The sequence below is a fragment of the Streptomyces sp. NPDC048191 genome (genome assembly GCF_040652655.1).
In the GTDB taxonomy this organism is placed as follows: domain Bacteria; phylum Actinomycetota; class Actinomycetes; order Streptomycetales; family Streptomycetaceae; genus Streptomyces.
In genome coordinates this window covers 170942-228019 of record NZ_JBEZMO010000001.1, presented here as the reverse complement: position 1 = coordinate 228019, position 57078 = coordinate 170942, and the positions used below count along the sequence as shown (strand labels likewise).

53 protein-coding genes and 1 riboswitch (2 of these 54 only partly in view) are annotated in these 57078 nt (G+C 68.4%); of the genes, 26 read left to right on the top strand and 27 right to left on the bottom strand.

Annotated elements, in window-relative coordinates; all coding sequences use genetic code 11:
• From recF to dnaA, 4 genes are all read right to left on the bottom strand, one after another.
• Positions 1 to 684: the 5' portion of a DNA replication/repair protein RecF gene (gene recF / locus AB0D93_RS01050; RefSeq protein WP_362110773.1), read on the bottom strand. It extends 438 nt beyond the left edge of the window; the window shows 684 of its 1122 coding nt (coding positions 1-684); its start codon is at positions 682 to 684; its stop codon lies beyond the left edge, outside the window.
• Positions 685 to 748: 64 nt separating this feature from the next.
• Positions 749 to 1624 (bottom strand): phosphogluconate dehydrogenase (NAD(+)-dependent, decarboxylating), encoded by an 876-nt coding sequence (gnd, locus tag AB0D93_RS01045; RefSeq protein ID WP_362110770.1) that lies wholly within the window; start codon positions 1622 to 1624, stop codon positions 749 to 751.
• Positions 1625 to 1844: 220 nt separating this feature from the next.
• Complete coding sequence (gene dnaN, locus AB0D93_RS01040; RefSeq protein WP_362110766.1) at positions 1845 to 2975, bottom strand: DNA polymerase III subunit beta; 1131 nt, start codon at positions 2973 to 2975, stop codon at positions 1845 to 1847.
• A gap of 955 nt (positions 2976 to 3930) precedes the next feature.
• Positions 3931 to 5949, bottom strand: coding sequence for a chromosomal replication initiator protein DnaA (gene dnaA, locus AB0D93_RS01035; protein WP_362110763.1), 2019 nt, complete (start codon positions 5947 to 5949; stop codon positions 3931 to 3933).
• 396 nt (positions 5950 to 6345) lie between these two features.
• Here dnaA and rpmH point away from each other — a divergent pair, with 396 nt between their 5' ends.
• The 9 genes from rpmH (at position 6346) to AB0D93_RS00990 (ending at position 13331) form a co-directional block, all read left to right on the top strand.
• Positions 6346 to 6483, top strand: coding sequence for a 50S ribosomal protein L34 (gene rpmH, locus AB0D93_RS01030; protein ID WP_003956500.1), 138 nt, complete (start codon positions 6346 to 6348; stop codon positions 6481 to 6483).
• A gap of 21 nt (positions 6484 to 6504) precedes the next feature.
• Positions 6505 to 6876, top strand: a complete 372-nt coding sequence (gene rnpA / locus AB0D93_RS01025; protein WP_362110760.1) for a ribonuclease P protein component — start codon at positions 6505 to 6507, stop codon at positions 6874 to 6876.
• Positions 6873 to 7247 (top strand): membrane protein insertion efficiency factor YidD, encoded by a 375-nt coding sequence (yidD, locus tag AB0D93_RS01020; RefSeq protein WP_362110757.1) that lies wholly within the window; start codon positions 6873 to 6875, stop codon positions 7245 to 7247. Before rnpA ends, yidD begins: the two co-directional genes overlap by 4 nt.
• Positions 7248 to 7250: 3 nt before the next feature.
• Entirely contained in the window at positions 7251 to 8537 is a 1287-nt protein-coding gene (gene yidC, locus AB0D93_RS01015; protein ID WP_362110754.1) for a membrane protein insertase YidC, read from the top strand.
• A gap of 15 nt (positions 8538 to 8552) precedes the next feature.
• On the top strand, positions 8553 to 9065 hold the full coding sequence (locus AB0D93_RS01010) for a R3H domain-containing nucleic acid-binding protein (protein WP_362110751.1): 513 nt from the start codon (positions 8553 to 8555) through the stop codon (positions 9063 to 9065).
• A gap of 118 nt (positions 9066 to 9183) precedes the next feature.
• Complete coding sequence (rsmG, locus tag AB0D93_RS01005; protein WP_362110748.1) at positions 9184 to 9900, top strand: 16S rRNA (guanine(527)-N(7))-methyltransferase RsmG; 717 nt, start codon at positions 9184 to 9186, stop codon at positions 9898 to 9900.
• A 324-nt stretch (positions 9901 to 10224) separates the two neighbouring features.
• Positions 10225 to 11295, top strand: coding sequence for a ParA family protein (locus tag AB0D93_RS01000; RefSeq protein WP_362111825.1), 1071 nt, complete (start codon positions 10225 to 10227; stop codon positions 11293 to 11295).
• Complete coding sequence (locus AB0D93_RS00995) at positions 11292 to 12392, top strand: ParB/RepB/Spo0J family partition protein (protein WP_362110745.1); 1101 nt, start codon at positions 11292 to 11294, stop codon at positions 12390 to 12392. The genes AB0D93_RS01000 and AB0D93_RS00995 overlap by 4 nt, the downstream gene beginning before the upstream one ends.
• A 321-nt stretch (positions 12393 to 12713) precedes the next feature.
• The gene (locus tag AB0D93_RS00990; protein ID WP_362110742.1) at positions 12714 to 13331 is read left to right on the top strand and encodes a GNAT family N-acetyltransferase; all 618 of its coding nucleotides are present in this window, start codon (positions 12714 to 12716) and stop codon (positions 13329 to 13331) included.
• A gap of 76 nt (positions 13332 to 13407) precedes the next feature.
• Here AB0D93_RS00990 and trxA read toward each other — a convergent pair whose 3' ends face one another.
• The 7 genes from trxA to AB0D93_RS00955 form a co-directional block, all read right to left on the bottom strand.
• Positions 13408 to 13740, bottom strand: coding sequence for a thioredoxin (trxA, locus tag AB0D93_RS00985; protein ID WP_362110739.1), 333 nt, complete (start codon positions 13738 to 13740; stop codon positions 13408 to 13410).
• A gap of 48 nt (positions 13741 to 13788) precedes the next feature.
• Positions 13789 to 14760 (bottom strand): thioredoxin-disulfide reductase, encoded by a 972-nt coding sequence (gene trxB / locus AB0D93_RS00980; protein ID WP_362110736.1) that lies wholly within the window; start codon positions 14758 to 14760, stop codon positions 13789 to 13791.
• Between the two features lie 297 nt (positions 14761 to 15057).
• Positions 15058 to 15531, bottom strand: coding sequence for a hypothetical protein (locus AB0D93_RS00975; RefSeq protein WP_362110733.1), 474 nt, complete (start codon positions 15529 to 15531; stop codon positions 15058 to 15060).
• Positions 15532 to 15938: 407 nt separating this feature from the next.
• Positions 15939 to 16664 carry an RNA polymerase sigma factor SigM gene (sigM, locus tag AB0D93_RS00970; RefSeq protein WP_362110730.1) on the bottom strand — a complete coding sequence of 242 codons (726 nt, stop codon included), beginning with the start codon at positions 16662 to 16664 and terminating at the stop codon, positions 15939 to 15941.
• A gap of 26 nt (positions 16665 to 16690) precedes the next feature.
• The gene (locus AB0D93_RS00965) at positions 16691 to 18412 is read right to left on the bottom strand and encodes a protein kinase family protein (RefSeq protein WP_362110727.1); all 1722 of its coding nucleotides are present in this window, start codon (positions 18410 to 18412) and stop codon (positions 16691 to 16693) included.
• A 118-nt stretch (positions 18413 to 18530) separates the two neighbouring features.
• Entirely contained in the window at positions 18531 to 20912 is a 2382-nt protein-coding gene (murJ, locus tag AB0D93_RS00960; protein ID WP_362110724.1) for a murein biosynthesis integral membrane protein MurJ, read from the bottom strand.
• Between the two features lie 45 nt (positions 20913 to 20957).
• Entirely contained in the window at positions 20958 to 23339 is a 2382-nt protein-coding gene (locus AB0D93_RS00955; RefSeq protein WP_362110721.1) for a DUF6049 family protein, read from the bottom strand.
• Positions 23340 to 23639: 300 nt separating this feature from the next.
• On the opposite strand from AB0D93_RS00955, the gene AB0D93_RS00950 reads away from it, so the two are divergent.
• Positions 23640 to 25082 (top strand): CCA tRNA nucleotidyltransferase, encoded by a 1443-nt coding sequence (locus AB0D93_RS00950; protein ID WP_362110718.1) that lies wholly within the window; start codon positions 23640 to 23642, stop codon positions 25080 to 25082.
• 92 nt (positions 25083 to 25174) lie between these two features.
• Here the strand turns inward: AB0D93_RS00950 and AB0D93_RS00945 are convergent, their stop codons facing one another.
• The 3 genes from AB0D93_RS00945 to AB0D93_RS00935 all read right to left on the bottom strand — a co-directional run bounded on the left by AB0D93_RS00945 (position 25175) and on the right by AB0D93_RS00935 (position 28370).
• Positions 25175 to 26437, bottom strand: coding sequence for an MFS transporter (locus tag AB0D93_RS00945; RefSeq protein WP_362110715.1), 1263 nt, complete (start codon positions 26435 to 26437; stop codon positions 25175 to 25177).
• Positions 26438 to 26566: 129 nt separating this feature from the next.
• Positions 26567 to 27649, bottom strand: coding sequence for an inositol-3-phosphate synthase (locus AB0D93_RS00940; protein ID WP_362110712.1), 1083 nt, complete (start codon positions 27647 to 27649; stop codon positions 26567 to 26569).
• Between the two features lie 43 nt (positions 27650 to 27692).
• A complete protein-coding gene (locus AB0D93_RS00935; RefSeq protein WP_362110709.1) occupies positions 27693 to 28370 on the bottom strand; it encodes a helix-turn-helix transcriptional regulator in 678 nt (225 codons plus the stop codon).
• A 395-nt stretch (positions 28371 to 28765) separates the two neighbouring features.
• Between AB0D93_RS00935 and AB0D93_RS00930 the strand changes: the two genes are divergently transcribed.
• On the top strand, positions 28766 to 31480 hold the full coding sequence (locus AB0D93_RS00930) for a transglycosylase domain-containing protein (RefSeq protein WP_362110706.1): 2715 nt from the start codon (positions 28766 to 28768) through the stop codon (positions 31478 to 31480).
• Positions 31481 to 31609: 129 nt separating this feature from the next.
• On the top strand, positions 31610 to 33154 hold the full coding sequence (locus AB0D93_RS00925) for a glycosyltransferase 87 family protein (protein WP_362110703.1): 1545 nt from the start codon (positions 31610 to 31612) through the stop codon (positions 33152 to 33154).
• 142 nt (positions 33155 to 33296) lie between these two features.
• Here the strand turns inward: AB0D93_RS00925 and AB0D93_RS00920 are convergent, their stop codons facing one another.
• The 3 genes from AB0D93_RS00920 to AB0D93_RS00910 form a co-directional block, all read right to left on the bottom strand.
• Entirely contained in the window at positions 33297 to 34328 is a 1032-nt protein-coding gene (locus AB0D93_RS00920) for an alanine racemase (protein WP_362110700.1), read from the bottom strand.
• An 82-nt stretch (positions 34329 to 34410) separates the two neighbouring features.
• Entirely contained in the window at positions 34411 to 35532 is a 1122-nt protein-coding gene (gene femX / locus AB0D93_RS00915) for a peptidoglycan bridge formation glycyltransferase FemX (RefSeq protein WP_362110697.1), read from the bottom strand.
• Positions 35533 to 35635: 103 nt separating this feature from the next.
• Positions 35636 to 35947 (bottom strand): hypothetical protein, encoded by a 312-nt coding sequence (locus tag AB0D93_RS00910; protein WP_362110694.1) that lies wholly within the window; start codon positions 35945 to 35947, stop codon positions 35636 to 35638.
• A gap of 271 nt (positions 35948 to 36218) precedes the next feature.
• Here AB0D93_RS00910 and rpsF point away from each other — a divergent pair, with 271 nt between their 5' ends.
• From rpsF to rplI, 4 genes are all read left to right on the top strand, one after another.
• Positions 36219 to 36509 carry a 30S ribosomal protein S6 gene (rpsF, locus tag AB0D93_RS00905; protein WP_351601015.1) on the top strand — a complete coding sequence of 97 codons (291 nt, stop codon included), beginning with the start codon at positions 36219 to 36221 and terminating at the stop codon, positions 36507 to 36509.
• Positions 36510 to 36583: 74 nt separating this feature from the next.
• Complete coding sequence (locus AB0D93_RS00900) at positions 36584 to 37171, top strand: single-stranded DNA-binding protein (RefSeq protein ID WP_362110691.1); 588 nt, start codon at positions 36584 to 36586, stop codon at positions 37169 to 37171.
• An 80-nt stretch (positions 37172 to 37251) separates the two neighbouring features.
• Entirely contained in the window at positions 37252 to 37488 is a 237-nt protein-coding gene (gene rpsR / locus AB0D93_RS00895) for a 30S ribosomal protein S18 (protein ID WP_003949403.1), read from the top strand.
• Between the two features lie 18 nt (positions 37489 to 37506).
• On the top strand, positions 37507 to 37953 hold the full coding sequence (rplI, locus tag AB0D93_RS00890) for a 50S ribosomal protein L9 (protein WP_362110688.1): 447 nt from the start codon (positions 37507 to 37509) through the stop codon (positions 37951 to 37953).
• Positions 37954 to 38087: 134 nt separating this feature from the next.
• On the opposite strand, the gene AB0D93_RS00885 is transcribed toward rplI, so the two are convergent.
• A complete protein-coding gene (locus AB0D93_RS00885; protein ID WP_362110686.1) occupies positions 38088 to 39425 on the bottom strand; it encodes an MATE family efflux transporter in 1338 nt (445 codons plus the stop codon).
• A gap of 479 nt (positions 39426 to 39904) precedes the next feature.
• On the opposite strand from AB0D93_RS00885, the gene dnaB reads away from it, so the two are divergent.
• Together dnaB and AB0D93_RS00875 are read left to right on the top strand one after the other, a co-directional pair.
• Positions 39905 to 41383 (top strand): replicative DNA helicase, encoded by a 1479-nt coding sequence (gene dnaB / locus AB0D93_RS00880; protein ID WP_362110683.1) that lies wholly within the window; start codon positions 39905 to 39907, stop codon positions 41381 to 41383.
• Between the two features lie 78 nt (positions 41384 to 41461).
• Positions 41462 to 42847 (top strand): serine hydrolase domain-containing protein, encoded by a 1386-nt coding sequence (locus tag AB0D93_RS00875; protein ID WP_362110680.1) that lies wholly within the window; start codon positions 41462 to 41464, stop codon positions 42845 to 42847.
• Positions 42848 to 42907: 60 nt separating this feature from the next.
• On the opposite strand, the gene AB0D93_RS00870 is transcribed toward AB0D93_RS00875, so the two are convergent.
• Both AB0D93_RS00870 and AB0D93_RS00865 read right to left on the bottom strand, forming a co-directional pair.
• Complete coding sequence (locus tag AB0D93_RS00870) at positions 42908 to 43360, bottom strand: GNAT family N-acetyltransferase (protein ID WP_362110677.1); 453 nt, start codon at positions 43358 to 43360, stop codon at positions 42908 to 42910.
• 9 nt (positions 43361 to 43369) lie between these two features.
• On the bottom strand, positions 43370 to 43828 hold the full coding sequence (locus AB0D93_RS00865; protein ID WP_362110674.1) for a MarR family transcriptional regulator: 459 nt from the start codon (positions 43826 to 43828) through the stop codon (positions 43370 to 43372).
• 141 nt (positions 43829 to 43969) lie between these two features.
• On the opposite strand from AB0D93_RS00865, the gene AB0D93_RS00860 reads away from it, so the two are divergent.
• A complete protein-coding gene (locus AB0D93_RS00860) occupies positions 43970 to 45178 on the top strand; it encodes an MFS transporter (protein WP_362110671.1) in 1209 nt (402 codons plus the stop codon).
• Between the two features lie 110 nt (positions 45179 to 45288).
• Positions 45289 to 45708 carry a heme-binding protein gene (locus AB0D93_RS00855; protein WP_362110668.1) on the top strand — a complete coding sequence of 140 codons (420 nt, stop codon included), beginning with the start codon at positions 45289 to 45291 and terminating at the stop codon, positions 45706 to 45708.
• Between the two features lie 72 nt (positions 45709 to 45780).
• On the opposite strand, the gene AB0D93_RS00850 is transcribed toward AB0D93_RS00855, so the two are convergent.
• Complete coding sequence (locus AB0D93_RS00850) at positions 45781 to 46647, bottom strand: GNAT family N-acetyltransferase (RefSeq protein ID WP_362110665.1); 867 nt, start codon at positions 46645 to 46647, stop codon at positions 45781 to 45783.
• A 149-nt stretch (positions 46648 to 46796) separates the two neighbouring features.
• Between AB0D93_RS00850 and AB0D93_RS00845 the strand changes: the two genes are divergently transcribed.
• Both AB0D93_RS00845 and AB0D93_RS00840 read left to right on the top strand, forming a co-directional pair.
• Positions 46797 to 47432 (top strand): HAD-IB family phosphatase, encoded by a 636-nt coding sequence (locus AB0D93_RS00845; RefSeq protein WP_362110662.1) that lies wholly within the window; start codon positions 46797 to 46799, stop codon positions 47430 to 47432.
• Positions 47433 to 47748: 316 nt separating this feature from the next.
• On the top strand, positions 47749 to 49107 hold the full coding sequence (locus tag AB0D93_RS00840; protein ID WP_362110659.1) for a globin domain-containing protein: 1359 nt from the start codon (positions 47749 to 47751) through the stop codon (positions 49105 to 49107).
• A 5-nt stretch (positions 49108 to 49112) separates the two neighbouring features.
• On the opposite strand, the gene AB0D93_RS00835 is transcribed toward AB0D93_RS00840, so the two are convergent.
• The 5 genes from AB0D93_RS00835 to AB0D93_RS00815 form a co-directional block, all read right to left on the bottom strand.
• On the bottom strand, positions 49113 to 49595 hold the full coding sequence (locus AB0D93_RS00835; RefSeq protein WP_023548662.1) for an NUDIX hydrolase: 483 nt from the start codon (positions 49593 to 49595) through the stop codon (positions 49113 to 49115).
• 88 nt (positions 49596 to 49683) lie between these two features.
• Positions 49684 to 50589: a LysR family transcriptional regulator gene (locus AB0D93_RS00830; RefSeq protein WP_362110655.1), complete on the bottom strand. Its 906-nt coding sequence runs from the start codon at positions 50587 to 50589 to the stop codon at positions 49684 to 49686.
• Positions 50590 to 50806: 217 nt separating this feature from the next.
• Positions 50807 to 51955, bottom strand: a complete 1149-nt coding sequence (locus tag AB0D93_RS00825; protein WP_362110652.1) for a cystathionine gamma-lyase — start codon at positions 51953 to 51955, stop codon at positions 50807 to 50809.
• Positions 51952 to 52443, bottom strand: a complete 492-nt coding sequence (locus AB0D93_RS00820) for a low molecular weight protein-tyrosine-phosphatase (RefSeq protein WP_362110649.1) — start codon at positions 52441 to 52443, stop codon at positions 51952 to 51954. Before AB0D93_RS00820 ends, AB0D93_RS00825 begins: the two co-directional genes overlap by 4 nt.
• Positions 52444 to 52450: 7 nt before the next feature.
• Positions 52451 to 52828: a phage holin family protein gene (locus AB0D93_RS00815; RefSeq protein ID WP_362110646.1), complete on the bottom strand. Its 378-nt coding sequence runs from the start codon at positions 52826 to 52828 to the stop codon at positions 52451 to 52453.
• Positions 52829 to 52887: 59 nt separating this feature from the next.
• Here AB0D93_RS00815 and AB0D93_RS00810 point away from each other — a divergent pair, with 59 nt between their 5' ends.
• The 4 genes from AB0D93_RS00810 (at position 52888) to AB0D93_RS00795 (ending at position 55213) form a co-directional block, all read left to right on the top strand.
• Positions 52888 to 53205, top strand: coding sequence for a cupin domain-containing protein (locus AB0D93_RS00810; RefSeq protein ID WP_362110643.1), 318 nt, complete (start codon positions 52888 to 52890; stop codon positions 53203 to 53205).
• Positions 53206 to 53354: 149 nt separating this feature from the next.
• Positions 53355 to 53567: a DUF5326 family protein gene (locus AB0D93_RS00805; protein WP_362110640.1), complete on the top strand. Its 213-nt coding sequence runs from the start codon at positions 53355 to 53357 to the stop codon at positions 53565 to 53567.
• Positions 53568 to 53787: 220 nt separating this feature from the next.
• Entirely contained in the window at positions 53788 to 54675 is an 888-nt protein-coding gene (locus AB0D93_RS00800) for an IclR family transcriptional regulator C-terminal domain-containing protein (RefSeq protein ID WP_362110637.1), read from the top strand.
• A gap of 100 nt (positions 54676 to 54775) precedes the next feature.
• The gene (locus tag AB0D93_RS00795; RefSeq protein WP_362110634.1) at positions 54776 to 55213 is read left to right on the top strand and encodes an SsgA family sporulation/cell division regulator; all 438 of its coding nucleotides are present in this window, start codon (positions 54776 to 54778) and stop codon (positions 55211 to 55213) included.
• A gap of 209 nt (positions 55214 to 55422) precedes the next feature.
• Here AB0D93_RS00795 and AB0D93_RS00790 read toward each other — a convergent pair whose 3' ends face one another.
• A complete protein-coding gene (locus tag AB0D93_RS00790; protein WP_362110631.1) occupies positions 55423 to 56925 on the bottom strand; it encodes a YibE/F family protein in 1503 nt (500 codons plus the stop codon).
• A gap of 72 nt (positions 56926 to 56997) precedes the next feature.
• Positions 56998 to 57078: riboswitch (TPP riboswitch) on the top strand (it continues 97 nt past the right edge of the window).

The window sequence follows — 57078 nt, the reverse complement described above, 5'->3', positions numbered from 1 at the left end:
CGCCAGCGGCCCACCACCGGGGGCCAGCTGCTCGTACGCCTTGTCGGCCAGCGGCTGCAGCGCGGCGATCAGGTCCAGCCGCTGGGCGAGCAGCTCGGCGCCCGCGCGCGCGAGGTGCTGGTCCCACACGTCCAGCGTGGAGAGGTCCATGGACCGCCCGCCGTGCCGGCGCGCCAGGGCGGCCGTCTTGAGAAGCGTGTTGCGCTGCTTGAGGACACGCTCGTAGTCGGAGCGCACCGCGGCCATCCGCGGCGACCGGGCGGTGATCAGCTCGTCGAGGAATCGCCGCCGCTCCCCGGGGTCCCCCTTCACCAGCGCGAGATCCTCGGGCGCGAACAGCACGGTCCGTACGATTCCCAGCACGTCCCTCGGTCTGACCTGCGAGGACCGGTTGACGCGGGCGCGGTTGGCCTTGCCGGGGTTCAGCTCCAGCTCGACGAGCTGCTGCCGGTCGCCCTGCCGCACCTGCGCCCGGATGACGGCGCGCTCGGCGCCCATGCGGACGAGGGGTGCGTCGGAGGCGACCCGGTGGCTGCCCAGGGTGGCCAGGTACCCGACGGCCTCGACCAGGTTGGTCTTGCCCTGCCCGTTGGGCCCGACGAAGGCGGTGACGCCCGGGTCGAGCGGAACCTCGGCCCGGGCGTACGAGCGGAAGTCGGCCAGCGAAAGATGCGTGACGTGCATGGTCGTTTCGCCGGCCTTCCCCAGAGTGCTGTCGGACTGTGGATCGCGGGAGCGACCCTGTGGATTACTTCTTCTCTACGGCGTGCCCGCCGAACTGGTTGCGCAGCGCGGCGATCATCTTCATCTGCGGCGAGTCCTCCTGCCGGGAGGCGAACCGCGCGAACAGCGACGCGGTGATCGCCGGCAGCGGCACCGCGTTGTCGATCGCGGCCTCCACAGTCCAGCGTCCCTCACCGGAGTCCTGTGCATAACCGCGCAGGCCCTCCAGGTGCTCGTCGTCGTCCAGCGCGTTGACCGCGAGGTCGAGCAGCCAGGAGCGGATGACGGTGCCCTCCTGCCAGGAGCGGAAGACCTCGCGGACGTTCTCCACGGAGTCGACCTTCTCCAGCAGCTCCCAGCCCTCGGCGTAGGCCTGCATCATCGCGTACTCGATGCCGTTGTGGACCATCTTCGCGAAGTGGCCCGCACCGACCTTGCCGGCGTGCACCGAGCCGAAGTCGCCCTCGGGCTTGAGCGCGTCGAAGACGGGCTGCACCTTGGCGACGTTCTCGGCGTCGCCGCCGTACATCAGGGCGTAGCCGTTCTCCAGCCCCCAGACGCCGCCGGAGACGCCGCAGTCGACGAAGCCTATGCCCTTGGCCGCGAGTTCCTCGGCGTGCTTCTCGTCGTCCGTCCAGCGGGAGTTACCGCCGTCCACGACCACGTCGCCGGGCTCCAGCAGCTCGGCCAGCTGGTCGACGGTCGACTGAGTGGGCTCGCCGGCCGGGACCATCACCCAGACCACGCGCGGACCGCTGAGCTTGCCCACAAGCTCTTCCAGGCTGTGGACATCCGCGAGGTCCGCGTTGCGGTCGTATCCGATCACGGTGTGGCCCGCGCGGCGGATCCGCTCGCGCATGTTGCCGCCCATCTTGCCGAGGCCGACGAGACCGAGCTCCATCAGTTGTGTTCCTTAGGTCGCTGTGGCGTGAGAGGCACGAGGTGCCGAAGGCGAGCCTAAACCCGCCCCTTCACGCACAGTTGTGGGCATACGCGCTCATGCGTTGGGCCCCTGACCTGCGGATTGCACAGCTGTGGACAGTCGCGTCGGTCCCCGCCCGGCGACAGCACCGGGCACCCACAACAGGCACCCGGAACCGTCAACAGCTGTGGACAACCGGTCAGCCGCTGAGCCGCACCGGCATGATCAGGTACTTGTACGCGTCGTCGGCCTCGGCATCCACCGCCGGCTTGCCGCTGAGCAGCGCCGGCTTCGTGGACGTCGTGAACGACAGCTGGGCCACCGGGGAGTCGATCGCGCTCAGACCGTCCAGCAGGAACGTCGGGTTGAAGGCGATGGAGATGTCGTCGCCCTCCAACTGGGCGTCGACCCTTTCCACAGCCTGTGCGTCGTCGCTGGAGCCGGCCTCCAGGATGAGCACACCCTGCTCGAAGCTCAGCCGCACCGGGGTGTTCCGCTCGGCCACCAGCGCCACACGCTTGACGGCCTCCACGAACGGCGCGGTCTCGATCACGGCGACGGAGTTGAACTCGGTCGGGAACAGCGTGCGGTACTTCGGCAGGTCGCCCTCGAGCAGGCGCGTGGTCGTACGACGCCCGGCGCCCTCGAAACCGATCAATCCCTCGCCCGCGCCCGAGCCCGACAGCGCCAGGGTCACGCTGTCACCGGCACCGAGCGACTTGGCGGTGTCCAGGAGCGTCTTGGCCGGGACCAGGGCGACCGCGGAGGCGTCCGGGTTCTCCGGCTTCCACAGGAACTCGCGGACGGCGAAGCGGTAGCGGTCGGTGGAGGCCAGGGTGACCGTGTCGCCCTCGATCTCGATGCGCACACCGGTGAGGACGGGCAGCGTGTCGTCACGGCCGGCGGCGATGGCCACCTGGGACGCGGCGGCCGCGAAGACCTCGCCGGGGACGGTGCCGGTGGCGTTCGGCATCTGCGGCAGCGCCGGGTACTCCTCCACAGGCAGTGTGTGCAGGGTGAAGCGGGAGGACCCACAGACCACGGTCGCCCGTACACCGTCTGTGGAAATCTCCACCGGCCGGTTGGGGAGGGCGCGCGAGATGTCGGCGAGCAGCCGGCCGGAGACGAGGACGGTGCCCTCCTCCTCGACCTCGGCTTCCACGGACACCCGCGCGGAGACCTCGTAGTCGAAGCTCGACAGGCTCAGCTGGCCGTCCTCGGCCTTGAGGAGGAGGCCGGCGAGGACAGGCGCCGGCGGACGGGCCGGGAGGCTGCGTGCCGCCCACGCCACTGCCTCCGCGAGTACGTCGCGTTCCACCCGGATCTTCACCGTAAGCCGCCTCCTGCTGTTGCTACTGAGTCCTCCGACTCGGTGTCACCGCCCACTGCGAAGGGCAGGACACCGGGGACCAGTCTGACGCACCGCACTGACAGTAGGTGCCCGTCGGGGTCAAGTCGGTCCGGGAGGCAGCCGGACGCGAGACAGCGAGTTGTGCACAGCCCCCGCTTCAAAGCGATTGCCGAACTCTCTCTAGTCGGGAGTAGTAGTAGGGGCTGTGGATACCGTGGATAACCACGTTTTCCCAGCTCAGAGCCGGAATTTTGTCCACTGGCCCTGTGGGCGGAGGCGGTGGACAACCAGGGGTCTCTGTGGAGAACGGAAAGTTCTGCACACACCGCCCACAGCCCGAGGGCAGTTCTCCCCAGCTGCGTCCCCAGGTTTACCCACGTTTCCCACACCCCAATCCGGCACCTTCGTGTGACGGCTTTCACTCGAGGCGGTGAGCGGGTGCGTCGCGTTGCCGAACAGTGGACAGCCATGTGGAGAAGCCCGTGATCATTGGGGACAACCGGCTCCAGCCTGTGGGTCGTGCGTGGAAAACCTCGTGCACAGCCTGTGGATCTCCGCTTCGTCCACAACCTGTGGAGATCATTCGTCCACGATTCCACAGGCAGCTGAGCTGGACGAACGTCGTATGAACAGGCTCCCTGTGGACGCCGTTCGGGACAACTCCACGGTCCCCAGGATGTGGACGGAAGAAACTCAGCGAATCTGTGGAGAGTGGCCGTAACTCGGCAGGTAATCGAACACAGGGTGGCGAACGGGAAACACCGCCCAGCCCACGGAACGCCCTTCCACAGCCGCCGGGGCGTGCGCGAGCGGCACCGCGCGGGCGCGAACGGCGACCATGCCGAGGGGCGCCCTCAGGACATGCCGGAGGGCGCCCTCAGAAGTCGTGTCCCGAAGGCGCCCTCGATGTCGGCGTGCGCCGGCCCAGCTGCCGTCAGCCGTTCTTGATGCGGTTCGTCAGCTCGGTGACCTGGTTGTAGATGGAGCGCCGCTCGGCCATCAGCGCGCGGATCTTGCGGTCGGCGTGCATGACGGTCGTGTGGTCACGCCCCCCGAACTGCGCACCGATCTTCGGCAGCGAGAGATCGGTGAGCTCACGGCACAGGTACATGGCGATCTGCCGCGCGGTGACCAGCGCGCGGCCGCGCGAGGTACCGCACAGGTCCTCCACCGTCAGCCCGAAGTAGTCGGCGGTGGCCCCCATGATCGCCGTGGCCGTGATCTCGGGCGCGCTGTCCTCGCCGCCGGGGATCAGGTCCTTCAGGACGATCTCGGTCAGGCCGAGGTCCACCGGCTGCCGGTTGAGGGAGGCGAACGCCGTCACGCGGATCAGTGCGCCCTCCAGCTCACGGATGTTCCGTGAGATCCGGGAGGCGATGAACTCCAGCACCTCCGGCGGGGCGTTGAGCTGTTCCTGCACCGCCTTCTTGCGCAGGATCGCGATGCGCGTCTCCAGCTCGGGCGGCTGGACGTCGGTGATCAGGCCCCACTCGAAACGGTTCCGCAGCCGGTCCTCCAGCGTGACCAGCTGCTTGGGCGGCCGGTCGCTGGACAGCACGATCTGCTTGTTGGCGTTGTGGAGGGTGTTGAAGGTGTGGAAGAACTCCTCCTGCGTCGACTCCTTGTCCGCGAGGAACTGGATGTCGTCGACGAGCAGGATGTCCATCTCGCGGTAGCGCTTGCGGAAGCTGTCGCCCTTGCCGTCGCGGATGGAGTTGATGAACTCGTTGGTGAACTCCTCCGAGCTGACGTACCGCACGCGCGTGCCCGGGTAGAGGCTGCGCGCGTAGTGCCCGATGGCGTGCAGCAGATGGGTCTTGCCGAGTCCCGACTCCCCGTAGATGAAAAGGGGGTTGTACGCCTTCGCGGGTGCCTCGGCGACGGCCACCGCGGCCGCGTGTGCGAACCGGTTGGAGGCACCGATGACGAACGTGTCGAAGAGGTACTTCGGGTTCAGCCGTGCGGTCGGTTCACCGGGGCCGCTCGCCGGCGCGGGCTGCGCGGCCAGTGGGCCGGGGGCGCCGGTCGCGGGCAGGTCCGGCCGGCCGGGGCCGCCGCGGTGCGCCGGGCCGCCACCCGTCGGCTGCTCGGGCAGCTCACGGCGGACCGGGTCGCGCTGGTCGTACTCGGTGCGGGACGCGTCGTACTCAGGGCGCGGGGAGTCATAGTCCGGCCGCGCGGAGTCGTAGTCGGCGCGCGGGCTGTCGTACTCGCCGCGCTGCTGCTCGTACGACGGCCGGTCGATGTTCTGCGAGCGGTAGTCCGAGGAGTGCGAACCGTAGGAGTCCGGACCGGACCCGTAGGCGTCCTGGGACGACGGCGAGGCGTAGGGGTCGCGCTCGGGGAAGCCGAGGCGGGGCTGCTGCCAGCCGTACTCGTCCTGCGTGGGCCGCGGCCAGGCGCCGGGCTCCCGGCGCTGGTACTCGGAGGGATACGCCGGGCGTACGACGGGGAGCTGGTCCGCGCGGCCGGGGGGCAGCTGCTCGGTGCGGGACTGCGGCTCGGCAGGCGGCTGCTCGGGCCCGCGGTGGCGGCCGTAGCCCTCGTACGGCCTTTCTTCGTACGGCCGCTCCTCGTAGGAACGGTCCTCGTACGACGGGCCCGCCGGCAGCTCCGGCTCCTCGTAGCGCGGTTTGGGCGCCTGCTGCACCGGCGCCGCGGGAGCCGGCGGCTCGCCGGCGGAGTCGTCCACAGTGATCGCGATACGGATGGGGCGGCCGCACTCGCGGCTCAGGGTCTCGCTGACGATCGGCGCGAGACGGCCCTCCAGTACGCCTTTCGCGAATTCGTTCGGTACGGCGAGCAGAGCGGTGTCCGCGACCAGCGCGAGAGGCTGGCAGCGGCGGATCCAGTGCTCGTCCTTCGCCTCGACACCCTGTCCGCGGCCCTCTCCGAGGAGCTGATCCAGTACTCGCGGCCACACTGCGGCAAGATCGGCAGGTACGTCAGCCACAGGGCACGCTCTCTCACAGGTCCCACGAACGTGTGATCGCGGGACGGGTCGGGGTGTACTTCGGGTGTTCGGTGGGTCAAACCCGCCGGGGCGGGGGACAAAAGAACGAATCGGAGTTCAGCCACGGTAGTCAGCGCGGCGGGTACGGTTCAAGTTGTTGTCCCCAGCCTGTGGATAGTGTCTCCCGGTGACCCCTGGTTTGACCGGATGGCGCAGCCCCGCGTACCGTAACCAGGTCGAGTTGTCGATGGCTGCTGCCGCCTGCCTCCGATGGGCACAGGTCACGTCAGGTGATCGGGAAGCGGTGCACTCGGGCGTGACGCGAGCTACTCGTGGGCGCACGGTGACAGCCAGGACGGCACCCGCCACCACCGATTTGATTTCTGGAGCCCCCGAGTGAGCAAGCGCACCTTCCAGCCGAACAACCGTCGTCGCGCGAAGACCCACGGCTTCCGGCTGCGGATGCGTACCCGTGCCGGCCGCGCGATTCTCGCGTCCCGCCGTAGCAAGGGTCGCGCCCGTCTGTCCGCCTGATCCCGGTCAGGTCATGACATCGTGCTGCCCACCGAGAACCGGCTGAGGCGGCGCGAGGACTTCGCGACCGCGGTTCGACGAGGACGCCGGGCTGGACGCCCGACTCTCGTCGTCCACCTTCGTAGCGGTGCCACGGACCCGCACGCGCCTGGGGAGAGCGCTCCCCCGACGCGTGCGGGTTTCGTCGTGAGCAAGGCCGTGGGTGGCGCGGTCGTGCGCAACAAAGTGAAGCGCAGACTGCGTCATCTGATGCGTGACCGAGTCGCCCTGTTTGCCCCCGGTAGCCTGGTAGTCGTACGAGCGCTGCCCGGAGCGGGCGACGCAGACCATGCACAGCTGGCCCGAGACCTGGATGCCGCTCTTCAGCGGCTGCTGGGAGGGGGCACGCGATGAAGTACCCGCTGCTGGCTCTGATCAAGCTGTACCAGTGGACGATCAGTCCATTGCTGGGGCCGGTGTGCAAGTACTACCCGTCGTGCTCCCACTACGGCTACACGGCCATCGACCGGCACGGTGCGATCAAGGGAACGGCACTCACCGCCTGGCGCATCCTCCGGTGCAATCCGTGGTCGCTGGGCGGTGTGGACCATGTTCCGCCGCGCAAGCGCCCGCGGTGGCACGAAATGCTGCGCAACGCTTGGCGCGCACGCAAGGGCGGGCCCTCCGCCGCCGAACCGGCCACCGAGGAGAAGCCCGGGAGCACGTCCTCCGAGCTTCCTTCGAGCCCGGCCGCAGAGACCTCGTCCCATGCCCAAGGAGCATGATTAGTGGACACGATTGCCAGCCTCTTCAGCTTCATCACGACACCCGTTTCATGGGTCATCGTCCAGTTCCACAAGATGTACGGCGCGATCTTCGGTGCCGACACCGGGTGGGCCTGGGGCCTGTCCATCGTGTCCCTGGTGATCCTGATCCGCATCTGCCTGATCCCGCTCTTCGTGAAGCAGATCAAGTCGACGCGCGCGATGCAGACGCTCCAGCCGGAGATGAAGAAGATCCAGGAGCGCTACAAGAACGATCGGCAGCGTCAGTCCGAAGAGATGATGAAGCTGTACAAGGAGACGGGCACCAACCCGCTCTCCTCGTGCCTTCCCATCCTGGCGCAGTCCCCGTTCTTCTTCGCCCTGTACCACGTGCTCAACGGCATTGCCACGGGCAAGACGATCGGCGTCATCAACGAGCCGCTGCTCGCCAGTGCCCGTAAGGCGCACATCTTCGGGGCTCCGCTCGCCGCGAAGTTCATGGACAGCTCGGACAAGGTCGCGGCGCTGGGCGCCACGCTGACCGACGTCCGGGTCGTGACCGCGATCATGATCGTCCTGATGTCGTTCTCGCAGTTCTACACACAGCGCCAGCTGATGACGAAGAACGTCGACACGACGGTCAAGACGCCGTTCATGCAGCAGCAGAAGATGCTGATGTACGTCTTCCCGGTGATGTTCGCCGTCTTCGGCATCAACTTCCCGGTCGGTGTCCTCGTCTACTGGCTGACGACGAACGTGTGGACCATGGGTCAGCAGATGTACGTCATCCGCAACAACCCGACCCCGGGCTCCAAGGCCCAGGCCGCCTACCTGGAGCGCCTGACCAAGCACGTCACGCACGCCGGCAAGGTCCGCCGCCGCAGCGAGAAGACCATCGTCAAGGCGATCGTCGCCAAGGGCCGCGACCGCAACGAGTTCGAGCGCAAGTTCGTCAACGCCCTGAACAAGGCCGGTCTCGCCGCCCAGGCCGACGGCACTGTGGTCCAGAGCACGGCTCAGGCCGCGGCGCAGACCGCGGACGGTACGGAGACCGCCTCGGCGGCCGGTGCCGCCACGGGCACCGCGGCGCGGCGCCAGCAGCCCAAGCGCCAGTCCAAGTCCCAGCGTCAGTCCGGTGGGACCAAGCAGGCGGGCGGATCCACCTCGCTGGAGAAGTCCGACGAGCCAGAGGACGCCAAGCCCGCCGCTGCCCAGCAGGCCTCGAAGCCCGGCTCCGGCACCCGCAGCAAGGCCCAGTCCGGCCAGCGCAAGGGTGGCCCGCAGCGGCCCAAGTCCCCGTCCAAGAAGTAAGAAGGAGCCCATCCCGTGACGGAAGGCACCACCTCCGCTGCTGCCGAGGGTGCAGACACCCTGACCCGCCTGGAGCAGGAGGGTGAGATCGCGGCGGACTACCTGGAGGGTCTGCTGGATATCGCCGACCTCGACGGCGACATCGACATGGATGTCGAGGCCGATCGCGCCTCCGTGTCGATCATCAGCGACACCGGTGGCCGTGACCTGCAGAAGCTGGTCGGTCGAGACGGCGAGGTGCTGGAGGCCCTGCAGGAGCTGACGCGCCTGGCCGTGCACCGGGAGACCGGCGACCGCAGCCGGCTGATGCTGGACATCGCGGGTTACCGGGCCAAGAAGCGGTCCGAGCTGTCCGAGCTGGGTGCCAAGGCCGCCGCCGATGCGAAGAACACCGGCGAGCCCGTCAAGCTCAAGCCGATGACGCCGTTCGAGCGCAAGGTCGTGCACGACGCGGTCAAGGCCGCGGGACTGCGCAGTGAGTCCGAGGGCGAGGAGCCGCAGCGGTTCGTCGTCGTGCTGCCCGCCTGATCGGTCCCACGATTTCCACCGGCCCCGTCTGTAGAGCAGACGGGGCCGAACTTTGTCAGCCTGGTAGTTCTGGTGGCCGGTGCGTGAAGCGCCGGCGCTGTACGGAAGGACGGTCCCCGTGACGGAGGCAGCGGAGCTTCCCCCCGCGCCCGAGCAGGCGCGGGAAGTGTTTGGTGATCGCTTCGCCGATGCGGTCCGCTACGCGGAGCTGCTCGCCGAGGCGGGCGTGCAGCGCGGCTTGATCGGCCCGCGGGAAGTGCCCCGCCTGTGGGAGCGGCATCTGCTGAACTGTGCGGTGCTCTCCGAGGCCGTCCCGGAGGGAGTGACAGTCTGTGATGTCGGCTCCGGCGCCGGACTGCCGGGCATCCCGCTCGCCCTGGTCCGCGAGGACCTGAACATCACCCTGCTGGAGCCGCTGCTGCGGCGCACGAACTTCCTCACCGAGGTCGTCGAGCTGCTCGGCCTGGATCACGTCACGGTGGTGCGTGGCCGTGCCGAGGAGGTCCTGGGCAAACTGCAACCGGTCCACGTGGTCACCGCCCGGGCCGTCGCTCCGCTGGACCGCCTCGCCACCTGGGGCATCCCGCTGCTGCGTCCCTACGGCGAGATGCTCGCCCTCAAGGGGGATACCGCCGAGGAGGAGCTGAAGGCCGCGGCCACGGCCCTCAGCAAGCTCGGTGCAGTGGAGACGTCGATCCTGCATGTGGGCGAGGGAGTGGTGGACCCGCTGTCCACCGTCGTCCGGGTCGAGGTCGGAGAGAGTCCCGGCGGTGTACGTTTCGCCGCCAAGCGGGCGAAGGCGGCCCGGACGGGGCGTGCTCGCCGACGGCGGTGAGGGCACGGGATCGGCTCGCCTGATCCGTCCTGACGACGAGACGTACTCCACACAAGCTGCCAAACCTACGCAGGTCGGAGTGTCGCGAAGGTCCGATCGCCGCGGCTGTGCATCGTGTTTCACGTGAAACGTCGCTCACTGTTGCACGGCATCATCAGTCGCGGCCGGGCTGCGGCCGAACCTCGAGACCGCAAGCCCCTCGGATCCCTGGGAGAGGATCCTGTCTCCCGGGGTACTCCGTCCCCCTCCAGGGGCACGGAGTTGTCCACAGAGGTGGATTTCTCCACAGAACAACAGGCCTCACTGGTTCACGACCCCGAAGACATGGGAGGCTCTGTTCATAGCGAGCCTGAAGTCGAGGAGAGTGAATCCGTGCGGTCCGACGCCAACATCGCGGGACCGATGACCGATCCGGTCCCCGGTCCCCGTACCGAGTCGATGGGGGCGGATGTTTCACGTGAAACACCGCCTCCGATGGACGACACTCCGATCGGCCGTGCGGCCCAACTGGCGGTAGAGGCTCTGGGCCGCGCCGGCGAAGGCCTGCCGCGACCCGAGCAGACCCGGGTCATCGTGGTCGCCAATCAGAAGGGCGGCGTGGGCAAGACGACGACAACCGTCAACCTCGCAGCTTCGCTGGCACTGCACGGTGGCCGCGTTCTGGTGATCGACCTCGACCCGCAGGGCAACGCGTCCACCGCCCTGGGGATCGACCACCACGCCGAAGTTCCTTCCATCTATGACGTGTTGGTGGAGAGCAAGCCTCTGGCCGAGGTCGTCCAGCCGGTCCCGGACGTGGAAGGCCTCTTCTGCGCCCCCGCCACCATCGATCTCGCCGGTGCGGAGATTGAGTTGGTGTCCCTGGTGGCCCGTGAGAGCCGGCTGCAGCGGGCGATTCAGGCGTACGAGCAGCCATTGGACTACATCCTCATCGACTGTCCGCCCTCGCTCGGCCTGTTGACGGTCAACGCGCTGGTGGCGGGCGAGGAAGTGCTCATCCCTATTCAGTGCGAGTACTACGCGCTCGAGGGCCTGGGCCAGTTGCTGCGCAACGTCGACCTGGTGCGGGGACACCTCAACCCCGCCCTGCATGTGTCGACCATCCTGCTCACCATGTACGACGGCCGGACGCGTCTTGCCTCCCAGGTCGCGGAAGAGGTGCGCACCCACTTCGGCGACGAGGTGCTGCGGACGAGCATTCCCCGCTCGGTCCGTATCTCCGAGGCGCCGAGTTACGGGCAGACGGTGCTGACTTACGATCCTGGATCGAGCGGTGCCCTCTCGTATCTTGAGGCGGCCCGAGAAATCGCGCTGAAGGGCATCGGCATCAGCTATGACGCGAGCCAGGCCCATATCGGCCAGAGCGACCCGAGCATGGTGGAGGGGATCCAGTGAGTGAGCGACGGAGGGGGTTGGGCCGTGGTCTCGGCGCATTGATCCCCGCTGCCCCGACAGAGAAGAATTCGGCTCCACCCGCGCTGGGAGGCGGAGCCTCCGCCTCCCCCGCAGCGGTCCCGGTGCTGACGACCGACCGTGGTGTCGCGGCGGCGAAGGTGGCCACGCTGCCGCCTGTTTCACATGAAACCGAGGAGCCCCCGACAAGTCCCGTCATGGAGGCACCGGCTCCTCCGATGGGCGCGCACTTCGCCGAGATCCCGCTCGACGCGATCTCGCCCAACCCGCGCCAGCCGCGCGATGTCTTCGACGAGGACGCGCTTCAGGAGCTGGTGACCTCCATCCAGGAGGTCGGCCTCCTGCAGCCCGTCGTCGTTCGTCAGCTCGGGCCCGCCCGCTATGAGCTGATCATGGGCGAGCGCCGTTGGCGGGCGTGCCGTGAGGCCGGTCTGGAGGCCATCCCTGCGATCGTCCGGGCCACCGAGGACGAGAAGCTCCTCCTGGACGCGCTGCTGGAGAACCTGCACCGCGCGCAGCTGAACCCCTTGGAGGAGGCGGCCGCCTACGACCAGCTGCTGAAGGACTTCAACTGCACGCACGACCAGCTGGCCGACCGGATCGGGCGCTCCCGGCCTCAGGTCTCCAACACGCTGCGTCTGCTGAAGCTCTCGCCGACGGTCCAGAAACGGGTCGCCGCCGGAGTTCTCTCCGCCGGTCACGCTCGGGCGCTGCTGTCCGTCGCGGACCCTGAGGAGCAGGACCGGCTGGCTCATCGCATCGTGGCCGAGGGGCTGTCGGTGCGGGCCGTCGAGGAGATCGTGACCCTCATGGGATCCCGGCCCCAGAAGCCTCAGCGTCCTAAGGGCCCGCGCGCCGGCTCTCGGCTCTCCCCGGCCTTGAACGAGCTGGCGACCCGCCTGTCGGACCGCTTCGAGACCCGGGTGAAGGTGGACCTCGGTCAGAAGAAGGGCAAGATCACCGTCGAGTTCGCCTCCATGGACGATCTCCAGCGGATCCTGGGCACACTCGCTCCCGGCGAGGGCCCGGTGCTGCCCCAGGAGCTCCAGGAGCACGCGACGGAGGACCAGGACGACTGATCCTGGCCTGCTGCACTCGATCATGCAGGGATCGGGCCGTGTCCGGTGTGTACCGGACACGGCCCGATCTTTGCTTTGAGACGGTATCGAGTGAATCGCATCGTGGATACGATGCCAACGGGTATGGCACATCCACCGGACAGCAGCTGCATCTCTGAGTGGGGAGTCGGGGGCCATGCGATCGATGAGCCGCACCGGACTGGTGAGCGCGGGCCTGGGCCTTGGAGTGGTCGGCGGATTCGTCGGCAGCCTGCTCAAGGAACGAAGCGCTCTGACAGCCGCTCGCGATGCGGCGGGCGAAGGAAGCGAGGAACAGCCTTCATGGGGCGTCGGCTCGTGCCGCTCACGTTGGACAACCTTCAGGACCTTCCCCCACGCTGTCGCTCGTGTGTCTTCTGGGAGCTGGACCCCGTCAGCGGAGAAGCGGCCGTAAAAGCGGGTACCGCCGCGCTCGAGAAGGAGGCCTGGATCTCCGCCGTCCTACTGGACTGGGGGTCGTGCGGCCGGGTGGTGTACGTCGATGACGTGCCGGTGGGTTTCGTGCTCTACGCGCCTCCGGCCTATGTCCCACGCTCGACGGCGTTTCCCACAAGTCCGGTCTCGCCGGACGCCGTGCAGCTGATGACCGCGTTCGTCACGCCCGGCTATCAGGGCCAGGGGCTGGGCCGAGTTCTGGTGCAGACAGTCGCCAAGGATCTGCTGCGCCGAGGCTTCAAGGCGATCGAGGCCTTCGGTGACGCCCGCTGGAAGGAACCCGCCTGTCTGCTGCCGGCGGATCATTTGCTGGCCGTGGGCTTCAAAACGGTCCGGCAGCATCCCACGCATCCCCGGCTGCGACTGGAGCTGCGGTCGACGCTCTCCTGGAAGGAAGACGTGGAGATGGCACTCGACCGGCTTCTCGGAGCGGTCCAGAAGGAACCGGCGCTGAGGCCGTTGTAGCCGCCGTGCCGCGGAGGGAGACAAGCGAATGGGCCAACCCTTGAGGGGTTGGCCCATTCGTGTTTCACGTGAAACGTCACTCAGCGATGAACTCTTCGAGGTCGCGGACGATCGCGGCCTTCGGCTTGGCGCCGACGATGGTCTTGGCGACCTCGCCAGCCTGGTAGACGTTCAGGGTCGGGATGGACATGACGCCGTACTTCGCGGCCGTACCCGGGTTCTCGTCGATGTTCAGCTTGACGATCTCGATCTTGTCGCCGTACTCGGCAGCGATCGCCTCCAGCGACGGGGCGATCTGGCGGCACGGACCGCACCAGGCGGCCCAGAAGTCCACCAGGACAGGCTTGTCGCTCTTGAGGACGTCCTGCTCGAAGGAATCGTCGGTCACATTCTTCAGGGTGCCGGCCACGGCGGGCTCCTTAACTTGATCGTGCGGTGGGGCGGGGAGGAGGGAAGGTCAGACGGCGGCGGTCTTCTCGGGCTCCGCCTTGTCCTCGTCCGCGAGGGCGGAGAGGAAACGCTCGGCGTCCAGGGCGGCGGAGCAGCCCGTGCCGGCCGCGGTGATCGCCTGCCGGTAGGTGTGGTCGACCACGTCGCCGGCGGCGAAGACACCGGTCAGGTTGGTGCGGGTGGAGGGGGAGGCGACCTTCAGGTAGCCCTCCTCGTCCAGGTCCAGCTGGCCCTTGAACAGCTCGGTGCGCGGGTCGTGGCCGATCGCGATGAAGAGACCGGTCACGGGGAGGTCCGACAGTTCGCCCGTCTTGACGTTGCGCAGCTTCAGACCGGAGAGCTTCTGCTCGCCCTGGATCTCGGCGACCTCGCTGTCCCAGACAAACTTGATCTTCGGGTCGCCGAAGGCCCGCTCCTGCATCGCCTTGGAGGCACGCAGCGTGTCCCGGCGGTGGACGATCGTCACGGACTTGGCGAACCGCGAGAGGAAGGTGGCCTCCTCCATCGCGGTGTCACCGCCGCCGATCACGGCGATGTCCTGGTCCTTGAAGAAGAACCCGTCACAGGTGGCACACCAGGAGACACCGCGCCCGGAGAGAGCGTCCTCGTTCGGCAGGCCCAGCTTGCGGTGCTGGGAGCCGGTGGTGACGATGACGGCCTTCGCCTTGTGGACCGTGCCCGCGGTGTCGGTGACGGTCTTGATCTCGCCGCTGAGGTCGACGGACACGACGTCGTCCGGGATGAGCTCGGCACCGAAGCGCTCGGCCTGCGCGCGCATGTTGTCCATGAGCTCGGGGCCCATGATGCCGTCGCGGAAGCCCGGGAAGTTTTCCACCTCGGTGGTGTTCATCAGCGCGCCACCGGCGGTGACGGCTCCCTCGAACACCAGGGGCTTCAGCGACGCGCGCGCGGTGTAGAGCGCCGCCGTGTAGCCTGCGGGCCCGGAGCCGATGATGATCACGTTACGGACGTCGCTCACGGCTTGATTCCTCGTCTCTGGTCTGTGTCAGTCGACCGGTGGGAGCCTGTTTCCGAGCTCTCACCCCACCCAACGGATCCTACGGGGCGCGCATTCCCGGTGTGTCGGGGCACACGCATGCTTCGAGGCGGCTGATGGAGCGGCCACGATGGCTCAGCCGGGCCGGGGACGACGTACTCCATGGTCGGCACCATCGCCGTCGGCACGAAGCTGTCCTGTGGCAGCCTCCGGGAACGCGAAAGGCCACGAGGGCGGTGCTCGTGGCCTCTTGTTGGCGACAGCTGGAGCCCGGTCCTCTCAGGGACGGGGGTAGGACTCTTTGAAGAGGACGGTGCCCGAGGCCGTGGGAGGTTGACGCATGCAGGACGCGTCCACGACATAGGCCGTGACCTGTGCGCTGTCGCGGGTATCGGGTACGACGACGAGATAGGCGCTCTTCCCGGCGTAGGTGCCCACCTTCGAGGCCAGGGCGTGGTCACTCCGGGGGATGGCCCGCCTGACACAGTCGGGTACCGGGATCTCGGTCTGGATCAGTGTGTTGGCGCTCTCGGTGGCCCCTGGCGTGTCCTGTCCGGAGTCGGCGCCGGAACGTGGTCGCAGACCGGTGTCCCCGTGTTTGGTGTCCTTGTTCGAAGCAAGCAGGTCCCGCACCTGGTTCTGGACACTGACACCGGAAAACGCGCTGCTGGACTGACTCGGCTTGCCGTGAGCCGTCGTGGTCGACGTTCCGGTGCCGAGCGCCTGGACCACCAGGGCCCCGGCTCCCAGCACGGCCGCGGTCAAAACACCCCCGAGTACGAGGGTCCTGCGGCGGCTGCGTCCGCTCTTCTTCCGCCCTGGTCCGGTGGCCCCTTGCGGGCGTCCGGCGGGGCGAGAGGCCGTAACCGATGTTTCACGTGAAACATGACCAGCGAGGTCGGCTCCGGAGGCGCTGAGTGGCGCCTCGGCGGCCAAGGCGGCATCGATGCGACCGGCCACGTCGGCCGGCATGGGTTCGGCTTCCGGAGAGGATCCCAGCAGCTCCCGGATCTCCTCCAGTGACGCATGGACGTCTGCACACAGCTCGCACGAGTCGAGGTGGTGCCGTATGTACCTGCTGCGGTCAAGGGAGAGAAGGCCTTCGGTGAGATCGGAGATCTCCTCGACGTCCGGGTGCCCGGCCGTGTCTGTCGTGGAAGTCACGCTCGCCCACCTCCGCCCTTCACTACGGCTGAATCGCTCGGTCCGGCGTGATCCGGGCCCTCGTTCGGAGACCCCGTTGCAGGTGGGACGGATGTCCCCTCCACCCGGTTCCGTCCCGCACCGGGTTCTTTTGCGCTTCCGGAACCTTCGGGCCGTAGATGGGTGAGCAGAGGCATCAGCCGGGCTCTGCCCCGGGCACACCGGCTCTTCACCGTGCCGGTCGGCACATCGAGGATGCGGGCGGCCTCGGCCACGGGGTAGCCCTGCATGTCCACGAGCACCAGGGCGGCCCGCTGGTCGTGCGGGAGGGTGCCGAGTGCTTCCAGAAGCTGGCGGTGCACATCGTTCCGCTCCGCCGGCTCAGAGGCCGACTCGTGCGGCTCCAGCAGCTGCTCCAGCCGCTCGGTGTCGTCAACAGGCGAGGTCTTCCGTGAGGCCACTTTGCGGGCACGGTCGAGGCAGGCATTCACCGTGATCCGGTGCAGCCACGTCGTGACGGCCGACTGTCCTCGGAAGGTATGGGCGGCGCGGAAGGCGGACACCAGGGCGTCCTGGACCGCGTCGGCCGCCTCCTCGCGGTCCCCCAGCGTCCGCAACGCGACCGCCCAGAGCCGATCCCGATGCCGCCGCACGATCTCACCGAAGGCCTGGTGGTCGCCTTCCACATGTCGAGCGAGCAGATCCTTGTCGCTCACTTCGGCGTATTCGGCGCCCTCCGCCATCTGCCCCCTCCGGTGCGGGTGTGACGTCAGCCCGTGAACTTCACTTCACCGATGGCCTGCTTGTAGCCATCACTGGCGTACAGGGTGGAGTCGTACCCCGAGCGGGGTACGGCCGTCAGCCAGACCAGGACGTATTGCGTCTTCACCGACTTGGTGACCTTCACCGTAGCGGTGTTGTCCGTCGTCGTGACCTTGCCGATCTGGGTCATCGAGCCCAGCGAGGACGGGGTGAGGGAGTCCGCCGCATACAGCTCGACCGTCGTGTGGTCACCGGCATAGCGCATGTCGATGGTGGCAGTGCTGAGTTTCTTGGCAGAGCCGAGATCGTAGACGATGCCGACGCCCGGTTTGTACGGAGCGATCGGCGGACCCTCGTTGAAGCTCTTGGTCTTCCAGTACGTCGACGGGTCGCCGTCGTACGTCTTGGGTTCGGCACCGGAGTTCTGGGCGGGGCCCTCGGCGGCGAACTCCCGGCCGTTCTGGATCTTTATCGGTTGGGGCTTCGGCTTCGAGGCGCCCTTGTCACCGTCGTCCGACTGCTGGCTCTTGTGGGTGTCGTCCGACTTGCCGCTCTGGTCCATCAGTGCGTCCGCCAACTGCCAGCTGCCAAGCCCCAGGGCGGCGATGAGGAGCGCCGACACGGCCCACTTCAGGGCCTTGCCCGTGCGGCTCTGCAGCGGGGGCGGCGGGGTGGTCATCGGCTGGGTGGCACCGGCGTGCGGCGCCGGGCGGCCGTACGTGCCCTGCTGGTAGGTCGTGCGCTGGTACTCCGGCGGGGCGGTGAACGCCGGCTCCGGCGGGCGGATGCGCGGCATCTCGCCGATCGCCTTCACCAACTCCTCCGGCGTGGTGCACGCAGCCTCGTGTCGGGAGGCGGTGGCCCCGTCGTTGGCGAGTGCGCGCATCGCGAGTTCGGACAGGCCCCGGTGAACGCCGGCACGCACCTGGTCCGGTGCGATGAGGCCCACACCCTTGGGGAGGCCGGACAGGCCGTACGCGTCGCTCTCGTACGGCCAGCGCTGGGTCAGCGCCGCGTACAGCAGAGCGCCGATCGCCTCGGTGTCGGTGCGCTGCGGAGTGTCGGAGCTGATGCCGCGCAGTGCGGCGTTCACGGCAAGGCCGCGGATGCGCCACTGGCCGGTGGAGGTGCGCAGCACGGCGTTCGGGTTCAGCCGGAGGTGGGCGAGACCCTCGCGATGCGCGGCGGCCATCGCGGAGGAGACCTGGCTGACCATCTGGTAGGCGTCGTGCGGCTCCAGCGGACCCGGGGCGAGGAGCGTGGTCAGCTCGGTGGCGTCGGGCAGCCACTCGTGCACGACGTAGACGAGGTCGTTCTCCTCGACGGCGTCCAGGACCTGGACAAAGCGTGGATCGCCGAGCAGCGCGGAGGAACGGGCGGCGGCCAGGACGGAACGGGCTCGCGTGTGCTCCGCGGGCAGGATGTGGACGCCGACGGCCCGACGGAGTTTCTCGTCGACCGCACGCCAACTGCTGAATCCGTCCAGACGGGTGACGCACTCCTCCAGTCGGTAGCGTCTGGCGAGCTTGTGACCGCTGTGCAGTTCGGGAGGCGAGGCCTTCTTTCCGGGACTCTCGGTCCCTCCGCTCCCCTGTGCCTCGTCGCTGTCCGTGTCCCGCTCCGGGTTCTTGGCCACCCCGTCGGCCGTGGACTGCTCCGCCTTGGCGGTCAGCGGCTCGTCACCGCTGTTGTCTGCCACGTCGACGGCAGCTGTGCTCCGTTCCGCCACCGTCGTCCCTGCCTCCCCATCCGTTGCACGCTGTCCGACGCCGAAACCAATTGTGCCCACAGTCCGCCGCTATGCACGACACACGGCGGCGGACGATGGTTGTGCACCTACCCCCACCTCAACGGCCCAGACGCCCGCGAACCATGCCGACGAGCGAATTGAGTTCCTCGATGCGCATGCGGCGGGCGGCGACGAAGAAGATGCCGAGCAGCACGGCACCGCCGACGAGCAGCGCGGCGAAGGAACCGACGACACCCTGGCCGAGGGCGCGTCCGATGGCGTAGCAGGCCGCGCCGCTGAGCAGCGCCGCCGGCACCGAGGCGATGCACAGGCGTGCGTACGTCCGCATCACCCGGGCACCGTCCAGGTCACCGCCGAGCCGCTTGCGCAGCCGTCGCCAGGCCACGCCCACACCGATCGCGTAGGCGAGGCCGTACGCGGCCGCCATACCGGCCACCGCCCAGCGGGCGGGCAGTAGGAAGTAGCAGAGTGCCGAGGCGCCCGCGTTGACGGCGGCGACGATGACGGTGTTGTAGAAGGGCGTGCGGGTGTCTTCGTAGGCGTAGAAGGCCCGCAGGACGACGTACTGCACCGAGTACGGGATCAGGCCGAGGCCGAAGGCCATCAGCATGTAGCCCATGTTGGTGGCCGAGTCGGTGCCCGCGGAGCCGAAGATCAGCGTGCACATCGGAATGCCGAGGGCGAGGAAGCCGAAGGCGATCGGGACGATGGCGACGGCGGTCGTGCGCAGGCCCTGGGAGATGTCGTCTCTGACGGCTCCGGCGTCGCCCTCGGCGGCCGAACGCGAGATGCGCGGCAGCAGGGCGGCCATCAGGGACACCGTGATGATGGCCTGCGGCAGTCCCCAGATCAGCTGGGCATTGGCGTAGGCGGCGAAACCGGTGCCCTTGAGGCCGGAGTCCTTGCCGGCGGCGGTGGACAGCTGGGTGACGACCATGGCGCCCGCCTGGTTGGCGAGCACGAACAGGACCGTCCACTTGGCGAGCATCGCGGCCTTGCCCAGACCGTGGCCCCTCCAGTCGAACCGCAGCCGGATCCGGAAGCCGGTCTCACGCAGGTAGGGGATCATCGCCAGGGCCTGGACGACCAGGCCGAGCAGCACACCGACGCCGAGGAGGCGCTGGCCTTCCGGCGGGATGTTCGTGACGGTCATGTGGGAGTTGGCGGCGGTGCCGTAGACCCAGATGAACATGCCGAGCGTCACGATGATGACGATGTTGTTCAGGACCGGCGTCCACATCATCGCGCCGAACTTCCCGCGCGCGTTGAGGATCTGACCCATCACCACGTGGATGCCCATGAAGAAGATCGAGGGCAGGAAGTAGCGGGTGAAGGTGACCGCCACGTCATTGGCCGCGGGGTTGGTGGCTACCGGGTTGGACAGCAGGCGCACCAACAGCGGCGCCGCGAACATCGCGAGTCCGGTGAGTGCGGCCAGCGCCACCATCACCAGGGTGAGCAGACGGTTCGCGAAGGCCTCGCCGCCGTCCTCGTCCTCCTTCATCGACCGCACCAGCTGCGGCACGAAGACGGAGTTGAGGCCGCCGCCGACGGTGAGGATGTAGATCATCGTCGGCAGCTGGTACGCCACCTGGAAGGAGTCCGCGAGGAAGCCGAGGCCGAGCGCCGCGGCGATCAGCGCGGAGCGGATGAAACCGGTCAGGCGGGAGACCATCGTGCCCGCGGCCATCACGGCACTGGACTTCAGCAGCCCACCGGCCTTGCCGCCCTTCTTCGCGGGCGCGGCGGGAGCCGTGGCAGCCGCTGCCGCCGCGGGCTCTGCCTCCCCTTGCGGAGCGGAGGGACCCGGCGCACCGGCCGGGGCGGGTACCGGCGGCTGCGGCGGATTTCCCGGGTTGGCCGGATAGGAGACCTCGGCGTACGGGTTGCCCTGCTGCGGGCCCTGTCCCTGAGCCGGCGGGTACGGGCCGACGTGCCCGTACCCGCCGCCCGGAGCGGGACCGGGGGCCGCGGTCGGCGGGGTGTAGGACGGCGGATCCATGGGTCCGGGGCCGCCGCCCTGCTGCTGGTCCTTGAAGAGGTGCGCGAAGGCGTCCGGCTCGTGGTACTCCTCGCCGGAGTGCGAGACCAGGTCGTCCACGCCCACGTACTGGGTGGTGCGCGGGTCGTCGCCGTACGGCATGTACGGGGCCGCACCCTCCGGCTCCGGCGCCGGTGTCTGCGCCCACACACGCGGGTCGGGCGCGTACGGAGACTGGGCGGGCCGGCCGTACAGCGGCTGCTGCTGCTCATAGCTGCCCGGCGGGGGCGGCGGGTGTGCGGCACGGTCGTACAGCGCCTCGGCGACCGGGTCCTGGGAGGTCATGTCGTGTGCCTGGTAGGGGTCCTGGCCGTAGGCGTCCTGGAGGTACATGTCCGCCGCTTGCTGCGGCGGTACCTGGCCGGGCTCAGGCGGCGTCTCGGGGTAGCCCGAGCCGGCCGCGCCCTGGCCGCGATCACCGTCGTACGGCGCGTTCATGCTTACCCCACCTCATCGTCCCCGGCCCACCGGCCACGACATCGCTCAACGGTCCACTCTCTCACCCGTCCCGGACGGGTCGGTGCTTTCCGGTGCGGTGTCCGGAGCAGGGTCACTCGGGTGCTCCCGGTCGTCTTCCCCGGCGGAAGAGGCCGATTCCTCTGGCTCTTCGAGGAGACGATCCGCAGGGGCGTCGGGGTTCCCGGGCTGGTCAGGGGCGCCCCCCGCCGTGCCGGGGCCGCCGTCTTCCGCCTGGCGGGCCGCAGCGCGCTTGCGCTGCGTGTACATCCGGAAACCGGCCAGGACGAGGAGGAGTACACCGCCGCCGATGACGAGCATCACGGTAGGAGTGATCTCGGTGACCTTCACGTCGAAGGTGACGGCGTCACCGTACTTCTGGCCGTCCTGGGTGTACAGCTGGGCGATCACCGTCACCCGGCCGTTGGCATTGGCCGAGGTGGTGAACTTCACGGACTGGCTGTGCCCGCCGGAGATCTCGACGGGCTGCTCGTAGTAGGCCTTGCCGCCGATCTTCAGACGGGTCGGCATGGTCGAGGTGAGCCGCAGGACCAGATGTCCGACCGGCTGCACGAGATTGTTCTGGACGGTCACCGGGATGGTGGCGCTGCGGCCGGAGAGCTTGGTCTCCGACTTGTCGATCAGCTTGACCTGGTCGGCCAGATCGTCGAGCCACCGTTCCACGCCGTCCCGGTAGCTGTCGGCCTCGGTGTTCCTGCCGCGCCACGACGTGGACATCTCGCGGTTTATGGCCCGCCCGAAGGGTGTGACGACGCGGGACTGGTCGGAGAGGATCACCTGGAAGCTGTCGAGCTTGTCCTGGGTGCGCGCGATCTGCTCGAAGGCCGTCCGCGGCAGTTCCTGTGAGCGTAGCGAGGAAGGGTAGGCGGATCCGGACGGGATGCGTGTGGTGGCGTTCGGGTCGGGCTTGTCCTTGGCCGCCGCGCTGAGGTCCTGGGACTCGGACCAGTTCCCGCCCTCGAGTGCCTTCACGGCCTCCGCCATCGCCTGCGCCTGGCTCGCCGTGGGCGTCCTCTGCGGGGCGACCACGATGCTGCGCTGCTTGTCCGTCTGCGCGTTCACCTCGAGGCTCTGCGCCAGGAACTCCTGAACGGCGAGTGTGGCCGAGCCGGCCTTCGTCAGGTCCCCCTTGAAAGCCGTGGACAGCCGGGCGTCGGAGACGACCGCCGTCGTGCCTCCACCGACCGGGCGGGCGGCGGAGGGCGTGTACGGCAGTCCGGCGGTCTCCTGCAGGCTGTCGCTGCGTGCGATCACGTGGTCGGCTCCGGCGGAGGTGGCGACCTTCATGATCGACGGGTCCACGGCCCCCTCCACCGGCCAGGCGAAGTCGGTGGTCGGTGTGACATGGAGCACGGTCTTGACGGTGATGGCCGCGACGTCGGTGGCGTCCTTGAGGTGGCTGAGCGAGCCGGTGACACTGGTGCCGTTGTGCGCTAGGGAGGCCAGGTCGGGATCGCCGAAGGGCAGGGCGACGACCTCCTTGCCCGCCACTGCCTTCTGCAGGTTCGCCAGCCACTGCTTGGCGATCGCCTGGTGCTCCTTGGGGCCGCGGGTGGTGTTGTCCCCGTCACCCGGCAACCGGTAGTTGCCGGTCGCCATCGCGTCCACCGAGGCCAGCAGGTCCGGGTCGATCACCCAGGTGACGTCGAGGTCCTTGCCGAGATCCACCATCTGAGCCAGCCGGCCGCCCGGCGCGAGCTCCTTGGCCAGGTCGTCGTTCAGGAACACCGGCGTCTGAAGCTCACCGGCGCCCGTCTTGGCCGTCATGTGGACCGTGGAGATCAGCGGCCACAGGAACGTGGTATTCGTCCTGGTGTCGGCCTCGGACGGCTGCCACGGCAGGAACGTCCGCTTCATGCCCAGCACCTGCTCCCAGGGCTGTGCGGCGGTCTGACCGGAGAGGGAGACGCCGAACTCGTACACGCCGCCGTCGCCGAGGTCGAGCTTGTTCACGGGGACGGAGATGCTGAAGTGCTCGGCGACGCCCGGGGACAGCTTGGCGAACTTCTCCTCGTACTTGCCGCCGACCTCGGACCCGGTGCCGGCCTGCAGATCGTCCGAGTGCTGGGCGACGGTGTCGATCTCCGAGCGGGTGTCCAGCATGGGGCCCACCCGCAGCCCCACGTGGGCGCCGGTGACGGTCTGCTTGCCGTTGTTGGTCACCGTGCCCGACACGGTAAGCGTGTCCCCGTCCGCCGGAGCGGTGGGGCTCAGCGAGTCCAGGGCGACGGACACCGGGCCCGAGGAAGCGGCCTGGGCGGGCGCGGCGGCGGGCAGCTGGAGCAGTCCGGCCAGTACGGGCGCAGCGGCGAGCAGCGCGCCGGTGCGCCGCAGCCACCGACGGGCAGGTGAGGCACTGGTCCCCTGGAAGTCAGCCGCCTCGGCCACGCGCTCGCCCGTCCCTCGTCGTCAGTGGTCGTCGGAATGTGCGTCCACGCATGGTAACGATGCGCGCTGAGGGGAAGTGCCGCGGTCTCCATCACAAGATCGAAGAACAGCGGCGACCTGTCCTCTATATCCAGTATCGGGGGGGAGAGCCTGCGTACGCCGTAAGGGCAGCCCTTGAGCGGGTATGCCGAGAGCTGTCCGTGGCCCCTTTCACCGGGCAGTCCCGCGATCTTCACCCGGGCCGTCCCAGGAGGAAATCGAGTCCGCCCCTGGTCGCCGGGGCACGTACCCTGTTCTGTTGTGCCGAACCCGAACGAAGACACTCCCTCTGCCCTGAGCCAGGCGCAGCAGCGCGCGGTCGCCGAGCTGCTGCGGGTGGCCCCCGTGGCCGACGATCTCGCCCGCCGATTCCAGGAGGCCGGGTTCTCCCTCGCCCTGGTCGGTGGATCGGTCCGAGACGCGTTGCTCGGCCGGCTCGGCAACGATCTGGACTTCACGACCGACGCCCGCCCCGAGGACGTACTGAAGATCGTCCGTCCCTGGGCGGACGCCGTCTGGGAGGTCGGCATCGCCTTCGGCACCGTCGGCGCGCACAAGGACGGCTACCAGATCGAGATCACCACCTACCGGTCGGAGGCCTACGACCGCACCTCGCGCAAGCCTGAGGTCTCGTACGGCGACTCCATCGAGGAGGATCTGGTCCGCCGGGACTTCACGGTCAACGCGATGGCCGTGGCGCTGCCGGAGAAGGAGTTCGTCGACCCGCACGGTGGCCTGGAGGATCTCGCGGCGCGTGTGCTGCGGACGCCGGGGACGCCCGAGGAGTCGTTCTCGGACGACCCCCTGCGGATGATGAGGGCCGCCAGGTTCGCCGCCCAGCTGGACTTCGAGGTCGCCCCCGAGGTCGTCACCGCGATGACCGAGATGGCCGGACGCATCGACATCGTCTCGGCCGAGCGGGTCCGGGACGAGCTGAACAAGCTGATCCTCTCCGCACACCCGCGCAAGGGGCTGTCCCTGCTCGTCGAGAGCGGGCTCGCCGGCCATGTGCTGCCTGAGCTGCCGGCACTGAGCCTGGAGCGTGACGAGCATCATCGGCACAAGGACGTCTACGAGCACACACTGATCGTCCTGGAGCAGGCGATCGCGCTGGAGCAGGAAGGCCCCGATCTCACGCTCCGGCTGGCCGCCCTGCTGCACGACATCGGCAAGCCGCGCACGCGCCGCTTCGAGAAGGACGGACGGGTTTCCTTCCACCACCACGAGGTGGTCGGCGCCAAGATGACCAAGAAGCGCATGACCGCCCTGAAGTACTCCAACGAACTGGTGAAGGACGTCTCACGGCTGGTCGAGCTCCACCTGCGCTTCCATGGCTACGGCACCGGGGAGTGGACGGACTCGGCGGTGCGCCGTTACGTCCGTGACGCCGGCCCGCTACTGGACCGCTTGCACAAGCTGACCCGCTCGGACTGCACCACTCGCAACAAGCGGAAGGCGGCCGCGCTCTCCCGGGCCTATGACGGTCTGGAAGACCGCATCGCCCAGCTCCAGGAGCAGGAGGAGCTCGACGCGATCCGACCGGACCTGGACGGCAACCAGATCATGGAGATCCTGGGTGTCGGTCCCGGCCCTGTCGTCGGCAAGGCGTACAAGCACATGCTGGAGCTGCGCCTGGAGAACGGTCCGATGGAGCACGATGCCGCTGTGGCGGCGCTCAAGGAGTGGTGGGCCGAGCAGGGCTGACGAGGCGGCCGGGCGGTGTTTCACGTGAAACATGAGCCCGGGCTGGCGGCGAAGGGGCGATGTTTCACGTGAAACATCGCCCCTCTTGCCTCTCATCGCCACTCGAAGCGCGCCATGGCCGCAGTGACGCCGGCGTAGATCAGGGCGACCAGGATCACCAGAAGCGCCGAGCGGCCGTCCGGGGGCAACATCAGGGCCGCCACCCCGGCGGCGCCGACGAAGGCGACGTTGAAGAGTACGTCGTACACCGAGAAGACCCGGCCGCGGAAGTCGTCGTCGACGGAGGCCTGGACGATCGTGTCCGTGGCGATCTTGGCGCCCTGGGTGATCAGGCCCAGCAAGAAGGCCGCGACCAGGAGGGGGCCGGTGGCAAAGGGGAGACCGAGAGCGGGCTCCAGTACGGCGGCGACGCCGGAGCACACCACGATCCAGCGGCCGGGACCGAGGTGTCCTGCCGCCCACGGCGTCACCGCGGCCGCCGCGAAGAATCCCGCACCCGACAGCGCGAGTGCGAGGCCGAGCAGCCGGAGTCCCTCCTCCGGCGTCGTGGAGAGCGCATAGCGGCACAGCATGAGCAACAGGACGAGGAGCGCGCCGTAGCAGAAGCGCATCAACGTCATCGCGGCCAGCGCCCAAGCGGCTTCCCTGCGTCGGGGCGCGGCGAGATGGCGGACGGCCGCCGTGAGTGCGCGTGCCGTGTCGGCGAGGGCGGTGGCCATGCGCGGGCGTTGAAGCCGGCGGTCGGGCCCGAGGAGTGCGGGGGCGATGGTCAGGGAGGCCAGCGAGGCGCACAGATAGAGGAAGGCGCCGAGAAGTACCACCGCCGCGTCGGAGTCGGATGCCAGGAGCCGTACGACGAAGGCCAGGCCGCCGCCCGCGGTCGCGGCGAGCGTTCCGGCTGTCGGGGAGAGGGAATTGGCAAGCACGAGCCGCTCGTCGTCCACCACGCGGGGCAGGGACGCGGACAGCCCGGCAAGGACGAAACGGTTGACGGCTGTGACACACAGCGCGGAGACGTAGAAGAGCCATTGCGGGACATGGCTGACCATCAGCACGGCGGTCACCGCGGCCAGCAGGGCGCGCAGCAGATTGCCGTACACGAAGACCTGTCGGCGGCGCCAGCGGTCCAGCAGGACGCCGGCGAACGGGCCGACCAGTGAATAGGGGAGCAGCAGGACCGCCATCGCCGAGGCGATGGCGGTCGCCGAGGTCTGTTTCTCCGGGGAGAAGACGACGTACGCGGCGAGCGCGACCTGGTAGACGCCGTCGGCGCCCTGGGACAGGAGGCGGATGTACAGCAGGCGTCGGAAGTACCGCAGGCGCAACAGGACGCGCAGGTCACGGACGACGGGCATGGGGCACAGCCTCACATATGCGGAAGGTCCCCGGGTCAAGGAACCCGGGGACCTTCACAGCCCTGGCAGGAGCGTTCTCGTGCGAGCGATCGGCCGCTGAGGCGTCTCAGCGCACTGCGCCGTGTCGAGCTAGCGCTCGACCTCGCCGCGGATGAACTTCTCGACGTTCTCGCGGGCCTCGTCGTCGAAGTACTGAACCGGCGGGGACTTCATGAAGTAGGAGGACGCCGACAGGATCGGGCCACCGACGCCGCGGTCCTTGGCGATCTTCGCGGCGCGCAGGGCGTCGATGATGACACCGGCGGAGTTCGGGGAGTCCCAGACCTCGAGCTTGTACTCCAGGTTCAGCGGGACGTCACCGAAGGCGCGGCCCTCGAGGCGGACATAGGCCCACTTGCGGTCGTCCAGCCAGGCGACGTAGTCGGACGGGCCGATGTGGACGTTCTTCTCGCCGAGGTCCCGGTCGGGGATCTGGGAGGTGACGGCCTGCGTCTTGGAGATCTTCTTGGACTCCAGGCGCTCGCGCTCGAGCATGTTCTTGAAGTCCATGTTGCCGCCGACGTTCAGCTGCATCGTGCGGTCGAGGATGACACCGCGGTCCTCGAACAGCTTCGCCATGACGCGGTGCGTGATGGTGGCGCCGACCTGGGACTTGATGTCGTCACCGACGATCGGCACACCGGCCTCGGTGAACTTGTCGGCCCACTCCTTGGTGCCGGCGATGAAGACCGGAAGGGCGTTGACGAAGGCGACCTTGGCGTCGATGGCGCACTGGGCGTAGAACTTCGCCGCGTCCTCGGAGCCGACCGGCAGGTAGCAGACCAGGACGTCGACCTGCTTGTCCTTCAGGACCTGGACGACGTCGACCGGCTCGGCGTCGGACTCCTCGATGGTCTGGCGGTAGTACTTGCCGAGGCCGTCGAGGGTGTGGCCGCGCTGGACGGTGACACCGGTGCTGGGCACGTCGCAGATCTTGATGGTGTTGTTCTCGGAGGCGCCGATGGCGTCCGCGAGGTCGAGACCGACCTTCTTCGCGTCGACGTCGAACGCGGCAACGAACTCCACGTCGCGCACGTGGTAGTCACCGAACTGCACGTGCATCAGGCCGGGGACCTTGGACGCCGGGTCGGCGTCCTTGTAGTACTCGACTCCCTGCACCAGCGACGCGGCGCAGTTGCCCACGCCGACGATGGCTACGCGAACCGAACCCATTCCGGTTGCTCCCTGTGTGTACGAGTGAGGCCCTGAGTGGGTCTCACGTGGCGGTGTCGCCGGGCGTATCCGTCCGGGGGGTTTCCCCGCGACGGGGCAGGCCGCCCGTCGATCCAGTGGTGGTGTCCTGCTGAGCGGACCCCCCGGACGCGGAACCTCTCAGATCCCGCCCGGCCCGCTCGCTCTCGATGAGCTCGTTCAGCCAGCGCACTTCGCGCTCCACGGACTCCATCCCGTGGCGCTGGAGCTCGAGTGTGTAGTCGTCGAGGCGCTCCCGCGTACGTCCCAGGGAGGCGCGCATCTTCTCCAGGCGCTCCTCCAGGCGGCTGCGCCGGCCCTCCAGTACGCGCATGCGAACGTCCCGCGACGTCTGCCCGAAGAAGGCGAAGCGTGCGGCGAAATGTTCGTCCTCGTAGGCGTCAGGGCCGGTCTGCGAGAGGAGCTGCTCGAAGTGCTCCTTACCTTCTGCCGTCAATCGGTACACGATCTTCGCTCGGCGTCCGGCGAGGGGAGCGGCGTCCTCGTGGGTGCTGCCCGACTCCTCGATCAACCAGCCGTTGGCGACCAGCGTCTTGAGGCAGGGATACAGGGTTCCGTAGCTGAACGCCCGGAACACGCCCAGGGACGTGTTGAGTCGTTTGCGCAGCTCATAGCCGTGCATCGGGGACTCGCGCAGCAGGCCGAGCACGGCGAACTCGAGGATGCCGGAACGTCGGCTCATCGTCGCCTCCTCTCGGTCCCGCTGATCGCTCACGCGGGTCTCGCAGTGCCTTCAGCGTCTTTATCTCGCGCTGATGTATCGACTCGATACATCCAGACGATAGAACGGCCTTGCGCAGGCGACAAGAGGGACGGCGGTGAACGGGATCACATCACCGATTCATACGGTGCGGGTTGCCTGATTTGGGGTGAACTTCGGGGCTCGGCTGGTTTTGGCGGTGCGTAGTCTGTGCGGCATGCACAGCACCGGGAACCAAGCGACGCCAGGGGAGCGTCGTCGTCCCCGGTGCAGTACGGGTGAATGCAGAACCGACCACATCCGTACTTCGGGGGGACCGGAAACCAGCCGCCGTTCCAGGCGCGCAAGGGTGCGCCTGCCCGAGGAGTAATCGTTCGATGAGCGAGCACCGTCGCAAACCGCCGCCGCCGCAGGGAGGCGGACGTGCCGCGGCCCGACGCGGCCAGTCCGGCTCGTCCTCCGGTCGCCGTGCGGCACCGCGAGGCGCCACCGGGTCTCCAGCCGACTCCTATGGGTCCAGTTCCTATGGGTCGGATCCCAGCAGCCCCGGAGGTGACGAGCGTCCCTACGGCGGCCGTGCCGAGGCCCGCCGGGCCGCACAGAGAGGCAGTCGCCGACGAGCTGCCGAACCCGCCGGCCGTGGCGGTCGGCGTAGTGGTCCGGGCGGGCCCGCCCGCAGTACGGGTCGTGCGGTTTCTCCTTCCAGAAAACGGATCATCGACTATCCGCGCGCCGACAGGTATGGGTGGCGCCGGTGGATGCCGTCCTGGAGGCTCGTCACGGGACTGTGCATCGGGTTCGTCGGAAGCCTCGTGGCGGTGGCGGGCATCGCGTACGCGATGGTGAGCGTTCCCAACGAGGCCGCGGTCGCCAAGGCGCAGAACAATGTCTTCTACTGGTCCGACGGCTCGGTGATGGTCGCGACCGGCGGTGAGGTCAACCGCCAGAACATGAACTACGCCAGCATCCCCAAGGAGATGCGGTACGCGGTCATCTCGCAGGAGAACAAGACCTTCGAGACCGACAGCGGTGTCGACCCGAAGGGTATCGCGCGTGCTGTCCTGAACATGGCCCGCGGCGGTCAGACGCAGGGTGGTTCGACCATCACTCAGCAGTACGTCAAGAACGCGATGCTGAACGACCAGGCACAGACGTTGTCCCGGAAGTTCAAGGAGATCTTCGTCGCGATCAAGGTGGGAGCCCAGGTCCCCAAAGAAAAGATCATGGAGGGCTACCTCAATACGACGTACTTCGGTCGGGGGGCCTACGGGCTGCAGGCCGCGTCCCGGGCGTACTTCAACAAGGACGCGACGAAGCTGAACCCGGGTGAGTGTGCGTTCCTCGCGGCGATGGTCAAGGGCGCGACGTACTACGACCCGGCGGGCGCGACTTCCCTCGATCCCTCTGCGACTCCGGAGGCCAACAGCAAGCGGGCCCTGGCGCAGATGCAGGACACTCTTGACAAGATGGTCAAATACGGCCATTTGAGCCAGGCGGAACGCGCCAAGTACACGACCCTCCCCAAGATCCAGAACCCTCGTTCGAACGGGCAGCTGGGGGGCCAGATCGGCTATCTCGTCGACCTTGCCAAGGCGTACCTGGTCAACAACCCGGCGACGCATATCAGTGCGGACGATCTGCAGAAGGGCGGCTACCAGATCTACACGACCTTCGACAAGAAGAAGGTCAACGCGCTGGAAGCCGCCGTGAAGAACGTCCAGAAGACGAACATCAAACCCAAGCAGCGGCCCAAGACGGACACCTACGTCCAGTTCGGCGGGGCTTCCGTGGACCCGACCTCGGGCGCGATCAAGGCCATTTACGGCGGCGAGGACGCCACGAAGCACTTCACCGACAACGCCGACGCGACCGGTGCCCAGGTCGGTTCGACATTCAAGCCGTTCGTGCTGGCGGCGGCCATGCAGTGGGGTGTGCGCAACCCGGACGGTCCCGAGTCACAGCCTCAGGACGAGCGCACAACGGCTTCCCCCAAGAGCCTGTACAGCGGCAAGAACAAGCTCAAGATCAAGGAGTACAACGGACAGGTCTGGACCGACAAGGACGGCAACGAGTGGCTGCAGACCAACGACGGTGGTGAGTCCGTCGGACACGCGCCGAACTACAAGATCGACCTTCGCGAGGCGATGCAGTACTCGGTCAACTCCGCCTATGTCCAGCTCGGCATGGACGTGGGGCTGGACAAGGTCAAGGAAAGTGCCATGGACGCCGGCATCCTCAAGGGGAGCCTCGCCAGCGCCCATGTCCCGTCCTTCTCGATCGGCACGTCGGACCCCAGCGCTATCCGGATGGCCTCCGCCTACTCCACGTTCGCGGCAAGTGGTCAGCAGCGTGATCCGTACTCCGTCGTGAAGGTCAGTGACAAGGACGGGGTGGTCTTCACGCACCAGGACAAGTCCACCGAGGCTTTCACCCCCAACGTCGCCAACAACGTCACCGACGTACTGAAGACCGTGGTGGACAAGGGCACTGGTACCAAGGCCCAGCTGCCCGGCCGTGACGTCGCCGGTAAGACGGGTACCACGGACGGCAACAAGTCCGCGTGGTTCGTCGGGTACACCCCGCAGCTGTCGACCGCGATCAGCATGTTCCGGTTGGACGACAACGCGAAGAGCAAGAATCGGAAGTTCCTGGAGATGTACGGAACGGGTGGCCAGGAGAAGATCCACGGTGCCTCGTTCCCGGCCGAGATCTGGCACGACTACATGACCGAGGCGCTGCAGAACCAGCCGGTCATGCGCTTCCCGACTCCGCAGCCCATCGGCAAGGTGCTCAACGCCGAACCGAGTCCGACACCGACTCCCTCGGCCACCCAGAGTCAGACGGCGAGCCCCTCGCCCAGCCCGACGCCCAGCAGCAACACCTCCCCGTCCCCGTCCCCCTCGGTCACCGACACCTGCCAGTGGAGCTGGGGCAATAACTGCAACGGCAACGGCAATGGCAACGGCGGCACGGACACGGGAGGCACAACCGGAGGCACCGATCCGACGCCCACGGTCACGGACACGACCGGGACAGGCGGTAACACCAGAGGCAACGGCAACGGAGGCTTCTTCGGAGGTCAGACCGGTTAGCCGGAGAGCCTGACCGGTTGGCGTGCTTTCGCCCGCCGCGGGTGTTTCACGTGAAACATGGGCCGCCGCACCCCATCAGGTGCGGCGGCCCTCGGCGTTTTCCCAGAGAGGTACGGCAGGATGTGCCCCATGCCCAGTGCAGAGATGACGCCCGCGAGCATGCACGAGCCTGAGCCCGTGCGGCCCGCCACGGCAGAACCGGTGCGGCCGACCAGTGAGGACGAGATCGCCCGGGCCGGCAGTGAGCTGATCGGTGGTCCCATGGGGCGGCGTGCCCTGCTCGGGACCTCCTGGTGGACCCCCGTCCGGGTCGTCGCGCTCGTGGCGATCGGCATGTTCGCCCTCGGCCTGGTCCAGAAGGCACCCTGCTACAACAGCGCCTGGTTCTTCGGCGCGAGCAGCCAGTACACGCACGCCTGCTACTCGGACATCCCGCACCTCTACCAGGGCCGCGGGTTCGCCGACCACCTCGTGCCGTACTTCGACAAGCTCCCGGACGACATGTCCGGCGGCATGGGCTACCTCGAATACCCGGTGCTGACCGGCGTGTTCATGGAGGTGGCATCCTGGCTGACCCCGCACAGCGGGACTATTCAGCACCAGGAGCAGTGGTACTGGTTCGTCAATGCCGGGTTGCTGATGGTGTGCGCGGCCGTCATCGCCGTCTGCGTCGCCCGCACCCACAGCCGGCGCCCCTGGGACGGCCTGCTCGTCGCCCTCGCACCCGCCTTCCTGCTCACCGCGACCATCAACTGGGACCTGCTGGCGGTGGCTCTCACGGCCGCTGCGATGCTGATGTGGTCCCGGAGCCGTCCCGTCGCCTTCGGCGTCCTCCTGGGCCTCGCCACGGCCGCCAAGCTCTACCCCGTGTTCCTGCTGGGCCCTCTGCTCGTGCTGTGCTGGCGGGCGGGCAAGTGGCGGGAGTACGCCCAGGCCGTGGGCGGTGCGGCGATCGCCTGGTTCGTGGTGAACCTGCCGGTGATGCTCTTCGCCTTCCAGGGCTGGTCGAAGTTCTACACGTTCAGCCAGGAACGGGGCATCGACTTCGGCTCGTTCTGGCTGATCTGGACACAGAACTCCAGCACCCCGCTCAGCACCGGCTTCGTGAACACCGCGGCCATGGTCCTGGTGGTTCTGTGCTTCCTCGGCATCGCCGCTCTGGCGTTCACCGCCCCGCGCCGGCCGCGCTTCGCCCAGCTGGCCTTCCTGATGGTGGCGGCCTTCATCGTCACCAACAAGGTCTACTCACCGCAGTACGTGCTGTGGCTGGTGCCACTGGCGGTCCTCGCCCGGCCCAAGTGGCGCGACTTCCTGATCTGGCAGGCGTGCGAGGTGGCGTACTTCCTGGGCATCTGGATGTACCTCGCCTACACGACCAGCGGAGACGCTCACAAGGGGCTGCCGGCACAGGGCTACTACTGGTCGATCGTCCTGCACCTGGTCGGCACGCTGTACCTGTGCGCCGTCGTCGTACGGGACATCCTCATGCCGGAGCGGGACGTGGTGCGCAGGTCGGGTGACGACGACCCATCGGGTGGGGTGCTCGACGGCGCCGAGGATGTCTTCGTACTCGGCGCGGCCGCCCATCCGCCGCGGCACGCGGCCCACTTCGAGGGGCCTCAGGTGGACTGGGGCAGGCCGCTGCCGCCTTCCCCCGAGGACCGTTCGCTCTGAGCGAACACACCGTCGGAAGGTCATGAAGACGGTCGGAAAGCCAAGGAGAAGGCCGTACCCGCGGGATGCGGGTACGGCCTTCTCCTTGTGCCTGGGACGTTGTCCAGGGGTGTTGGGCCGGGGTGTTGTTCCGGGCCCGGGCTCAGTGGTCCACGATTCGGTCGAACTGCGTGGTGGTGTGCCGCAGATGGGCCACCAGCTCGTCGCCGACCTTCGGCTCCGGCGCGTCCGACGGGACGAACAGGATCGACACCTGCATGTGCGGCGGCTCGGCGAACCAGCGCTGCTTGCCGCCCCAGACGAACGGAGAAAGGTTCCGGTTCACGGTGGCGAGGCCGGCCCGGGCGACGCCCTTGGCGCGCGGCATGACGCCGTGCAGGGCCTTCGGGGCCTCCAGGCCCACCCCGTGCGACGTTCCGCCCGCCACGACCACCAGGAAGCCGTCGGAGGCCGCCTTCTGCTGGCGGTAGCCGAACCGGTCGCCCTTGGACACGCGGGTGACGTCCAGGACGGCACCGTGGTACTCGGTGGCGTCGTGGTCCCCGAGCCACAGTCGCGTGCCGATGCGTGCGCGGAACCGGGTCTGCGGGAACTGCTGCTGGAGGCGGGCGAGTTCATCGGCCTTGAGGTGGCTGACGAACATCGTGTGCAGCGGCAGCCGGGCGGCCCGCAGCCGGTCCATCCAGCCGATGACCTCCTCGACCGCGTCCGAGCCGTCGGTACGGTCCAGCGGCAGATGGATGGCGAAGCCCTCCAGGCGGACGTTCTCTATGGCCTGGTGCAGCTGGGGCAGGTCCTGCTCGCTGATGCCGTGGCGCTTCATCGAGGACATCACCTCGATGACGACCCGTGCGCCGACGAGGCCGTACACGCCGTCGACGGACGACACCGAACGCACCACCCGGTCGGGCAGCGGCACGGGCTCCTCGCCGCGCCGGTACGGCGTCAGCACCAGCAGGTCACCGCCGAAGAAGTCCTTGATGCGCGCGGCCTCGTACGTCGTGCCGACCGCGAGCAGGTCGGCGCCCAGCCGCGTGGCCTCCTCCGCCAGCCGTTCGTGCCCGAAACCGTAGCCGTTGCCCTTGCAGACCGGGACAAGCCCCGGGAACTGCTCCTGCACGTGCTTGTGGTGCGCCCGCCAGCGCGCGGTGTCGACGTAGAGCGTGAGCGCCATGGCCGGACCCGGACCCTTTCTCGTGGCTGCCGTGTATCGGGGTGTGAGAGCTGTGAAGGCTATGGAATCAAACGCCCGCGGCTCAACGGCGGGACATGTAGATGTCGAGCGCCTTGTGGAGCAGCTTGTTCAGCGGGAAGTCCCACTCGCCGAGGTACTCGGCGGCCTGTCCGCCGGTGCCGACCTTGAACTGGATCAGACCGAACAGATGGTCCGTCTCGTCCAGCGAGTCGGAGATGCCGCGCAGGTCGTAGACGGTGGCGCCGAGCGCGTAGGCGTCGCGCAGCATCCGCCACTGCATCGCGTTCGATGGCCGGACCTCACGGCCGATGTTGTCGGAGGCGCCGTAGGAGTACCAGACGTGCCCGCCGACGATGAGCATCGTCGCCGCCGACAGGTTCACGCCGTTGTGCCGGGCGAAGTACAGCCGCATCCGGTTCGGGTCCTCGGAGTTGAGGGCCGTCCACATGCGCTGGAAGTACGACAGGGGGCGGGGCCGGAAGTGGTCGCGCACGGCCGTGATCTCGTACAGCCGCTGCCACTCGGCCAGGTCCTGGTAGCCGCCCTGGACGACCTCGACGCCAGCCTTCTCGGCCTTCTTGATGTTGCGGCGCCACAGCTGGTTGAAGTTCTTGTGGACCTCTTCCAGGGAGCGGTTGGCCAGCGGCACCTGGAAGACGTAGCGCGGCTGCACGTCGCCGAAACCGGCGCCGCCGTCCTCGCCCTGCTGCCAGCCCATGCGGCGCAGCTTGTCGGCCACCTCGAAGGCGCGCGGCTCGATGAAGTCGGCCTCCATGTCGCGCAGGCGCTTGACGTCCTGGTCCTGGATACCCTTCTTGATCGTTTCCGCGTTCCAGCGGCGGATGATCACCGGCGGGCCCATCTTCACCGAGAAGGCGCCCTGCTGCTTCAGGTGCGCCAGCATCGGCTGGATCCAGTCGTCGAGGTTCGGCGCGAACCAGTTGATGACCGGACCCTCGGGCAGATAGGCGAGGTAGCGCTTGATCTTGGGCAGCTGGCGGTACAGGACCAGGCCCGCGCCGACCATCTCGCCGGTGCGCTCGTCGAACCAGCCGAGGTTCTCCGAACGCCACTCCGCCTTGACATCGGCCCAGGCCGGGACCTGCATGTGGCTCGCCGCCGGCAGGCTCTGGATGTAGGCCAGATGCTGCTCGCGGCTGATGGTCCTCAGGGTCAGGCTCATGTCGGGGCGCTCCTCGGGCTGGTGTGTCCCCATGGGTACAGGGGCTCCGGCTCTCGCGCCGAAGCCTACTGCGCCTTGTCGGCACCCCGACTGTGTGTGTGGTTCAGAAGAGTCCGCCGAACAGTCCGCCGTTCGCCATGCTGATGAGGAAACCGACTCCCGCGGCGCCCATACCGACCACCAGCCCGAAGCGCTCGCGGGTCGTCACCGAGATCCACTGGCCGTAGATGCCGAAGCCGAGTCCCACCAGCCCGGTCCACGAGGACAGGAGGTGCAGCCCGTGGAAGAACGACGTGATGAAGGACAGTAGGCCGAGGACGAGCGTGACCCCCATCAGAGCGTCCTGAAGCGGACGGTGCTTGCCGTCCGTGGCGAAGAGGGAACCGGCGACGTTTGGATGCAATACCTGTGCCATGGGCACCTCCTGCGGAAGGCGGCGCACAGTAGCGCCGTACACACCCGACGTGTACAGGGTGACTGCCCTCACGACCGGATTTCAACCGGAAGCACGTGTGCGGGTAGTCTGTACCGTCTGCACCGGTGTCTGCCCACGCCTGCCCAGGTAACACTGCGGGATCCCTCAGAGGCCCCCATTGTCAGTGGCGGCCGATACCGTTGCGTACGCATCACGACCCTCCTGCCACGGAACGACCGTGGCCGCTGAGTCCAAAGGAGGTGGGTTCCACATGCGTCACTACGAGGTGATGGTCATCCTCGACCCCGATCTCGAGGAGCGCGCTGTCTCCCCGCTGATCGAGAACTTCCTGTCCGTCGTCCGTGACGGTGGCGGCAAGGTTGAGAAGATCGACACCTGGGGCCGTCGTCGTCTCGCCTACGAGATCAAGAAGAAGCCCGAGGGCATCTACTCGGTCATCGACCTGCAGGCCGAGCCTGCGGTCGTCAAGGAGCTCGACCGCCAGATGAACCTGAACGAGTCGGTCCTCCGGACCAAGGTCCTCCGCCCCGAGATGCACTGAGCCTTCGCGCTCAGCTGATCTCGGGATTCGAGTAGCAAGCAAGCAGCCAGAGCAAACCCGCCGAGAGGTTCCCCATGGCAGGCGAGACCGTTATCACGGTCATCGGCAATCTTGTCGATGACCCCGAGCTGCGCTTCACCCCGTCCGGTGCGGCGGTCGCGAAGTTCCGCGTCGCGTCCACTCCCCGCACCTTCGACCGCCAGACGAACGAGTGGAAGGACGGCGAGAGCCTCTTCCTGACCTGCTCGGTCTGGCGTCAGGCGGCGGAGAACGTCGCCGAGTCGCTCCAGCGAGGCATGCGCGTCATCGTGCAGGGCCGGCTGAAGCAGCGGTCCTACGAGGACCGTGAGGGCGTCAAGCGCACGGTCTACGAGCTGGACGTCGAGGAAGTCGGCCCCAGCCTGCGCAACGCCACGGCCAAGGTCACCAAGACCGCCGGTGGCGCTCGCGGTGGCCAGGGCGGTTACGGCGGCGGTGGCGGCCAGGGTGGCGGCGGCTGGGGCGGAGGCCCCGGTGGCGGTCAGCAGGGCGGCGGTGCTCCGGCCGACGACCCGTGGGCGACCGGCGCTCCTGCCGGTGGCAACCAGGGTGGCGGCGGCTGGGGCGGTGGCTCCGGCGGTTCCGGCGGCTCCGGCGGCTACTCGGACGAACCCCCCTTCTAGGCCTCGGACCGGTCCTGCGGGACCGGCCTGGTCGAGGGCGGGTCGTTACCCACACTTCTTGATCACACAGGAGAAACACTATGGCGAAGCCGCCTGTGCGCAAGCCGAAGAAAAAGGTCTGCGCTTTCTGCAAGGACAAGGTCACGTACGTGGACTACAAGGACACGAACATGCTGCGGAAGTTCATTTCCGACCGCGGCAAGATCCGTGCCCGCCGCGTGACCGGCAACTGCACGCAGCACCAGCGTGACGTCGCCACGGCCGTCAAGAACAGCCGTGAGATGGCGCTGCTGCCCTACACGTCCACCGCGCGCTAAGGGAAGGGTGACCGACTCATGAAGATCATCCTGACCCACGAGGTCTCCGGCCTCGGTGCCGCGGGCGACGTCGTCGACGTCAAGGACGGTTACGCTCGCAACTACCTGATCCCGCGGAAGTTCGCTATCCGCTGGACCAAGGGTGGCGAGAAGGACGTCGAGCAGATCCGCCGCGCTCGCAAGATCCACGAGATCCAGACCATCGAGCAGGCCAACCAGATCAAGGCCCAGCTCGAGGGCGTGAAGGTCCGCCTGGCCGTCCGCTCCGGCGACTCCGGCCGTCTCTTCGGTTCCGTCACCCCGGCCGACATCGCGTCCGCGATCAAGGCTTCCGGTGGCCCCGAGGTCGACAAGCGTCGCATCGAGCTGTCCGCCCCGATCAAGACCCTGGGCGCCCACGAGACGTCCGTGCGTCTGCACCCCGAGGTTGCCGCCAAGGTCAACATCGAGGTCGTCGCGGCGTGACGCTGCGCTCGGCTTGAGCAGCTGAGAGAAGGGCCGCCCCTGCGGGGCGGCCCTTCTTCGTGTTCGGGGTCGGCATTGGCCGCGCGGACACGGCATGTTTCACGTGAAACAGGGAGGTTGCGCCTCTGTTGGGCTCAGCGGGAGGCGCCGGTGACGATCCAACGACCCGAGCGGCTGCGCAGCCACAGGGTCAGCATGCGGACGGTCATCATCAGCGTCATCGCGGCCCACAGCGCCGCGAGTCCCCCACCGAGGGTGGGAACGAGCAGAGCGACTGGAGTGAAGACCGCGAGCGTGACCACCATCGCCCCGGCCAGATACGGGCCGTCGCCGGCGCCCATCAGGACTCCGTCCAGCACGAAGACGATCCCGCAGATGGGCTGCGAGAGCGCCACCATGAGGAGGGCCGGCAGGGCCGCGTCCTTCACCACGGAGTCGCCGGTGAACAGCGGCAGGAAGAGCGGACGCGCGGCAACGACGAGCAGACCGAGGACCACACCGGTCGTGATGCCCCACTGAACCATGCGGCGGCACGCCTCACGCGCTCCCTGGGTGTTGTTCGCGCCGAGATAGCGGCCGATGATGGCCTGCCCCGCGATCGCTATCGCGTCCAGAGCGAAGGCCAGCAAGCTCCACAGGGACAGGATGATCTGGTGGGCTGCGATGTCGGCGTCGCCCAGATGTGCCGCGACGGCGGTGGCGATCATCAGGATCGCCCGCAACGAGAGTGTGCGGACCAGGAGCGGAACACCAGCCTGCGCCGAGGCCCGGATTCCAGCGGCGTCAGGGCGGAGCGAAGCACCGTGCCGACGGGCGCCGCGTACGACCACGGTCAGATAGACGGCCGCCATGCCGCACTGTGCGATGACGGTGCCCCAGGCCGAACCGGCGATGCCGAGCCCGGCGCCATAGACGAGTCCCGCATTGAGCGCACCATTGACGATGAAGCCCGCGACGGCGACATAAAGAGGGGTTCTGGTGTCCTGCAGCCCGCGCAGCACTCCCGTGGCGGCGAGCACGATGAGCATGGCCGGGATGCCCAGCGAGGAGATGCGCAGATACATCGTGGCGTAGGGGGCCGCGGTCGTGGAGGCGCCGAAGAGGTCCACGATGCCGGGACCCAGCGGGAGGACGACGGCTATGACACCGATGCCGAGCAGCAGGGCGAGCCAGATGCCGTCCATGCCCTGTCGAATGGCGGCCTGCAGATCGCCGGCGCCGACGCGCCGGGCCACGGCTGCGGTGGTGGCGTAGGCGAGGAAGACGAAGACGCTCACCGCGGTGGTGAGGAGTGCCGAGGCAACGCCGAGGCCGGCGAGCTGGGCGGTCCCGAGATGGCCGACGATGGCACTGTCCGCCATGACGAAGAGAGGCTCGGCGACGAGCGCGCCGAAGGCCGGCACGGCCAGCGAGACGATCTCTCTGTCATGCCGTCGGCTGGTCGCCTTGGGTATCGCGGGAGCCTGGGTCATGGGCGCTAATCTAATCGTCCACAGGTAAGTGATGCAAATGACTTCTGGCCCTTACTTCTTTGCTGGGGCCGTGTCCTTTCGCGCACCGTTCGAAGCGATCTTGGTCCCCGTGGGAAAGTTTTTCTTCTGCACAGCCGGTGGACGGCAAAGGTGCAGGTCAAGTGGCTCTCGTGGGCAGGATGGAGGGCTTGTTCACAGGGCTGTCCACCGGGTCGTGCACAGGTTTCGAGGAGTTCTCCACAGCATCGGGGCCGTCGTCCACATGGCCTGTGGATAACCAGATTGGCTGACGGTGCCGGGGGGCCTACCGTTGTCCGGCGCCCGCTTCTTCCCCGGGCTGGGAGACGCCTCTTTTCCGGCCCTGGAACCGTCATGAACCGACGCACCGTAACCGGAGCAGGGCCTCTCAGTTGTCAGTGCCGTGCCGTACAAAAGAGGACACGGCGAGGTCCGCCGTGCGGACGGGAGGAGGTGGCTCGGTGAGCATTTCCGAGCCCTTGGACGATCCCTGGGCCGACACCGGACCCAGTGATCGTCTGCCGGCCTCCCGCCGACGCGGTGACGGCGGCCGGGGTCGTGACGAACAGCACGACCGGGGCCGGGAGAACGCCTCCTGGGACGACGGCGGTTCCTCCTTCGAGCGGGTACCGCCGCAGGACCTGGACGCCGAGCAGTCGGTGCTGGGCGGCATGCTGCTGTCCAAGGACGCCATCGCCGACGTCGTCGAGATCCTCAAAGGCCACGACTTCTACAAGCCCGCGCACGAGACGATCTACCAGGCGATCCTGGACGTCTACGCCAAGGGCGAGCCGGCCGACCCGATCACCATCGCCGCCGAACTCACCAAGCGCGGCGAGATCAACAAGGTCGGTGGCGCCGCGTATCTGCACAGCCTCGTCCAGACCGTGCCGACGGCGGCCAACGCCGAGTACTACGCGGAGATCGTCCACGAGCGGGCGGTGCTGCGCCGCCTGGTCGAAGCCGGGACGCGCATCACACAGATGGGATACGCGGCCGACGGCGACGTGGACGAGATCGTCAACAGCGCCCAGGCCGAGATCTACGCCGTCACCGAGCAGCGCACCAGCGAGGACTATCTCCCGCTCGGCGACATCATGGAAGGCGCCCTCGACGAGATCGAGGCGATCGGCTCGCGCAGCGGTGAGATGACCGGTGTGCCGACCGGCTTCACCGACTTCGACTCGCTGACGAACGGCCTGCATCCGGGCCAGATGATCGTCATCGCCGCCCGGCCCGCCATGGGTAAGTCGACGCTCGCGCTGGACTTCGCGCGCGCCGCCTCGATCAAGAACAACCTGCCGAGCGTGATCTTCTCGCTCGAGATGGGCCGCAACGAGATCGCGATGCGTCTGCTGTCCGCCGAGGCCCGGGTCGCACTGCACCACATGCGGTCCGGCACGATGACGGACGAGGACTGGACCAGGCTCGCCCGCCGCATGCCGGACGTCTCGGCGGCCCCCCTCTACATCGACGACTCCCCCAACCTGTCGATGATGGAGATCCGCGCCAAGTGCCGGCGGCTGAAGCAGCGCAACGACCTGAAGCTGGTCGTCATCGACTACCTGCAGCTGATGCAGTCCGGCGGCTCCAAGCGCGCCGAGAGCCGCCAGCAGGAGGTCTCGGACATGTCCCGTAACCTCAAGCTGCTCGCCAAGGAGCTGGAGATCCCGGTCATCGCGCTCTCCCAGCTCAACCGTGGCCCCGAGCAGCGCACCGACAAGAAGCCCATGGTCTCCGACCTGCGTGAGTCGGGCTCCATCGAGCAGGACGCCGACATGGTCATCCTGCTGCACCGCGAGGACGCGTACGAGAAGGAGTCCCCGCGCGCGGGCGAGGCCGACCTGATCGTGGCCAAGCACCGAAACGGCCCGACGGCCACCATCACGGTCGCCTTCCAGGGCCACTACTCCCGCTTTGTGGATATGGCCCAGACCTGATCCGAAGCCGGCCCGGCAAGGCGGCCTCCGCCGCGGAATGAGCTCGACGTTCGCCGTCACACCAGGTGAACTGGGCGCATGACGTCATCTCAGGAAGAGCTCCTCCCCGGAACCCGCCGCGCGCTGCTGCACCGGATCGCCGTGGCTCAGGCCGAAGGGCGGGCGCCGTCACTGGTCGCGGCCGTCGTGCGGGGTGGTCGGGCCGTGTGGCACGGGGCGCGGACCTCGGTGGACGGACACGGGCCGGACGAGACCGTGCAGTACCGGATCGGATCCATCACCAAAACGTTCACCGCCGTCCTGGTGATGCGGTTGCGCGACGAGGGCCTGCTCGACCTCGGTGATCCGCTCGAGAAACACCTGCCGGGCACCGGCGTGGGCGAGGCGACGATCGCCGAACTGCTCGCGCACACCGCGGGCTTGGCGGCAGAGTCACCCGCGCCCTGGTGGGAGCGGACCCCGGGCACCCTGCGCCCGGAGTTGAGCGATGTACTCGGCGAACACCCTCTTCTGCATCCCGTCGGCCGACGGCACCACTACTCCAACCCCGGGTACACCGTGCTCGGTGCGCTCGTGGAGGAGCTGCGGGGTGCCTCCTGGGAGGAGGTGTTGCGCAGCGAGATCCTCGAGCCGCTCGGCCTGCACCGCACCAGCACGCAGCCGAACGCCCCGCACGCCGGGGGGTGGGCCGTCCATCCGTGGGCGGACGCGATACTGCCGGAGCCGCTGGAGGATCTGGGCAGGATGGCGCCGGCGGGCCAACTGTGGTCGACGACGGGGGACCTGGCACGGTTCGCCGCGTTTCTGGTCGCCGGTGACGACCGAGTCCTGAGCGCGGAGTCGGTGCAGGAAATGCGCGTGCCCGCGGCACCCGCCGAGGCGGCGGACGTGCTGGACGGGACCGCCTACGGCCTCGGTCTGCAGATCCAGCGCCGTGAGGGCCGGCTCCTGGTCGGGCACTCCGGTTCGCTACCGGGCTTTCTGGCCAACCTCACCATCAGCGTGGAGGACGACGTGGCGACGGTGGTGCTCGCCAACTGCACCAGTGGGCCGCTGCTGGGAGCGGTCGGTGCCGACCTCGTACGGATCGTCGCCGAGGCGGAGCCACGGATCCCTGCACCCTGGATGCCGTTGCGCGAGGTCGATCCGGCGGTCCTGGAGCTGGCGGGGCAGTGGTACTGGGGGACCAATGCCTTCGCCCTGCGGGTGAACGCCGACGGGCTGCTCGCGCTTGCCCCGCTGACCGGCAGCGGCCGGCGCGCTCGCTTCCGTGCGAACGGTGACGGTACCTGGACGGGCCTGGAGGGCTACTTCGCCGGGGAACTGCTGCGGCCGGTTCGACGTGCAGACGGGGACTTGAGCCACCTCGACCTCGGCTCGTTCGTGTTCACCCGGCAGCCGTACGACCCCGAGGCCCCGGTTCCTGGAGGGGTGGACCCAGAGGGGTGGCGGGGTATCCGCTAGTCCATGAGCGGCGGGTGCGTTTCACGTGAAACACACCCGCCGCTCATGCTGCTGACGCCGTCAGAGCCGTAGTTTGAAGCCCTCGTGCGTGGCGCTGAAGCCGAGCCGCTCGTAGAAGCGGTGGGCGTCGGTCCGTGTCTTGTCTGACGTCAGTTGCACCATCCGGCACTCGAGCCGACGAGCGGTGTCGATAGCCCATTCGATGAGCAGGCTGCCCAGTCCGCTGCTCCGTTCACCGGCATGGATGCGTACGGCCTCGATGAGTGCACGGGTCGCCCCCTTGTGGGAGAGCCCCGGAATGATCGTGAGCTGAAGGGTGCCGATCACACGGCCGTCGCGGACGGCGACGACGAGGTGCTGGTTCGGGTCGGCGTCCAGGCGCTCCAGCGCGGCCCGATACGGGGTCATGTCGTCTGGGGACTCGCGCTGAGCACCCAGCGGATCGTCGGCGAGCAGGGCGACGATCGCCGAAAGGTCGTCGGCGGTCGCAGGTCGTATATCAAGATCTCCCACGCACGCACCCTATGCCGGTACGTTCAGGGACTCCACCACCCGTACCAAGGGGGTCAGTTCGGGGTTCTTGGAGGCCTCGTCCAGGGCCTCGCGCAGTGCGGCGTCATTGGTGGGCCGAGCCTCCTCCAACAGCCGCAGTCCCGCGTCGGTGACGTTGGTGTAGATGCCGCGCCGGTCGGTGGGGCACAGATAGCGCTCGAGCAGGCCGCGGTCCTCCAGCCGGGTCACCAGACGTGTGGTGGCGCTCTGGCTGAGCACGACGGCGTCGGCGACCTGCTTCATCTGCAGATGGCCGCCCTCGCCGTTGTGCTGGCGGCTCAGTACATCGAGCAGGGAGTACTCGCGCACGCTCAGGTCGTGCTTCGCCTGCAGGGCGCGCTCGATGTGCGCCTCGATCCTTCCGTGCAGCGCAGAGAGGGCGCACCAGCCCTGTGCGAGTGCGGTGAGCGCGGGGTCCGTCGCTGTCATTGCGTTTTCCTCCGTCCCGAGCGGCTGCATCAAGAGTAGAGCAGGTCCGCAATAGCGTGCGCTTGCATGTAGCCCGCGTCTGCAACTATTGTGAACGCACGCAAAGCGCTCCTGCAATCTTCTGGGAAGGTGTATCCCTTCATGCCTCTCGCGCTTCTGGCCCTCGCGATCGGGGCCTTCGGAATCGGCACGACCGAGTTCGTGATCATGGGATTGCTGCCCCAGGTCGCGAGCGACTTCGGGGTCTCCATCCCCACGGCGGGCCTGCTGGTGACGGGCTACGCGCTCGGCGTCGTCATCGGTGCCCCGCTCATGACCGTGCTCGGCACCAAGGTCTCGCGCAAGCGCATGCTGATGCTGCTGATGGGCCTGTTCATCGCCGGGAACCTGCTCTCCGCGGTGGCCCCCGCCTTCGCGATCATGCTGATCGGGCGGGTGGTCGCCTCGCTCGCGCACGGTGCCTTCTTCGGCATCGGCTCGGTCGTCGCGGCCGAACTGGTGGCACCCCACAAGAAGGCCGGCGCCATCGCCATGATGTTCACCGGCCTGACCGTCGCCAACGTCGTCGGGGTTCCGCTGGGCACACTCATCGGCCAGCACGTCGGCTGGCGCGTGACCTTCGCCATCGTCGCCGTCCTCGGGGTCATCGGTCTGGCAGGGGTCGCCAAGCTGGTGCCCGAAATGCCGCGGCCCGAGGGAGTGCACCTGCGGCACGAGCTGGCCGCCTTCAAGAACGCCCAGGTCCTGCTCGCCATGGCGATGACCGTCCTCGGCTTCGGCGGCGTCTTCGCGGCCATCACCTACATCGCGTCGATGATGACCCACATCGCAGGATTCGCCGACGGCTCGGTCACCTGGCTGCTGGTCCTGTTCGGCCTCGGCATGGTCGGCGGCAACCTCGTCGGCGGCAGGTTCGCCGACCGCGCCCTGATGCCGATGCTGTACGTGTCCCTGGGCGCCCTGGCCCTCGTCCTGGCCCTCTTCACGATCACCGCCCACAACAAGATCGCGGCGGCCGTGACCATCGCCCTCATCGGCGCTCTGGGCTTCGCGACCGTACCGCCGCTGCAGAAGCGTGTGCTCGACCAGGCACACGGCGCCCCCACGCTGGCGTCGGCCGTGAACATCGGCGCCTTCAATCTGGGCAACGCGCTGTCCGCCTGGCTCGGCGGCATCGTGATCGCGGCCGGGTTCGGCTACACGGCTCCCAACTGGGTCGGCGCCGCCCTCGCTGCGGCCGCCCTGGTCCTCGCCGTCCTCTCGGCCGCGCTGGAGCGGCGCGACGGCGCCCGCGGCTCCGTGGTCGCCTCCGGGACGCCCGCAGGGCAGCGGACGCCGGTCCACCACTGAGTCCTCGGACCACAGGGCGCCTCGCCCGTGTCCCCCAGACCTCCGCGCCGGGGCTGGTCCCCCGGTGCGGCAAGCACCCCATCTCAGCACCACCCGAGGAGAGAACCTCCATGAGCACCACCGCCGTCACCCCGCTGTCCATCGAGGACGCCGAACTGCTCGTCGCCACGGCCCGCCACGCGGCAGAGGAAGCCGGGGTCACCGTCAGCGTCACCGTTCTGGACGCCGGCGGCCATCTGCTCGCCTTCCGCCGGGACGACCGGGCCGTGCTGATCTCCGGCGAGACCAGCAACCGCAAGGCCTACACGGCCCTGCAGCTGAACACCGCCACCGCCGACCTGGTCGACGCCGTCCAGCCGGGTGGTCTCTTCCACACGCTGCCGACGGCCCTCGACCGGCCCCTGCTCTTCATCGCGGGTGGTGTGCCCGTCCACCGGGACGGCCGGCTGATCGGCGCGATCGGTGTCGGCGGCGGCGCGCCGGAGCAGGACCACGGCTTCGCCACCGCTGCCGTGCAGGCACTCGCCTGATCCCCGCCCCAGAGCGGGCAGCGCCGGTCTTGCCGCACGACGGGGCGGGGCCGGCGTTCGACGTATGTCAGCTCAGCCGGCGGCCACTGTCAGTGGTGCGAAGCGCCGGCTCCAGTCCCCCGGAAGGTCCGTGATGCCGTACGTCATCACGGCGTTGAAGGCCACGGAGGCAAGCCCCCGGGCCTTCGCCCATGCCAGCAGTTCCTCGTGGCGCACGTCGATGTCGGTGCGCAGCGGTCGGTCCGTATGGGCCGCCAACGAGGTGATGAGGGCCTGGGCGACGTCGGTGTCCCGCGCGATCAGCGGACCGACGACGTGAGTGTGCATATTGGGCCACGCGGCGCCGTAGCCGATGATCCGACCGGCCTCCTCTGCAACCCGCAACTGGTCGGCGAAGGCCGGCAGCCGGGTGATCAGGGGAGTGCGGTCGGCGCCGAACACCTCCTCGTCCAGCCGCAGGATCGAGGGAAGGTCCTCGGCGGTGGCGGTGCGGGTGAGTACGCCGGATTCCGGCCCGCCGGGAGCGAAGCGGCCGGTCAGCATCTCCGCCCGGCCCGTCACCTTGAAGCCCAGTTCCTCGTACAGGGGGCGGCCGTTGGGTGTGGCGTGCAGCGTGAGTGGCGTGGTTCCCATGGCCGACATGACATGGCGCATCAAGCGGCGCCCGACCCCCTGCCGGGCATGGCGTTCGGCCACCAGAACCATGCCGATGGCGCCGAGATCCACACGCTCCCAGGAGCCGTACTCCGTGACGACGCACGCGGCGACGAGACCGCCCTGGGGATCGTCGATGCCGAAGCCCTTTCCGGCCGCGAGAAGGAATCCCCACTTGTGTTCCTCCCGCGGCCACCCCCGGTCCTCGGACAAATCGGCGCAGGCGGTGAGATCGCGAAGCGTCAGACGGCGAATGGGCAGAGCGGCGAGGGAAGGAGTCGACACGCAGGTCAGGCTGTCCGACCGGAACCCCCGGCGTCCACCCGTTTCGACGTAGACGCACGTGCTTTTGGCCATGCCGTGGCCATATGCACAGCCTGTGGACAGCGGCCGGGGTTTCACGTGAAACATCGGCCGCCGGATAGCCTCGGGCCATGGCGAGACTGCATCTCTTCGATCTCGACGGCACGTTGCTGCACGGCAGTACCGCACCGGTGGAGATATCCCGCCAGTTGGGGCTTGAGGCGGAGACCGTGGCACTGGACCGGGCGATGTCCGAGGGGCGGATCGGTCCGCCCGAGTACGCGGCGCTGGTCCATGACCTGTGGGCCGATCTGACCGAGGCGCATGTCAGCGCCGTTTTCGAGACGGCTCCCTGGTTGGCCCGCATTCGTGAGGTCTGGGCAGAGATCACGGATGCGGGCGAATACTGCGCGGTGGTGTCGCTGTCGCCGTCCTTCTTCGTGGAGCGCCTTCTCGCCTGGGGCGTTCATGCGGCGCATGGATCCCGATTCCCGGCCGTGCCGTTCACCGAGCCCGTCGATCCGGCCGGGGCGCTCAGCGCAGCGGCCAAGGTGACCGTCGCGGACCAGCTCTGTGCCAAGTTCGGGGTGACGCGGGCGGACTGTGTGGCGTATGGCGACTCGTCGTCGGACAAGGACCTGTTTGCGGCCGTACCGATCTCCGTCGCGGTCAATGCGGATGCTCACCTGACCGGACTCGCGACCTATTCCTACGCGGGACGGGATCTGTGGGATGCCCATGAATTGGTTCGTCTGCCCGGTAGTTGACGGACCTCATGGTTCGTACCCTTGCCCGATTCGTGAGGAAGGCAGGGGGGACTTGTGTACGCGGCGTCGGCCGGTAGGGTCGACTCCGGTTCACATCCGGGACGGAGTCCGTATCCCGTGCGGGCCGAGAACAGGGCAAGCAGCCTAACGGGACGGAGAACACGAGACCCACGTTTCCGGGTACGCGACCGCAGCATCCGATCGGGATGGGAAGCTGCGGAGAGTGCTACGGCTGACCGCCCGCCGGGGGAAAGCATGCACCTTCCCGGGGGAGGTGCGCAGACCGACCGAAAGACGTTCGAGGCGAGGGCACACCATGGACGCTCCGACCACCACGTCGGGGGAGAACGGCATGTCGGGCGGGGGCGGCTGGTTCACTCCGCACAAGACACCACCGGCTCCGCCGGACGATGATCGGGCGACGCAGGACGGCCCGCTCCCGACGGATCCATCCGCCTCGCCCCCGGCGATGGACGCAGCAGCCAGGCAGCCGGTACACGCACCCGCCTTGAAGCCGACGGGCCCGCCCACCCCGCAGGATGTGGCGTCGGCCGTCGAGGAGGGGTCCCCGGATGCCATCCTCATACGCCGCACGATGGCCGAGATAGGCCCGATCGCAGACAAGGTCACCTCCTACTTCTACGCGTTGCTCTTCGTCCGCCATCCCGACCTGCGCGGCCTTTTCCCGCCGGCGATGGACACCCAGCGGGACCGCCTGCTGAAGGCGCTGCTCACTGCGGCCGAGCATCTGGACAACACCCCGGTCCTCGTCGACTACCTGCAGAACCTCGGGCGCGGACACCGCAAGTACGGAACGCGTGCCGAGCACTATCCGGCCGTCGGCGAATGTCTGATCGGCGCGTTGAGCAAGTACGCCGCCGCCGTCTGGAGCCCGGAGGCCGAGGCGGCCTGGGTGCGTGCCTACACGACGATCTCCCAGGTCATGATCGATTCGGCGGCGGCGGACGAACTGCGCTCTCCGGCCTGGTGGTACGCCGAGATCGTCACGCACGACCTCAGAACTCCCGACGTCGCGATCCTGACCGTCCGCACGGACCAGCCCTATCCCTTCCTCGCCGGCCAGTACACGAGCGTGGAGACACCCTGGTGGCCACGGGTGTGGCGGCACTACTCCTTCGCCTCCGCGCCCCGCTCGGACGGCCTGCTGACCTTCCACGTGAAGGCCGTGCCGGCCGGCTGGGTCTCCAACGCGCTGGTGCACCGCGCCCGGCCCGGAGACGTCATACGCCTCGGGCCGCCGACCGGCTCCATGACCGTCGATCACACGACCGACAGCGGACTGCTCTGCCTGGGCGGTGGCACCGGCATCGCGCCCATCAAGGCCCTGGTCGAAGACGTCGCCGAGCGCGGGGAACACCGGCCTGTGGAGGTGTTCTACGGCGCCCGCACCGACGACGACCTCTACGACATCGACACCATGCTCCGGCTCCAGCAGAGCCACCCCTGGCTGGCGGTCAGGGCGGTCATCGACCAGCGGGCCCACCTTCAGCTCCCGGACGCCGTACGTGACTATGGCCCCTGGACCGAGTACGACGCCTTTCTGTCGGGCCCGCCTGGAATGATCCGCAGCGGAATCGACACGCTCCGGAACATCGGCATTCCGCCGAGCCGCATACGGCACGACTCGGTGGAGGAACTGCTCGTCGTCGGCTGAGCTCGCTAACCGAGGTCGGGAGCGTGCATGGCGCGCACCCCCTCGATATTGCCGTCCAGATAGTGGCGCAGCGACAGCGGGACCAGGTGGACGGAGGCGATGCCGACGCGAGTGAAGGGGACGCGGACGATCTCGTACTCGCCGGCTGGCTCCTCCACTTCGGGGCCGTGTCGCAGGGCCGGGTCCATGGACTCCAGTCGGCAGACGAAGAAGTGCTGCACCTTCACACCGGTGGCGCCGCCGTCCTCGCCGATGTGTTCGACGGTGTCCACGAAACACGGCACCACATCGGTGATCTTGGCGCCGAGTTCCTCGGACACCTCCCGGTGCAGCGCGTCGACGACGGTCGGATCCCCGGGCTCGACCCCGCCACCGGGAGTGACCCAGTAGGGATCGACACCGGGCTTGGTGCGCTTGATCAGGATCAGGTCGTCGCCGTCCAGAAGAACGGCGCGGGCGGTGCGCTTGACCACGGGTCGGACGGTCATGGGAGAAATGTGGCCCGGCTGGTTCCACGTGAAACATCGCATAGCGTCACTATGCGAACGCCCTTCGTGGAAGGGATGCGCTACGCCCTCAGCACCAGGCCATGGCCGCCCGCTGCAGCCACTCGTGGGCCCGCGCTATATGGGGCATGGCGAGCGTGCCGGTGCGGACCGCCAGGAAATAGGTACGCAGCGGGGGCACCACCGGGTCGTGCAGGACCGCGATCGTGCCGTCGGCGAGCGCCGCGGCGCACAGATAGCGGGGCAGTACCGCGAGTCCGGCACCCGCGATCGCACAGGCGAGCACCGCTCGCAGATCCGGGACGATGATCGTGCCCGAGGCGGCCGGACGGGAGTCGAAGACGGAGGCCCAGTAGCGCGCGACGAAGGGCAGCGACTCGTGGACCTCGACGACGGGCAGATCCTCCAGCGCCGGCGCCCCCTTCAGCCGCAGTGCCTCCGCACCGATCCGCTCCACCCAGCGTGGGGCAGCGACCAGCACGTGTTCCTCGTCGCAGAGCGGAGTCGCGGTGAGCAGAGCGCCCCGCGGACGGGCCGTGCTGATGGCCAGATCGTGATGTCCGGAGGCGAGTCCCTCCAGTGCCTCCTCCGCTGTGCCGAAGGAGGCGCGGAGCGCAAAGCCCTGGCCGTCGTCGCCGGTGAGTTCCGTCAGGGCGGGCAGGGCGCGTTCGGCGGTGAATTCGGGCGGACCGGCGAGGTGCAGGGTCCTCAGCGAGTACTCGTCGTCCAGGCCGCTCTCGGCTATCTCCACCAGGGCGTCGAGATGGGGAGCGGCCTTGTGCGCGAGTTCGTCGCCGATGGTCGTCGGGGTCACCCCACGCGCCTGACGGAGGAAGAGAGGTCTGCCCAGTTGCCGTTCCAGCGTTCGGATCTGTGAGGTGACGGCGGGCTGGGAGAGCCCGAGCAGAGCGGCGGCGCGGGTGAAGGAACCAGCCCGGTGCACGGTGACGAAGGTGCGCAGCAAGGCCAGGTCCATGGCGTGTCCTCCCCTATCCCTGCCCTCCTCCGGCCCCCAGGCAGGCCCCAACTATAAATAAGTCGATAGGTCTCTGTCGCTAGCGTGATTGGACACTGACACAGAGTCAACTAGCCTTGTTCGCACGGTTCTTCGCGCGCGGAACCGAAGACGGTCCGAGCCACGAGGGGGGAGGCTCGGACCGTCGTGCGCCGTCATCGGGAGGACGGACAAGGACTCACTCGGCGGACTGGTCCAGAGCGCGGAGCAGGTCGGCGATCAGGTCCTCGGGATCCTCGGCGCCCACGGACATGCGGATGAAGCCCTCCGGGACCGCGTCCCCGCCCCAGCGGCGACGGCGCTCGGCCGTGGACCGCACCCCGCCAAAGCTCGTCGCGTCCTCCACCAGGTGCAGGGCCTGAAGAAAGCGCTCGGCACGTGCGCGTGTGGGCAGTGTGAAGGAGACCACGCAGCCGTAGCGGCGCATCTGCTGCGAGGCGATCTTGTGCGAGGGGTCGTCGGGCAGCCCGGGATAGCGCAGGTCGGACACCTCCGGCCGCTGCTTCAGAGCCTCGGCGACCGCGAGGGCGGTGGCGTTCTGCCGGTCGACGCGCAACTGGAGCGTGGCGATGGACCGGTGCGCGAGCCACGCCTCCATGGGCCCGGAGATCGCCCCGACGATCTTGCGCCAGCGCCGTACGGCGGCCATCGCCCCGGCGTCGCGGCCGGTGACGTAGCCCAGCAGCACATCGCCGTGGCCGGTGAGCTGCTTGGTGCCGCTGGCCACGGAGAAGTCGGCCCCCAGCTCCAGCGGGCGCTGCCCGAGCGGGGTGGCGAGGGTGTTGTCGACGGCCACCAGGGCGCCCTGCGCGTGGGCCGCCGCCACCAGCCGCCGGATGTCGCACACGTCGAGCCCCGGGTTCGAGGGGGACTCGATCCACAGCAGCCGAGCGCCCTCGAGGACGTCCAGCTGGGCGTCGCCGCCGGTGGGAGCGGTGCGCACCTCGATGCCGTACGCCTCCAGCTGCGCGCGGACGAGCGGCAGCACCTGGTAGCCGTCGGAGGGCAGCACGACCGCGTCCCCGGCGCGCAGCTGGGAGAACAGCACGGAGGAGATCGCCGCCATGCCGGAGGCGAAGACGAGCGTCTCGACGTCGCCGTCTCCGGGTGCCTCCAGCTCGCCGACGGCGCGCTCCAGCAGCGTCCAGGTCGGGTTGTCGTCACGGCCGTACGAGTACGGGCCCGTGACCTCGCCCGGCAGGTGGAAGTGCGCGGCGAACACCGGTCCGGGCAGGGTCGGCTCGTGCTTGACCGGCTCGGGCAGGCCGGCGCGGACCGCGCGCGTGCCGTCGCCTGCAGGGCCCTCGTCCTTGGCGGTGTCGTTCATGCGGCCCGTCCTTCCAGTTGCTCGCGTACCGCGGCGAGCAGACCGATGCTCGCCGCCTCCACCATCTCAAGACACTCCTCGAAGCCGTCCCGGCGTCCGTAGTACGGATCCGGCACGTCGAGGTCGGCATCGGCGGCGGGGTCGTAGGAGCGCAGGAGGCGGACCTTGCGGGCGTCCTCCTCGGTGACCGCGAGGCGACGCAGGGCCTTGAGATGACCGGTGTCGAGGGCGATCACGAGATCGAGGCGGGAGAACCACGACGGCTGGAACTGGCGCGCGACGTGATCGCTGTCGTATCCGTGCTCCTCGAGGACGGAGACGGTCCGCGGGTCGGCGGGTTCGCCGTCGTGCCAGCCGCCGGTGCCGGCGCTGTCGACCTCCACCCGGTCCTCGAGACCGGCCTCCGCCACCCGCGCGCGGAAGACGGATTCGGCCATGGGGGAACGGCAGATGTTGCCGGTGCACACGAAGCAGACACGGTAGGTCATGGCGTGCTCAGTCCTCGTCGGGCAGGACGACGTGCAGCGCCCAGGAGACGATGGAGACGATCAGACCGCCGAGGACGGCCGTCCAGAAGCCCTCCACGTGGAAGCCGAGATCGAACTTGCCGCACACCCAGGAGGTCAGCAGCAGCATCAGCGCGTTCACCACGAGGGTGATCAGGCCCAGGGTAAGGATGAACAACGGGAAGGTGAGCACCTTCACGATCGGCTTGACCAGCCAGTTCACCACGCCGAAGATCAGCGCCACGATGATCAGCGTGCCGGCCTTCTTGGCCGTGCTGTCACCCGTCAGAGTGATCTTGTCGAGCAGCCACACGGCCACCGCCAGGGCGCCCGCGTTGGCGATCGTCTTGACTACGAAATTCTTCATGTGTCTGATCGTGGCAGACCGGATCGGAACCTAGCAGTGAGACGAGGGCGACAGCTCAGATGAAGGCATTCCGGCTGGACGAACTGGAGGCGGAGCGCACCGCCAACGAGGGGGCCTACCTCCAGTTCCTGCGGGAGCGGAACATGTCCGTCGGCCTGTACGCCCTCAACGCAGGCGAGCACGACCCGCAGAAACCCCACGACCAGGACGAGGTGTACTTCGTCGTGAGCGGCCGGGCGTCGATCACGGTCGGACTGGAGACGACCGAGGTGGCGCGGGGCAGCGTGGTGTACGTGCCGGCCGGAGTCGCCCACAAGTTCCACCACATCAGCGAGGACCTGAGGGTTCTCGTCGTCTTCTCTCCACCCGAGGCGTGACCCCGGCCCCCGGGATTCCCTAGGGGACGGGTCAGGGGAGGACAAGGGACGCGAGGCCCCCGCGGGACCCCCGTCGGCCCTAGCATCGAGTGCAGGACATCAACGCTGTACGAGAACACAGCCGTACGAGAATGCAAAGGACGAGGGCGATGCGAGAGATCTTCGCGGGACTGCCGTGGTGGGTGAAGTGGGTCGCGGTGCCGATCATCGCCCTGGTCGTGTTCGGCGGCCTGATAGCGAGCGTGGTCGGGTTCGTGATCGGCCTGCTGTTCAAGGCGCTGGTCTTCGTCGCCCTGGTCGGCGGACTCATCTACATCGTGCGCAAGTTCATGTCGAACTCCTCGTCGCGCAGCGACTGGTGAGCCGCGAGGGGGACGGGCGTCCGCCGTCGGGCACACCTGTTCCCGGCAAGGTGAACACGGGTTTCCCTCGGGGGAGGGAAGTTTCCCCGGGAGGCCGTCTGGGTGCGGCGGCGGGCGGTTAGAGTCCGGAACTCCCGCGGGGTCCGGCCTCGCGGACGGCGCAGATCCCCTCCGTGCTCTTCCTCCGCACGGGCTGCCCCTCGCGCTCCGGGAGTGACCCTTGGCCACGGTTGACACCGCACCGGCAGGACCGCACGCACCCCCCGCCCCACCGCGCTCCTGTACACCCCCCGTCCAACGGCCGCCGACCGTCGCGGTCCCCGAACAACCCCGCCCCGGCGGCGCCGCCGCCCCGCCTGCCGCCACGACGCTCATCGGATCCGTCCAGCGCGCCATGCGGCTGCTGGAGACCGTCGCCACACACGGCTACGGAGCCCCCGCCAAACAACTCGCCCGCGAGACCGGACTCGCCCTCCCGACGACCTATCACCTGCTGCGCACCCTGGTACACGAGGGCTATCTGCGCCGGGAGAAAGGGCTGTTCTTCCTCGGTGACGCGGCCGAGCGGCTGAGCAGCAGCGGAGCGCAGCAGAAACGTCGCAGCGCGGTGGCGGACACACTCGCCCACTGGCGGGATTCCATCGGCGTGCCGGTGTACTACGCGATGTACCGGGACGGCGAGATCGAGGTCATGTGCGTCTCCGACTCGCCCGAGGCGCCGGCGGTCGAGGAGTGGGCCGACTTTCGCGAGACAGGTCATGCCCACGCCATTGGGCAGTGCCTGCTCTCCCAGCTGGACGAGGACGCCCGCCGCGACCATCTCTCCCGCTACCCGGTGCAGTCCCTCACCCCGTACACCGTGCGCGACAACGATGCCCTATTGCGGCGACTGGCCCGCATTCCGCGCACGGGGCCGGTGGTCGAGCGTCAGGAGTACGCACTCGGCACGGTCTGCGCGGCGATTCCGATCACGGTGGGCACCACCGTGGCGACGATGGCCATCTCGCTGCCCGCCCACCAGAGCGACCGACTGCTGCCCGCGGCCCATCGCCTGCAGGCGGAGATCGGTCGCCATCTGGGCACGCTTGTGCTCTCTATCAGTATCTGAAAACTTACTCCTTGTGATCTGCCGTGTACGTTCAGCAAGATTTGACCCACGGTGAGAGGGATCAAACCCGGCCAGTCGATGTCATATGACGGGGTAGACAATGCGCGAGTCCGTACAGGCAGAAGTCATGATGAGCTTTCTCGTGTCGGAGGATCTCTCCTTCCGCATCCCGGTGGAGTTGCGCTACGAGACCTGTGATCCCTATGCCGTCAGGCTCACCTTCCATCTGCCCGGTGATGCTCCGGTGACCTGGGCGTTCGGGCGGGAACTGCTGATCGACGGTGTCGGCCGACCGTGCGGTGAGGGGGACGTGCACATCGCTCCAGCCGATTCCGTGGTGCTGGGCGAGGTGCTGATCAGGCTTCAGGTCGGCAGCGACCAGGCCTTGTTCCGCTCCTCCGCGCCGCCCCTCGTCGCTTTCCTGGACCGCACGGACAAGCTCGTGCCGCTCGGCCAGGAGGGCGCGCTGGCAGACTTCGACGCCCATCTGGACGAGGCTCTGGACCGCATCCTGGCCGAGGAGCAGAGCGCTGGGTGAAGCGTTACGGCACGGGGCGCCGGCGCTCCGCCGTGCCGCGTCGAACTGTGCAGGAACGCTTCTGCATGGGGTGCCGTACCTAGCCAAGGGCATGGCTCCCGGGGCAGGCCCGGCCGGCTCACCCGAGGCCGGGACCGAGCCGATGCGGCGCGCACGAGGCCGGCGCGTGCCCCGGCGGGCCGACCGCGCCCGCACCGGCTCGGTCGGCCCTACCGCTTGCGGCGTCGCCCCCGGCCGCCGAGCGCCGGGGCCGGCTGTGTCCCGACCGGTGCCGGGCTGTCCTGGCCGGGGCGGTCGGCCGAGACGACCAGGGCGGCGAGCGCGGTGGTGACCGGGACGGAGGCGACCAGGCCGATCGAGCCCACCAGCGTGCGCACGATCTCCTCGGCCACCAGTTCGCTGTTGGCCACGGTCCCGACGCTGCTCTGCGCGATCGAGAACAGCAGCAGCAACGGCAGTGCGGCACCGGCGTAGGCGAGGACGAGGGTGTTGACCACGGAAGCGATGTGGTCGCGGCCGATGCGGATGCCCGCCCGGTACAACCCGCGCCAGCCCATCGTCGGATTTGCCTCGTGCAGCTCCCAGACGGCCGATGTCTGCGTCACGGTCACGTCGTCCAACACACCGAGAGAGCCGATGATGACGCCGGCCAGCAGCAGACCACTCATGTCGAGCTTGGGATACAGCCCGTGAATGAGGCCGGTGCTGTCGTCCGTGTTGCCCGTGAGTGCGGCCCAGCCGATGAACTGTGAGCCGAGGAGGCCGATCAGCCCCAACGAGACCAGCGTGCCGAGCACGGCCACCGACGTACGGGCCGACAGGCCGTGGCACATGTACAGGGCGATCAGCATGATGGCGCTCGACCCGACCACCGCCACGAGCAGCGGGTTCGAACCCTGGAGGATCGCGGGCAGGATGAACAGGGTCAGCACCAGGAAGCTCACGGCCAGTGCGACGAGCGCCATGACACCGCGCAACCTGCCCACCACGACGACGGCGAGCGCGAAGATCCCCGCGAGCAGCGTCATGGGGAACTTCCGGTCCACGTCGGTCACCGAGTACTGCAGGTCCTTCGGCGCCGAGGGCTCGTAGGCGGCCACGACCTGCTCGCCCTGGTGCAGTTGACGGCTCTGGTCAGGCTGCACGATCTCGGTGAACGTACGGCCCTTGTCCTTGCCGGTGTCGACCCGGACGGTCGCCTTCTTGCAGCTTCCCGCCGACTGCTGTTCCGCCGAGGTGCCGTCGGCGGTAGAGGGATCGCCGGCTCCGGTACCACCGGAGGCGTTGACCGACTTGCAGTTCACCTCGACCACTCTGGTGACCGTGGCCTGCTGCGTCTCCCGGTCGAAGCCGACGCCGGTGCGCTTGTGGCCCGGGGCTCCCCCGGGCCAGAGCACCAGCAGACCGACGACGACCGCCGCGGTGAACGGCACCAGGATCGCGGCGATGACCTTGCGCAAGTGCCGGGAGACGGGTGCGGCAGGCCCATGGCTGTGGCCATGGCTGTGGCCGTGACCACCGTGACCGTGCGAGTGAGCCCGGCCGCCGTTCCCGTGGTCCTGACCCTGCGCGCGGCCATCGTGATGCCCGCCGCTCCCGGTGCCGTTCGCGTGGTCAGCGGGCGGTGGGCAGCTCTGTCCGCCGACCTGAGCCGAGCCGCCTCGGTGGTGCGGCTCGGGTGGCCGATACGGGTACTGCTCCATGCTGGTCACCGCCCGATCATTTCAACAACGGCAGGGGGCCCACTGTTCATCGCGCCACATATGGCGCTAGCGTGGAGGCACCTTTGCACACGCGGGAGCTCGGAGCACCGGGCTGAGAGGGCGCTGACCTCCGTACACGCGATGTTTCACGTGGAACAGGCG

Bases quoted from the DNA above. Each gene is read 5' to 3' on its own strand.
- AB0D93_RS00855 (WP_362110668.1), top strand. From the start codon at position 45,289: ATGAGCACCACCGCCGTCACCCCGCTGTCCATCGAGGACGCCGAACTG.
- AB0D93_RS00900 (WP_362110691.1), top strand. From the start codon at position 36,584: ATGGCAGGCGAGACCGTTATCACGGTCATCGGCAATCTTGTCGATGAC.
- AB0D93_RS00920 (WP_362110700.1), bottom strand. From the start codon at position 34,328: ATGGCGCTCACGCTCTACGTCGACACCGCGCGCTGGCGGGCGCACCAC.
- AB0D93_RS00810 (WP_362110643.1), top strand. From the start codon at position 52,888: ATGAAGGCATTCCGGCTGGACGAACTGGAGGCGGAGCGCACCGCCAAC.
- rpsR (WP_003949403.1), top strand. From the start codon at position 37,252: ATGGCGAAGCCGCCTGTGCGCAAGCCGAAGAAAAAGGTCTGCGCTTTC.
- AB0D93_RS00885 (WP_362110686.1), bottom strand. From the start codon at position 39,425: ATGACCCAGGCTCCCGCGATACCCAAGGCGACCAGCCGACGGCATGAC.
- murJ (WP_362110724.1), bottom strand. From the start codon at position 20,912: ATGAACGCGCCGTACGACGGTGATCGCGGCCAGGGCGCGGCCGGCTCG.
- AB0D93_RS00945 (WP_362110715.1), bottom strand. From the start codon at position 26,437: ATGCCCGTCGTCCGTGACCTGCGCGTCCTGTTGCGCCTGCGGTACTTC.
- AB0D93_RS00795 (WP_362110634.1), top strand. From the start codon at position 54,776: ATGCGCGAGTCCGTACAGGCAGAAGTCATGATGAGCTTTCTCGTGTCG.
- sigM (WP_362110730.1), bottom strand. From the start codon at position 16,664: ATGGCGGAGGGCGCCGAATACGCCGAAGTGAGCGACAAGGATCTGCTC.
- AB0D93_RS00860 (WP_362110671.1), top strand. From the start codon at position 43,970: ATGCCTCTCGCGCTTCTGGCCCTCGCGATCGGGGCCTTCGGAATCGGC.
- AB0D93_RS00910 (WP_362110694.1), bottom strand. From the start codon at position 35,947: ATGGCACAGGTATTGCATCCAAACGTCGCCGGTTCCCTCTTCGCCACG.
- AB0D93_RS00940 (WP_362110712.1), bottom strand. From the start codon at position 27,649: ATGGGTTCGGTTCGCGTAGCCATCGTCGGCGTGGGCAACTGCGCCGCG.
- femX (WP_362110697.1), bottom strand. From the start codon at position 35,532: ATGAGCCTGACCCTGAGGACCATCAGCCGCGAGCAGCATCTGGCCTAC.
- AB0D93_RS01000 (WP_362111825.1), top strand. From the start codon at position 10,225: ATGGGAGGCTCTGTTCATAGCGAGCCTGAAGTCGAGGAGAGTGAATCC.
- AB0D93_RS00865 (WP_362110674.1), bottom strand. From the start codon at position 43,828: ATGACAGCGACGGACCCCGCGCTCACCGCACTCGCACAGGGCTGGTGC.
- AB0D93_RS00990 (WP_362110742.1), top strand. From the start codon at position 12,714: ATGGGGCGTCGGCTCGTGCCGCTCACGTTGGACAACCTTCAGGACCTT.
- yidD (WP_362110757.1), top strand. From the start codon at position 6,873: ATGAAGTACCCGCTGCTGGCTCTGATCAAGCTGTACCAGTGGACGATC.
- AB0D93_RS00820 (WP_362110649.1), bottom strand. From the start codon at position 52,443: ATGACCTACCGTGTCTGCTTCGTGTGCACCGGCAACATCTGCCGTTCC.
- AB0D93_RS00845 (WP_362110662.1), top strand. From the start codon at position 46,797: ATGGCGAGACTGCATCTCTTCGATCTCGACGGCACGTTGCTGCACGGC.
- AB0D93_RS00815 (WP_362110646.1), bottom strand. From the start codon at position 52,828: ATGAAGAATTTCGTAGTCAAGACGATCGCCAACGCGGGCGCCCTGGCG.
- AB0D93_RS00925 (WP_362110703.1), top strand. From the start codon at position 31,610: ATGCCCAGTGCAGAGATGACGCCCGCGAGCATGCACGAGCCTGAGCCC.
- gnd (WP_362110770.1), bottom strand. From the start codon at position 1,624: ATGGAGCTCGGTCTCGTCGGCCTCGGCAAGATGGGCGGCAACATGCGC.
- rplI (WP_362110688.1), top strand. From the start codon at position 37,507: ATGAAGATCATCCTGACCCACGAGGTCTCCGGCCTCGGTGCCGCGGGC.
- AB0D93_RS00825 (WP_362110652.1), bottom strand. From the start codon at position 51,955: ATGAACGACACCGCCAAGGACGAGGGCCCTGCAGGCGACGGCACGCGC.
- AB0D93_RS00875 (WP_362110680.1), top strand. From the start codon at position 41,462: ATGACGTCATCTCAGGAAGAGCTCCTCCCCGGAACCCGCCGCGCGCTG.
- rpsF (WP_351601015.1), top strand. From the start codon at position 36,219: ATGCGTCACTACGAGGTGATGGTCATCCTCGACCCCGATCTCGAGGAG.
- AB0D93_RS00830 (WP_362110655.1), bottom strand. From the start codon at position 50,589: ATGGACCTGGCCTTGCTGCGCACCTTCGTCACCGTGCACCGGGCTGGT.
- AB0D93_RS00840 (WP_362110659.1), top strand. From the start codon at position 47,749: ATGGACGCTCCGACCACCACGTCGGGGGAGAACGGCATGTCGGGCGGG.
- AB0D93_RS00930 (WP_362110706.1), top strand. From the start codon at position 28,766: ATGAGCGAGCACCGTCGCAAACCGCCGCCGCCGCAGGGAGGCGGACGT.
- AB0D93_RS00935 (WP_362110709.1), bottom strand. From the start codon at position 28,370: ATGAGCCGACGTTCCGGCATCCTCGAGTTCGCCGTGCTCGGCCTGCTG.
- AB0D93_RS00805 (WP_362110640.1), top strand. From the start codon at position 53,355: ATGCGAGAGATCTTCGCGGGACTGCCGTGGTGGGTGAAGTGGGTCGCG.
- AB0D93_RS00835 (WP_023548662.1), bottom strand. From the start codon at position 49,595: ATGACCGTCCGACCCGTGGTCAAGCGCACCGCCCGCGCCGTTCTTCTG.